Consider the following 56,649-nt stretch of genomic DNA (forward strand, 5'->3'; position numbering starts at 1 on the left):
AGGTCGAAGTGCTGACCCTGTTCGCCTTCTCCAGTGAGAACTGGCAACGTCCGGCCGATGAGGTCAGCGCTTTGATGGATCTGTTCTTCAAGGCGCTGCGTCGTGAGGCCAAGCGCCTCAACGACAACAACATCAGCCTGCGCATCATTGGTGACCGCTCGCGTTTTCATCCAGAGCTGCAGGCTGCCATGCGTGAAGCCGAGGCCATGACGGTTGGTGCCAATCGTTTTGTCCTGCAGATCGCCGCCAATTACGGCGGTCAGTGGGATATTGCGCAAGCTGCGCAACGACTGGCGCGAGAAGTTCAGGCCGGGCACTTGCGTCCGGAAGACATCACGCCTGATCTGCTGCAGACCTGTCTGGTCACAGGTGATCTGCCGTTGCCGGATCTGTGCATCCGCACCGGTGGCGAGCACCGCATCAGCAACTTCCTGCTCTGGCAACTGGCCTATGCCGAGTTGTATTTCTCCGACCTGTTCTGGCCGGACTTCAAACACGATGCCATGCGCAATGCGCTGGCCGATTTCGCTTCCCGCCAGCGCCGCTTCGGTAAAACGAGCGAGCAGGTCGAGGCTGGAGCCCGGGTTTAATGCTTAAACAACGAATCATCACCGCACTGATCCTGCTGCCGATTGCCTTGTGCGGATTTTTCCTGCTCGAAGGTTCCGGTTTTGCACTGTTCATCGGGCTGGTCGTGACCCTTGGTGCCTGGGAATGGGCGCGGCTGGCAGGTTTTGCCGCTCAAGCGTACCGCGTTGGCTATGCCGCTGTGGTCGCTCTGGTGCTGTTCCTCATGTACATCCTGCCCGGCCTCGCGCCTTGGGTATTGGGCGCTTCAGTGCTGTGGTGGGCAGTGGCGACGTATCTGGTGCTGACCTATCCGCGTTCGAGCGAGCAATGGTCCAGTGCTGCGACCAAGTTGGTTATTGGCCTGTTGATTCTCCTGCCGGCCTGGCAAGGTCTGGTGCAAATCAAGCAATACCCGCTGGGTAACTGGCTGATCATGGCGGTGATGGTGTTGGTCTGGGGGGCCGATATCGGCGCCTACTTCTCCGGTCGCGCTTTCGGCAAGCGCAAGCTCGCACCACAGGTCAGTCCCGGCAAAAGCTGGGAGGGCGTGTACGGTGGTCTGGCGCTGAGTCTGGTGATCACCACAATCGTTGGTCTGGTTCGCGACTGGACAGTGGCCGAGCTGCTCAAAGGGTTGATCGGTGCCGCGCTGATCGTGTTCATTTCGGTGGTGGGTGATCTCACTGAAAGCATGTTCAAGCGTCAGTCCGGGATCAAGGACAGCAGTAATCTGCTTCCGGGTCACGGCGGCGTGCTGGATCGCATCGACAGCCTGACGGCGGCGATTCCGGTGTTTGCGGTGCTGCTGTGGATGGCTGCGCCATGAGCCGCCCGCAACAGATTACCGTTCTGGGGGCGACCGGCTCGATTGGCCTGAGCACGCTCGACGTCATCGCTCGTCACCCTGATCGATATCAGGTCTTTGCTTTGACTGGCTTCAGCCGCTTGAGTGAATTGCTGGCGCTCTGCGTACGCCATGTCCCGCGATTTGCCGTGGTGCCTGAGATCGCAGCTGCCCGCACCCTGCAAGATGATTTGCGCGCGGCGGGTCTCTCGACCCGTGTTCTGGTGGGTGAGGAAGGTTTGTGTCAGGTCGCTTCCGATCCGGAAGTCGATGCGGTCATGGCGGCCATCGTCGGTGCGGCGGGTTTGCGCCCGACACTGGCGGCGGTGGAGACCGGCAAGAAGATTCTGCTGGCCAATAAAGAAGCGCTGGTCATGTCCGGCGCGCTGTTCATGCAGGCCGTGCGCAAGAGCGGTTCGGTGTTGCTGCCGATCGATAGCGAGCACAATGCCATTTTCCAGTGCATGCCGCTCGATTATGCCCGTGGCCTTGAGGTGGTTGGCGTACGTCGGATTCTGCTGACGGCTTCCGGCGGTCCGTTTCGACAGACGCCCATGGCTGAGTTGGCGCATGTTTCTCCCGATCAGGCGTGTGCTCATCCGAACTGGTCCATGGGGCGAAAAATCTCCGTTGACTCGGCCAGCATGATGAACAAGGGGCTTGAGTTGATCGAAGCCTGCTGGCTGTTCGATGCCAAACCTTCGCAGGTCGAGGTGGTGATTCACCCGCAAAGTGTGATCCATTCGCTGGTCGACTACGTTGATGGTTCTGTTCTGGCACAGCTTGGTAATCCGGATATGCGCACGCCTATCGCCAATGCCCTGGCCTGGCCGAAGCGGATTGACTCGGGTGTGGCGCCGCTGGACCTGTTTGCCATTGCGCGGCTGGACTTCCAGGCGCCCGATGAAGAACGTTTCCCGTGCCTGCGTCTGGCTCGTCAGGCGGCCGAAGCGGGTAACAGCGCGCCAGCCATGCTCAATGCGGCGAATGAAGTGGCGGTAGCGGCATTTCTCGACGAACGGGTTCGTTACCCGGAAATCGCGAGTATCATCGAGGAAGTACTGAATCTGGAGCCTGTAGTGGCAGTGGATGATCTCGATGCGGTGTTCACGGCAGACGCGAAGGCCCGATTGCTGGCCGGACAATGGTTGAGCCGTCACGGGCGGTAAATGCTGCGGATAGTTGGCTCAAGCAGCAGCGGATAGGAATGCGGAGAAAGTAGATGAGCGCGCTCTATATGATTGTCGGCACCCTGGTCGCTCTGGGTGTGCTGGTTACCTTCCACGAGTTCGGCCATTTTTGGGTCGCGCGTCGCTGTGGGGTCAAAGTGCTGCGCTTCTCCGTGGGCTTCGGCATGCCTTTGCTGCGTTGGCACGACAAGCAGGGCACCGAATTTGTCGTCGCCGCCATCCCGTTGGGTGGTTACGTCAAAATGCTCGATGAGCGCGAAGGTGAAGTACCGCTCGATCAGCTTGATCAATCTTTCAATCGTAAATCCGTTCGTCAACGCATTGCCATCGTAGCGGCGGGGCCGATTGCCAACTTCCTGCTGGCATTGGCGTTCTTCTGGGTATTGGCAATGCTCGGTAGCGAGCAGGTACGTCCGGTCATCGGCGCTGTCGAGTCCGGGAGCATCGCAGCCAAGGCAGGTTTGAGCCCCGGCCAGGAAATCGTGGCCATTGATGGTGAGGCGACTTCCGGCTGGGCGGCGGTGAACCTGCAGCTGGTGCGTCGCCTGGGCGAAAGCGGTTCGTTGCAGATAGTGGTGCGCGAACAAGGTTCCACGGCCGACTCTCCTCGTGAACTTGCGCTGGACAAGTGGCTCAAAGGGTCTGACGAGCCCGACCCTATCCATTCGTTGGGGATTCGTCCGTGGCGTCCGGCATTGCCGCCTGTCCTGGCCGAACTCGATCCAAAGGGGCCGGCTCAGGCTGCCGGCCTGAAGACCGGTGACCGGTTGCTCGCGCTCGATGGTCGTACGCTCGATGACTGGCAGCAGGTTGTCGATACCGTCCGTATGCATCCTGATACCAAAATCATGCTGCGGGTTGAACGCGACGCTGCTCAAATCGACGTCCCGGTGACGCTTGCCGCTCGCGGCGATCGCAAGTCGCCCAGCGGTTACTTGGGGGCAGGGGTGAAGGCGATCGACTGGCCGCCGGAGATGATCCGCGAGGTCAGCTACGGGCCATTGGCAGCAATTGGCGAGGGGGCTCGACGCACCTGGACCATGAGCGTGCTGACCCTCGATTCACTGAAGAAAATGTTGTTCGGTGAGCTCTCGGTAAAAAACTTGAGTGGACCGATAACCATTGCTAAAGTGGCGGGCGCTTCGGCCCAGTCGGGTGTTGCTGATTTCCTGAATTTCCTTGCTTATCTGAGTATTAGCTTGGGCGTTCTGAATTTGCTGCCCATTCCGGTACTGGATGGGGGGCATTTGTTGTTTTATCTGATCGAGTGGGTGCGTGGTCGTCCCTTGTCAGATCGGGTGCAAGGTTGGGGGATACAGATCGGTATCAGTTTGGTGATCGGGGTGATGTTGCTTGCTCTGGTTAATGATCTGGGTCGACTGTAACGCTTCGCTGAATTGCGAATCTGCCGCATTTTGCGGCAGTTTGTTTATTGCCAGTTGGAATAAGAAAGGACTTCATGAAACGTCTGCTGCTAACTGCGGTTCTCACCGTATTGATGATCGCCGAAGTTCACGCCGAGTCCTTCACTATCTCTGATATTCGCGTCAATGGCCTCCAGCGGGTCTCCGCGGGTAGCGTCTTTGGTGCCTTGCCGTTGAACGTCGGTGAACAGGCGGATGATCGTCGCCTGGTGGAATCCACTCGTGCGTTGTTCAAAACCGGTTTCTTTCAAGATATCCAGCTGGGCCGCGATGGCAACGTCCTGGTCATCACGGTAGTCGAGCGCCCGTCGGTCGCCAGTATCGAGATCGAAGGTAACAAGGCGATCTCTACCGAAGACCTGATGAAAGGCCTCAAGCAATCCGGTCTGGCTGAAGGCGAGATCTTCCAGCGTGCCACCCTCGAAGGTGTGCGTAACGAGTTGCAACGTCAGTACGTCGCCCAGGGTCGCTACTCGGCTACCGTCGACACCGAAGTCGTGCCGCAGCCGCGTAACCGCGTCGGCCTGAAGGTCAACATCAACGAAGGCACCGTTGCGGCTATCCAGCACATCAACGTGGTGGGCAACACGGTCTTCCCTGACGAAGACCTGATCGACCTGTTCGAACTCAAGACCACCAACTGGTTGTCGTTCTTCAAGAACGACGACAAGTACGCCCGTGAAAAGCTGTCCGGTGACCTGGAACGTCTGCGTTCCTATTATCTGGACCGTGGCTACATCAACATGGATATCGCTTCGACTCAGGTCTCCATTACGCCAGACAAGAAGCACGTCTACATCACCGTCAACGTCAACGAAGGCGAGAAGTACACCGTTCGTGACGTCAAGCTCAGCGGTGACCTGAAGGTCCCTGAAGACCAGGTCAAGTCCCTGTTGCTGGTGCAAAAAGGCCAGGTGTTCTCGCGCAAGCTGATGACTACCACCTCCGAACTGATCACCCGTCGCCTGGGTAACGAGGGTTACACCTTCGCCAACGTCAACGGTGTGCCTCAACCGCACGACGAGGATCACACCGTAGACATCCTGTTCGCGGTCGATCCGGGCAAGCGTGCCTACGTGAACCGCATCAACTTCCGTGGCAACACCAAGTCCGAAGACGAAGTGCTGCGTCGTGAAATGCGTCAGATGGAAGGCGGCTGGGCTTCTACTTACCTGATCGACCAATCCAAGACCCGTCTTGAACGTCTGGGCTTCTTCAAGGAAGTCAACGTTGAGACCCCGGCCGTGCCGGGTGTCGATGACCAGGTGGACGTCAACTACAGCGTTGAAGAACAAGCCTCCGGTTCGATTACCGCCAGCGTTGGTTTCGCCCAGAGCGCCGGTCTGATCCTCGGTGGTTCGATTACCCAGAACAACTTCCTGGGTACCGGTAACAAGGTCAGCGTCGGCTTGACCAAAAGCGAATACCAAACCCGCTATAACTTTGGCTTTGTCGACCCCTACTGGACCGCCGACGGCGTGAGCCTGGGTTACAACGCGTTCTACCGCACGACTGACTATGACGAGCTCGATACTGACATCGCCAGCTACGCCGTAGACAGCCTGGGTGCAGGCGTGAGCGTTGGCTACCCGATCAGCGAGACTTCGCGTCTGACCTTTGGTCTGACGGCTCAGCAGGACGAGATCAAGACAGGTGTGTACACCGTTGACGAGATTTTCGACTTCGTTAACAAGGAAGGCGACAAGTACCTGAACTTCAAGGCTTCGGCCGGTTGGTCCGAGTCCACCCTGAACAAAGGTGTGCTTGCTACCCGTGGTCATTCCCAGAGCCTGGTGCTGGAATCCACGATACCAGGCAGCGACCTGTCGTTCTTCAAACTCGACTACCGTGGCCAGTTGTTCCAGCCATTGAGCGAGAACTACACCATGCGCCTGCACACCGAGCTGGGTTATGGCGATGGCTACGGGTCGACGGATGGCTTGCCATTCTACGAAAACTACTTTGCTGGTGGTTTCAACTCGGTTCGTGGCTTCAAGGACAGCACCCTGGGGCCTCGCAGTACACCAAGTACCGGCAAGAACCCTGGCACAGCGGTTGACCCGGACCAGGATCCGCTGCCGTTCGGTGGTAACGTCCTGATCCAGGGTGGTGTGGAAGTTCTGTTCCCACTGCCGTTCGTCAAGGATCAACGCTCCCTGCGGACCTCGGTATTCTGGGATGTGGGTAACGTATTCGATTCATCTTGCTCGGATACCACAAACGCGGATGGCTCGAAGTCCAACACCAAGTGCAACGATATCAGTCTGAGCAACATGGCCAGTTCCGTCGGTGTGGGTGTGACCTGGGTCACCGCACTGGGTCCTCTGAGTTTCGCCCTGGCCATGCCAGTCAAGAAACCGGATGACGCTGAAACTCAAGTGTTCCAATTCTCTCTCGGCCAGACGTTCTAAGCGTCTGACCCAAGATAACGACAATGAATTTTGTAGGAGTGCATCGTGCGTAAGTTGACTCAATTGGTTCTCCTGGCCAGCGTACTGGTCGCTGGTCCGGCGTTCGCCGACATGAAAATTGCTGTTTTGAATTATCAGATGGCTCTGCTGGAATCCGACGCGGCCAAGAAATACGCCGTGGATGCCGAGAAGAAATTTGGCCCTCAGTTGACCAAGCTCAAGACGCTGGAAAGCAGCGCCAAGGGCATTCAGGACCGCCTGATGGCCGGTGGCGACAAAATGCAGCAGGGTGAGCGCGAGCGTCTGGAGCTTGAATTCAAGCAAAAGGCCCGTGACTTCCAGTTCCAGTCCAAGGAACTGAACGAAGCCAAAGCCGTTGCCGACCGTGAAATGCTGAAGCAGCTCAAGCCGAAACTGGACAGCGCTGTGGAAGAAGTCATCAAGAAAGGTGCTTTTGACCTGGTCTTCGAGCGTGGCGCAGTGATTGATGTCAAGCCTCAGTACGACATCACTCGCCAGGTTATCGAGCGCATGAATCAGCTGAAGTAACTATGACAGCGACTATAAAGCTCGGCCAATTGGCCGAGTTCCTCGGTGCCACGCTACGTGGCGACCCGGAGAAAGAAATTACTGGGCTAGCCACTTTGCAAGAGGCTGGCCCAGCTCAGTTGAGCTTTCTCGCAAACCCTCAATACCGTAAGTACCTGGCAGATAGCCAGGCCGCAGCACTGTTATTGAAGGCCGCTGATGCCGAAGGTTTTGCCGGTAATGCGCTGGTGGTGCCTGATCCGTATCTGGCCTACGCGCGGGTTTCCCACCTGTTCGATCGAAAACCGAAAGCGGCTGCGGGCATTCACCCGACAGCCGTTGTGGCCGAGGACGCGGTGGTTGACCCGGCTGCGAGTATTGGTGCCTTTGCAGTGATCGAAAGCGCTGCACGTATTGCTGCGGGTGTGACCATCGGTGCGCATTGCTTCATCGGTGCCCGTTGCGAAATTGGCGAAGGCGGCTGGCTGGCCCCGCGGGTCACGCTGTACCACGATGTGCGCATCGGCAAGCGTGTGGTCATTCAGTCAGGTGCCGTGCTCGGCGGCGAAGGTTTCGGTTTTGCCAATGAGAAAGGTGTCTGGCAGAAAATTGCCCAGATCGGTGGTGTGTTGGTTGGTGATGATGTGGAGATTGGCGTGAATACCGCTATCGACCGCGGCGCATTGGCCGATACCGTTCTCGGTAATGGTGTGAAGCTCGACAACCAGATCCAGATCGCCCACAACGTTCAGGTCGGTGATCACACCGCCATGGCCGCCTGCGTCGGGATCTCCGGCAGCACCAAAATCGGCAAGCATTGCATGCTCGCTGGCGGTGTAGGGCTGGTGGGGCATATTGAAATTTGCGACAACGTTTTCATCACAGGGATGACCATGGTGACCCACTCGATTACCGAAAAGGGTTCCTATTCTTCCGGAACGGCAATGCAGCCAGCAGCCGAATGGCGCAAAAGCGCGGCTCGCATCCGTCAGCTCGATGACATCGCGCGGCGCCTGCGACAGCTGGAAAAACGTGTAGGGGAAGTGACCCCTGACGGTAATGCTTCATCAGATGGCTGATACCATTTCCATATCAAGTGTGCACGGCCGTTAGACTGCCTGCTTGATTTGCTAGAGGGGCGTGTGTCAGTCGCGCGCTCCCAATCTTTACATAGGCTTCCCCCCGAAATGATGGACATCAACGAGATTCGCGAATACCTGCCTCACCGTTACCCGTTCCTGCTGGTGGACCGGGTAGTGGAGCTGGATGTTGAGGGCAAGCGCATTCGCGCCTACAAGAATGTCAGCATCAACGAACCGTTCTTCAATGGTCACTTCCCTGCGCATCCAATCATGCCGGGCGTATTGATCATCGAGGCAATGGCTCAGGCTGCCGGGATCCTTGGTTTCAAAATGCTCGACGTGAAACCGGCTGACGGCACGCTCTATTACTTCGTCGGGTCTGACAAGCTGCGCTTCCGCCAACCGGTTTTGCCGGGCGATCAACTGATCCTTGAGGCCAAGTTCATCAGCTGCAAGCGTCAGATCTGGAAGTTCGAATGCCAGGCTTCGGTCGATGGCAAGCCTGTCTGCTCGGCTGAAATCATCTGTGCGGAACGCAAGCTATGAGTTTGATTGACCCTCGTGCAATCATCGATCCGACAGCCGTTCTGGCTGACGGCGTCGAGGTCGGCCCGTGGTCGATCGTCGGCGCAGGTGTGGAAATCGGCGAGGGGACAGTCATCGGGCCACACGTGATTCTCAAGGGCCCGACCCGAATCGGTAAGCACAATCGCATCTACCAGTTTTCCTCGGTGGGCGAAGACACACCCGACTTGAAGTACAAGGGCGAGGAAACCCGCCTGGTGATCGGTGATCACAATGTCATCCGTGAAGGCGTGACGATTCACCGTGGCACCATCCAGGATCGCTCGGAAACGACCCTGGGCGACCACAACCTGATCATGGCCTATGCCCACATTGGCCATGACAGCGTTATCGGCAACCATTGCATCCTGGTGAACAACACCGCACTGGCGGGCCATGTGCATGTTGAAGACTGGGCGATCCTTTCCGGTTTTACCCTGGTTCACCAGTATTGCCACATTGGCGCCCACAGCTTTTCAGGTATGGGTACAGCGATCGGCAAGGATGTTCCTGCGTATGTCACGGTGTTCGGCAACCCTGCCGAAGCCCGGAGCATGAACTTCGAGGGCATGCGCCGTCGGGGCTTCAGCGAAGATGCGATCCACGCGCTGCGTCGTGCCTACAAGGTGGTGTACCGCCAGGGCCTGACCGTGGAGCAGGCGCTCGCCGAACTGGCGGAGCCATCTGCGCAGTTCCCGGAAGTAGCGGTGTTCCGTGACTCCATCCAGTCTTCGACCCGCGGCATCACCCGCTAACCATGGCCAATCTGCGTATTGCGCTGGTAGCAGGTGAGGCTTCCGGTGACATTCTGGGTGCGGGTCTCATGCGCGCGCTCAAGGCTCGCCACCCGGCGGTCGAGTTCATCGGTGTCGGTGGTCCGTTGATGCAGGCTGAAGGCCTGACCTCGTATTTCCCGATGGAGCGTCTGTCCGTCATGGGGCTGGTTGAAGTGCTGGGCCGGTTGCGCGAGTTGCTGGCTCGGCGCAAGAAGCTGGTCGCCGACCTGATCGACGCGAAACCCGATGTATTCATCGGTATCGACGCGCCGGACTTCAATCTCAATATCGAACTCAAGCTGCGCCAGGCCGGGATCAAGACGGTGCATTACGTCAGCCCGTCGGTTTGGGCCTGGCGGCAGAAACGCGTGCTGAGGATTCGCGAAGGTTGCGACCTGATGCTCACGCTGTTCCCGTTCGAAGCCAGATTCTACGAAGAGAAAGGCGTGCCGGTGCGTTTCGTCGGCCATACCCTGGCCGATGCTATTCCACTGCAGGCCGATCGCGCTGCCGCGCGGGCTGAACTCGGTTTACCTGACGGGCCGCTGGTGGCGTTGATGCCAGGCAGCCGTGGCGGTGAAGTTGGCCGGCTCGGTTCATTGTTTCTCGATACGGCGCAGCGCCTGCGGGCGTTGCGCCCGGGGGTACGGTTTGTCATGCCATGCGCCAGTGCGCAACGTCGCGCACAGCTCGAAGAACTGTTGATCGGTCGCGATCTGCCGCTGACCCTGCTCGACGGGCAGTCTCATCTGGCCCTGGCAGCGTGCGATGCGGTGTTGATTGCCTCCGGTACCGCGACGCTTGAAGCGCTGCTGTACAAGCGACCGATGGTGGTCGCCTATCGCCTGGCGCCGCTGACGTTCTGGATTCTCAAGCGCATGGTGAAAAGCCCCTACATTTCGTTGCCGAACCTGTTGGCCCAACGTCTGTTGGTGCCCGAGTTGTTGCAGGACGATGCCACGGTCGAAGCGCTGGCCCAGACCTTGTCGCCACTGATCGAGGATGGGGAAGAGCAGACCCGCGGTTTTGACGAGATTCACCGGACCCTGCGTCTGGATGCCTCCAACCAGGCTGCGGACGCAGTGCTGAACCTGATCGGCCAAGTAAAATGAGTAAAACGAATATGCAGATGGGGCTGGATTTCACCTTGGTCGCTGAAATCGAAGAGTTGGTTGCCGGTGTTGATGAGGTAGGTCGTGGTCCGCTCTGTGGTGCGGTGGTGACAGCGGCGGTGATCCTTGATCCGAATCGCCCGATCCACGGCCTGAATGACTCGAAGAAACTCACCGAAGCCCGTCGCGAAAAGCTCTACGACGAAATCTGCGAAAAAGCGCTGAGCTGGTGTATCGCTCGCGCCGAAGTCGAAGAAATCGACGAACTGAATATCCTGCACGCCACCATGTTGGCCATGCAGCGCGCGGTCGCCGGGCTGCACGTTCAGCCGAAGCTGGCGATGATCGACGGCAATCGTTGCCCGAAACTGCCGATGCGCTCCGAAGCCGTGGTCAAGGGCGATAGCAAGGTTCCAGCCATCGCCGCCGCATCGATTCTGGCCAAGGTCAGCCGTGATCGTGAAATGGCCGCGTTCGAATTGATTTACCCGGGTTACGGCATCGGCGGGCACAAAGGCTACCCGACGCCTGTTCATCTGGAAGCGCTGGCACGGCTTGGGCCGACCCCGATTCATCGGCGTTCGTTTGCCCCGGTGCGGCTGGCGTATGAGGCGCTAGAGAGCGCCGTAGAGAGTTAGTCGCAAGGCTGATTTTTTTTACCAAGGCCCGGTACAATCCGGGCCTTGTTGTCTTCATGTTTATAGACAGGATCACTATGCCGGCTTCATTCGTTCACCTACGCCTGCACACTGAATACTCCCTGGTCGACGGTCTGGTGCGGATCAAGCCGCTGGTCAAGACCCTGGTAGGCATGAACATGCCTGCCGTGGCGGTCACCGACCAGAACAACATGTGTTCACTGGTCAAATTCTATAAAAACGCCATGGGTGCCGGGATCAAGCCGATCTGCGGCGCCGACCTGTGGCTGTCGAACAAGGATCCGGACAACCCCCTGAGCCGGATCAGCCTGCTGGTGATGAACGCCGAAGGCTATCGCAACCTCACCGAACTGATTTCCCGCGGCTTTATCGATGGTCAGCGCAACGGCGCGATCATCATCGAGCGCGAATGGGTTGCTGAAGCCAACTCGGGCCTGATCATGCTGTCGGCGGCCAAAGAAGGCGAGATCGGCCAAGCCATGCTCAGCGGCAACCCCGCCGAGGCAGAAACCCTGGCTCGCGAATGGATGGACGTGTTTCCGGATCGTTTCTATCTGGAAATCCAGCGCACCAACCGCCCCAACGATGAAGAACAACTGCACGGCGCCGTGGCCCTGGCCGAGAAGCTCGGTGCGCCGCTGGTAGCGACCAACGATGTGCGCTTCATCAAGCAGGAAGACTTCGCAGCCCATGAAACCCGCGTCTGCATCGGTGAAGGCCGCGCCCTCGACGATCCGCGGCGTTCGAAGAATTACAGCGACCAGCAGTATCTCAAAAGCGCCGAGGAAATGGCCGAGCTGTTCAGCGACATTCCCGAAGCGCTGGAAAACACCGTTGAGATCGCCAAGCGCTGCAACATTGAAGTGAAGCTGGGCACGCACTTCCTGCCCAACTTCCCGATCCCGGATGGCATGACCATCGATGAATACTTCCGCAAGGTGTCCTTCGACGGCCTGGAAGAGCGCCTTGCCGTTTTGCTGCCCAAGGACACTACCGAAGACTACGAGGCCAAGCGCCAGGTCTATGTCGACCGGCTGAATTTCGAGCTGGATATCATCATCCAGATGGGGTTCCCCGGTTACTTCCTGATCGTGATGGACTTTATCCAGTGGGCCAAGAATAACGGCGTACCGGTGGGTCCTGGCCGTGGATCGGGTGCCGGGTCGCTGGTGGCCTATGTGCAGAAGATCACCGACCTCGACCCGCTGGAATATGACCTGCTGTTCGAACGATTCCTCAACCCGGAACGGGTATCGATGCCCGACTTCGACGTTGACTTCTGCATGGACGGTCGCGACCGGGTAATCGACTACGTAGCAGAGAAGTACGGCCGCAATGCCGTGAGCCAGATCATCACCTTCGGTTCCATGGCGGCAAAGGCCGTGGTCCGTGACGTGGCGCGGGTGCAGGGCAAGTCCTATGGCCTGGCGGACCGTCTGTCGAAGATGATTCCGTTCGAAGTCGGCATGACTCTGGAAAAGGCCTATGAGCAGGAAGAGATCCTGCGCGACTTCATCAAGGTCGATGAAGAAGCCGCGGAAATCTGGGAAATGGCTCGCAAGCTCGAAGGTGTTGTGCGTAACGTCGGCAAGCACGCCGGTGGTGTGGTAATCGCCCCGACCAAGCTGACCGACTTCTCGCCGATCTATTGCGACGAGGCCGGTGACGGCCTGGTAACCCAGTTCGACAAGGACGACGTCGAGGCGGCCGGCCTTGTGAAGTTCGACTTCCTCGGCCTGCGGACCCTGACGATCATCGACTGGGCGCTGAAAACCATCAACCGCGACCGTGCCAAGGTCAACGAGCCGCCGCTGGATATCGCGTTCATCCCGCTGGACGACAAGCCGACCTACACCTTGCTGCAAAAAGCCGAAACCACGGCGGTGTTCCAGCTTGAATCCCGGGGCATGAAAGAGCTGATCAAAAAGCTCAAGCCCGACTGCCTGGAAGACTTGATCGCACTGGTGGCACTGTTCCGTCCGGGCCCGCTGCAATCGGGCATGGTGGACGACTTCATCAACCGTAAGCACGGTCGCGCCGAGCTGGCGTACCCGCACTCGGATTACCAGTACGAAGGCCTCAAGCCAGTACTGGCACCGACTTACGGCATCATCCTGTACCAGGAACAGGTGATGCAGATTGCCCAGGTCATGGCCGGTTACACCCTCGGTGGTGCGGACATGCTGCGTCGAGCCATGGGTAAGAAAAAGCCCGAAGAAATGGCCAAGCAGCGCGGCGGTTTCATTGAAGGTTGCGCCACCAACAATATTGACGCGGACCTTGCCGGTAACATTTTCGACCTGGTGGAAAAATTCGCCGGTTACGGCTTCAATAAATCCCACTCCGCCGCCTATGGCCTGGTGTCGTACCAGACCGCATGGCTGAAGGCGCACTACCCGGCGCCGTTCATGGCTGCGGTACTCTCGGCGGATATGCACAACACCGACAAGGTCGTGACCTTGATCGAAGAAGTGCGGACGATGAAGCTGCGTCTCGACGCGCCGGACGTGAACACGTCCGAATTCAAGTTCACGGTGAACGACGAAGGCCGGATCATTTACGGCCTGGGCGCCATCAAGGGCGTGGGTGAAGGCCCGGTCGAGGCGATTACCGAAGCGCGTCTGGCCGGTCCGTTCAAGGATCTGTTCGATTTCTGCGCACGGGTCGACCTCAAGCGCATCAACAAACGCACCCTCGACGGTTTGATCCGCAGCGGTGCCCTGGATCGCCTCGGGCCGTATTTCCACGATGAGCAGAAAGCCTACCAGGCCAACATCGACCGCAATCGCGCGGTGCTGCTGACGGCCATGGAAGAAGCGATCAAGGCGGCCGAACAGACCGCGCGCACTCAGGACAGTGGTCACTCCGACCTGTTTGGCGGTCTGTTTGTCGAAGAAGACGCCGACGTCTACGCCAATCACCGCAAGGCCAAGGAACTGACCCTCAAGGAGCGTCTGAAGGGGGAGAAAGACACCCTCGGCCTGTACCTGACCGGTCACCCGATCGACGAGTACGAAGGTGAAATTCGTCGCTTCGCCCGCCAGCGCATCATCGACCTGAAACCGGCGCGTGATACCCAGACCGTTGCCGGTATGATCATCGCCTTGCGGGTGATGAAGAACAAAAAGGGCGACAAGATGGGGTTCATCACCCTGGACGACCGCTCCGGACGGATCGAGGCCTCGCTGTTTTCCGAGGCGTTCCATTCCGCACAGTCACTATTGCAGACCGACGCGATGGTGGTGGTCGAAGGAGAGGTCAGCAACGACGACTTCTCCGGTGGCCTGAAATTGCGGGTCAAGCGGGTGATGAGCATGGAGGATGCGCGCACCAATCTGGCCGAAAGCCTGCGCCTGAAGTTGCATACCAAGGACCTCAAGGGCGATCAGCTACGCTGGCTGGGTGAACTGTTGAAGCGTCACCGCGGCGCGTGCCCGATCACCTTGGACTACACCAGCCCCGATGCGAAGGCCTTGTTGCAGTTCGGCGAAGGCTGGCGAATCGATCCGGCGGATGCGTTGATTCAAGCCCTGCGTGACCAGTTCGGGCGAGACAACGTCTTCCTCCAATACCGTTGACGGTCAGTGCTATCAGATTGCCCTGAGCTTGACCTGAATTTTTAATCTCGACCTCAACGCGCCTGTCCCTTAAGGTAGGGCGCGAATAGACAACCGGCCGGCCCAAGAACCCTTGGGACTCGACCCAAGACGGACGCCTATGAACCCGAATTTTCTAGATTTCGAACAGCCGATCGCCGACCTGCAAGCCAAGATCGAAGAGTTGCGCTTGGTCGGTAATGACAATTCGCTGAATATCGGCGATGAGATCTCCCGCCTGCAGGACAAGAGCAAAACGCTGACCGAAGACATCTTCGGCAAGCTGACCAGCTGGCAGATCGCACGTCTGGCGCGTCACCCGAAACGTCCGTATACCCTGGACTACATCGAACACATCTTCACCGAGTTCGACGAGCTGCACGGTGATCGTCACTTCTCGGACGACGCTGCTATTGTTGGCGGTATTGCCCGTCTGGATAACAAGCCGGTGATGGTTATCGGTCACCAGAAAGGCCGTGAAGTGCGCGAGAAGGTTCGCCGCAACTTCGGCATGCCGCGTCCGGAAGGCTACCGCAAGGCTTGCCGCCTGATGGAAATGGCCGAACGTTTCAAAATGCCGATCCTGACCTTCATCGATACCCCGGGCGCCTACCCTGGCATCGACGCTGAAGAGCGCAACCAGAGCGAAGCGATTGCCTGGAACCTGCGTGTCATGGCCCGCCTGAAAACCCCAATCATCGCCACCGTGATCGGTGAGGGTGGTTCCGGTGGTGCACTGGCGATCGGTGTCTGCGATCAGTTGAACATGCTGCAATACTCCACCTACGCGGTGATTTCGCCGGAAGGTTGCGCTTCGATTCTGTGGAAAACCTCCGAGAAGGCACCGGATGCCGCAGAAGCGATGGGCATCACCGCCGAGCGCCTCAAAGGCCTGGGCATCGTGGACAAGGTGATTGGCGAGCCACTGGGCGGCGCGCACCGCGACCCGGCCGCCGCAGCCGCATCGATCCGCGCCGAACTGAGCTCGCAACTGGCGATGCTGAAGAAGTTCGATAACGACGCGCTGCTCAAGCGCCGCTACGATCGACTGATGAGCTACGGTCTCTAAGCCGTACACGCAATGCCCATGTGGGAGCGAGCTAGCTCGCGATGAGGGGATGACAGTCGACGAATCTGTTGAATGTCAGGCCGCTATCGCGAGCAAGCTCGCTCCCATATTTGATTTGTGCAAGGTGATGGATATGAGTCGGTCCAATGTTGATCTGCCCGCCAGACTCTTGTTGAATCTTGCCTCGTGGCGCAATGCTGCGACTTGGCGCATCGCCTTCTCCGGCGGCCTCGACTCCACTGTCCTGCTGCACCTTCTGGCAACACTCTCCAAAACCGAATCCCTGCCGACGCTCAACGCCATCCATGTTCATCACGGCCTTCAAGCCGTAGCCGATACATGGCCGGAACATTGTCGTGCAGTGTGCGCTGCGCTGGGCGTGCCGCTGAAAGTAGTTCGCGTGCAGGTGCAGTCGGGTGCCAGCCTTGAACGTGTAGCCCGGGATGCGCGGTATCACGCCTTCACTGAAGCCCTTCAGGCCAACGAAGTGCTGCTGACGGCCCAGCACCGCGATGATCAGGCGGAAACGCTGCTGTTTCGCTTGTTGCGCGGAGCGGGCGTGCGCGGACTGTCCGGGATGCCTAGTCAGCGTCCTTTGGGCAAGGGGCATTTGCTGCGGCCAATGCTTGATGTCAGGCGGGCTGAGTTGGAGGCTTATGCCAATGCGCATGGTTTGAACTGGATCGAGGATCCCTCGAACCAGGATCGGCAGTACTCGCGCAATTACCTTAGGCATCAAGTATTGCCCGTGCTGATCCAGCGCTGGCCGCAAGCGGTGGCGACCATGGCCCGCAGCGCGACGCATTTGAGTGAGGCGCAGGGACTGCTCGAAGAACTGGCGGACATGGATTTGCGTGAGGCCAGCTCTGCCAGTGAGTTTGCCTGGCTGGGCTTGCGGTCGCTTGAGCTGGCGCCGCTTGCGCAATTGTCTGATGCCCGGCAGCGCAATGCCTTGAGTCATTGGCTCGAACCGCTGACCCGTTTGCCGGACACTGACCATTGGTCGGGTTGGGAGGATTTACGCGGTGCCACCGGCGATGCCTGCCCGGTGTGGCGGCTGGCCGATGGCGAACTGCATCGGGCGGGCGGGCGGATTTGGTGGCTGTCCGGCCACTGGCTGAGGCCTCTGCCCGGCGCCGGGGTGTGGCTGGATCTGGCTTCACCGCTGGCTATCCCGGGCAACGGCGTGCTTTCGCTGACCGGGCAAATCCCCGATGGCCCGCTGCATATCCGCTATCGTGAAGGGGGAGAGGTCATGGCATTGCCAGGCCGCGGCCATAGGGACCTGAAACGTTTGCTCAATGAAAGCGCTGTACCGTCCTTCGTGCGCGGCAGATTGCCGCTGCTCTACAAAGACGGGCAACTGCTGGCGGTAGCAAACCTCAAGGGGCTCGATGGTGGTGCACTCGGCGACTGGCATTTGCACTGGCAGCCACTGAACGAAGATCAAGGTTTGAGCTGAAAGGGGCTTTCCGGTAGACTACGCTCCCTTCTTGATACAACTTCTGTGGATTCGCCTGAATTGCAGGAGTTGCCGATTACCAAGCAGTCTTTGCTGGGCGATTCCAAAAAATGTGTAGCGAGCAACGAACCGGTGTTTCATTTTCCGGTCTGTCCCAACGCGGCGGTTTTTTCGAAAGGTGCACTGTGATTAATGCAGGTGATCGGGGGCTTCGGCCTTCCTTCGCTTTCCCCGGCGGCTCGGACCGCTTTAACGCAGACTTCTAGGGTTTTTCATGACGCGCTACATATTCGTCACGGGCGGTGTTGTTTCTTCATTGGGGAAAGGCATTGCATCGGCATCATTGGCGGCCATCCTGGAGGCGCGGGGACTTAAGGTCACCATGCTGAAGCTGGACCCGTACATCAACGTCGACCCGGGCACGATGAGCCCGTTCCAGCACGGTGAAGTGTTCGTCACTCACGACGGCGCCGAGACCGACCTGGACCTGGGTCACTACGAGCGGTTCATCCGCACGACCATGACCCAGAACAACAACTTCACCACGGGCCGTGTCTACGAACACGTCCTGCGCAAGGAGCGCCGTGGTGACTACCTGGGTGCAACCATCCAGGTGATCCCGCACATCACCGACGAAATCAAGCGCCGCATCATCAAGGGTGCCGGCGACGCTGACGTGGCAATGGTCGAAATCGGTGGCACCGTGGGTGACATCGAGTCGCAACCGTTCCTCGAGGCGATCCGCCAACTGCGTTTCGAAGTCGGCGCCAAGCGCGCGATGCTGATGCACCTGACGCTGGTGCCGTACATCGCCACTGCCGGCGAAACCAAGACCAAGCCTACCCAACACTCGGTGAAGGAACTGCGTTCCATCGGCCTGCAACCAGACGTGCTGGTCTGCCGCTCCGACCATCCTATCGATGTGTCGTCGCGTCGCAAGATCGCGCAGTTCACCAATGTTGAAGAACGTGCGGTAATCGCGCTGGAAGACGCCGATACCATCTACAAGATCCCGGGCATCCTGCACTCCCAGGGCCTGGACGATTTCGTCGTCGAGCGTTTCGGCCTGCAATGCGGCGGTGCCGATCTGTCCGAGTGGGAAGCCGTGGTCGACGCCAAGCTCAACCCTGAGCACGAAGTCACCATTGCCATGGTCGGCAAGTACATGGAGCTGCTGGACGCCTACAAGTCGCTGATCGAAGCGATGAGTCACGCGGGCATCAGCAACCGTACCAAGGTCAACCTGCGCTACATCGATTCCGAAGACATCGAGAACCAGGGCACCGCGCTGCTCGAAGGCGTCGATGCCATCCTGGTACCGGGCGGCTTCGGTCTGCGTGGCGTTGAAGGCAAGATCACTGCCGTTCAATACGCTCGCGAAAACAAGGTTCCGTACCTGGGTATCTGCCTGGGCATGCAAGTGGCCGTTATCGAGTTCGCCCGTAACGTGATGGGCTGGAAAGACGCCAACTCCACCGAGTTCGATCGTGCAAGCGGTCACCCGGTCGTGGGCCTGATCACCGAGTGGGAAGATGCCACCGGCGCCGTCGAAACCCGTACCGAAACCTCCGATCTGGGCGGCACCATGCGCCTGGGCGCGCAGGATTGCCTGCTGGAGCCGGGTTCCCTGGTCCACGGTTGCTACGGCAAGGACGTGATTGTCGAGCGTCATCGTCATCGCTACGAAGTGAACAACAACCTGCTGCCGCAAATCATGGAAGCCGGTTTGAAAATTTCCGGTCGTTCCGGTGATGGCGCACTGGTTGAAGTGGTTGAAGCTCCGGATCACCCATGGTTCGTCGCTTGCCAGTTCCACCCTGAGTTCACCTCGACGCCACGCGACGGTCACCCGCTGTTCAGCGGTTTCGTCAAGGCCGCGTTGGCTCAACACCAGAAGAAGGCGTAACCCCGATGGCACAGAAGATCATCCGCGTCGGCGACATCGAGATTGCCAACGACAAGCCAATGGTGCTGTTCGGCGGCATGAACGTGCTGGAAAGCCGTGACATGGCCATGCAGGTTTGCGAAGAGTATGTGAAGGTCACCGAAAAGCTCGGTATCCCTTACGTGTTCAAGGCCAGTTTCGACAAGGCCAACCGGTCTTCTGTGACCTCCTATCGTGGTCCTGGCCTGGAAGAAGGCATGCGCATCTTCCAGGACATCAAGCAAGCCTTCGGCGTGCCGATCATCACCGACGTCCACGAGCCTGACCAGGCCGCGGTCGTCGCTGAAGTCTGCGACATCATCCAGTTGCCGGCATTCCTGTCGCGCCAGACCGACCTCGTGGTCGCGATGGCCAAAACGGGCGCCGTGATCAACATCAAGAAAGCCCAGTTCCTCGCCCCCCAGGAAATGAAGCACATCCTGAACAAGTGCGTGGAAGCGGGTAACGATCAGTTGATCCTCTGCGAGCGTGGTTCGAGCTTCGGCTACAACAACCTCGTCGTCGACATGCTCGGCTTCGGCATCATGAAGCAGTTCGAATACCCGGTGTTCTTCGATGTGACCCACGCGCTGCAAATGCCTGGTGGTCGCTCCGATTCCGCCGGCGGTCGTCGCGCCCAGGTCACCGACCTGGCAAAAGCCGGTATGAGCCAGTCGCTGGCCGGCCTGTTCCTGGAAGCCCACCCGGATCCGGACAACGCCAAGTGCGACGGTCCTTGCGCCTTGCGCCTGGACAAACTGGAGCCATTCCTGGCCCAGCTCAAAGCTTTGGACGAACTGGTGAAGAGTTTTCCGACGGTAGAAACCGCGTAATCCTCAATTCTCCGGTAAAGTACCGCACGATTTAAAGCTCAGGCCCTCGGGCCTGAGCCTTGTCGTCTGCAAGACTGCCCGCTGCACCTCACTTGCCGACGATCAAAGATTTCCTACAGCTGCGTCGTTTTCGTCAACTTTGGAGTGTTTACAACAATGGCTAAAATCGTCGACATCAAAGGTCGTGAAGTTCTCGACTCCCGTGGCAATCCCACCGTGGAAGCGGACGTGCTTCTCGACAACGGCATCATCGGCAGTGCCTGCGCGCCGTCCGGTGCTTCCACTGGCTCGCGTGAAGCGCTCGAGCTGCGCGATGGCGACAAGAGCCGTTACCTGGGCAAGGGCGTTCTGAAGGCCGTTGCCAACATCAACGGTCCGATCCGTGACCTGTTGAAAGGCATGGACCCAAGCGACCAGAAAGCGCTCGATCTGGCAATGATCAAGCTCGACGGTACTGAAAACAAAGGTTCCCTGGGCGCTAACGCGATCCTCGCCGTTTCCCTGGCCGCGGCCAAGGCAGCAGCACAGGACCAGGACCTGCCGCTGTACGCTCACATCGCCAACCTGAACGGCACCCCGGGTGTCTACTCGATGCCGGTTCCGATGATGAACATCATCAACGGCGGCGAGCACGCCGATAACAACGTCGACATCCAGGAATTCATGGTTCAGCCGGTTGGCGCCAAGTCTTTCTCGGAAGGTCTGCGCATGGGCACAGAGATTTTCCACCACCTCAAAGCCGTGCTGAAGGCCCGTGGCCTGAGCACTGCCGTCGGTGACGAAGGTGGTTTCGCGCCGAACCTGGCCTCCAACGAAGACGCTTTGAAAGTGATCTCCGAAGCCGTGGCCAACGCCGGTTACAAGCTGGGTACCGATGTGACCCTGGCCCTGGACTGCGCAGCCAGCGAGTTCTACGAAGACGGCAAGTACAACCTGTCCGGCGAAGGCCAGGTGTTCACCGCCGAAGGTTTCGCTGACTACCTCAAAGGCCTGACCGAGCGTTACCCGATCATCTCCATCGAAGATGGCCTGGACGAGTCCGACTGGGCTGGCTGGAAGATCCTCACCGACAAGATCGGCGAGAAGACTCAGCTGGTAGGCGACGACCTGTTCGTGACCAACACCAAGATCCTGAAAGAAGGCATCGACAAGAAGATCGCCAACTCGATCCTGATCAAGTTCAACCAGATCGGCACCCTGACCGAAACCCTGGAAGCCATCCAGATGGCCAAGGCCGCCGGTTACACCGCAGTGATCTCGCATCGCTCCGGCGAAACCGAAGACTCGACCATTGCCGACCTGGCCGTGGGTACCTCGGCTGGCCAGATCAAGACCGGCTCCCTGTGCCGTTCCGACCGCGTTTCCAAGTACAACCAACTGCTGCGTATCGAAGAGCAGTTGAACGGCAAGGCCAAGTACAACGGTCGCGGCGAGTTCCGCGGTTAAGCGGAAATCGATAAAAAGACACCGGATTGTGTCGGAAAAATCGCTACAGCGACGTTTTTGCCACTAATCTGATGCCTTATATGCACAAGCCTGGTTCTTCCAGGCTTCGTGCTATCAGAAGCTTCACGTTTGGCATGGCTGTCTTTTTTCACTGGATACCTGATATTCGATGCGCAGTCCCAATTGGTTGTTCCTCATCCTGCTTTTGTTGCTGGCTGGCCTGCAGTACCGCCTGTGGGTGGGAAATGGCAGTCTGGCGCAAGTGGCCGAGTTGACTCAGCAGATTGCGGATCAGCAGGCTGAGAACCAGGCATTGCTGGAACGCAACCGGGTGATGGATGCCGAGGTCAGTGAGTTGAAAAAGGGCATGGAGACCGTCGAAGAGCGGGCTCGCCATGAGTTGGGTATGGTCAAGGACGGTGAAACCCTTTACCAGTTGGCCCAATGATTAATTCGTTACCGGCCTTCTGGGCCGTGATTCCTGCCGCGGGCGTCGGTGCCCGTATGGCCGCGGACCGTCCCAAGCAGTATCTGCAACTGGGCGGGCGCACTATTCTCGAACACAGCCTTGGCTGTTTCCTTGATCATCCATGCCTGAAAGGTTTGGTGGTCAGTGTTGCTGTGGACGATCCTTATTGGCCGAACCTGGCGTGTGCCAGTGATCCGCGTATTGCCCGGGTCGAGGGCGGCGCCGAACGTTCCGGGTCGGTGCTCAACGCCTTGCTGCACTTGCATGCACAGGGCGCTGATGATGAGGATTGGGTACTGGTTCACGATGCCGCACGGCCGAACCTCAGCCGTGACGATCTGGACAAATTGCTGGCTGAACTGGCTGACGATCCTGTCGGCGGGCTGCTGGCGGTTCCGGCGCGGGATACGCTCAAGCGGGTCGACAAGCACGGTCGTGTGGTCGAAACCGTGGATCGCAGTGTGATCTGGCAGGCCTACACGCCGCAGATGTTCCGCCTTGGGGCGCTGCATCGCGCTCTGGCTGACAGCCTGGTGGCAGATGCTGTTATTACCGACGAAGCTTCGGCGATGGAGTGGGCCGGTTCGGCACCGCGACTGGTCGAAGGGCGGTCCGATAACCTCAAGGTCACGCGTCCAGAAGACCTTGAATGGTTGAGACAGCGTTGGGCCAATCGTCACTGATTGACATCAGTTTCGGTATTCCGGCCTTTGCGCCAACCCTTCCTTCAAATAATCCACCAACTTGCGCACCTTCGGCGACAGATGCCGCTGCTGCGGATACAGCGCCCAAACCGCTGTGTTCGGTGGTTGATGCGCCTCCAGCAGCGAAATCAGCGCACCGCTCTTTAGATGCTCCAGTACGTAATAGTCCGGCAACTGACACAGCCCTACGCCTTGTAGCGCCGCGTCCAACACCGCTTGCCCACTGTTGCAGCGCCAGTTTCCCTGCACCCGTTGCGAATATTCCCGCCCGTTCTGTTCCAGCTGCCACAGATCCGAACTGCCGATGAGGCAGTTGTGGCGGCTCAGTTCCGACAAACTGTGTGGGCGACCGTACCGTTCAAGGTAGGACGGAGAGGCACAGAGAAACATGCGTCGCGGCGCGAGGCGGGTGGCGACCAGCCGTGAGTCCTGCAAGCGCCCGAGGCGAATCGCCAGGTCGAGGCCTTCATGCACCAGATCAAGCTGGCGGTTGCTCAGTTCGATATCGACGCGCAATTGCGGATACAGGCCCATGAAGCGAGTCACCAGCGGCACGATGAACCGTTCGCCATAGGCCACGGCACAGGTCATGCGCAGCATGCCCTTGGGTTCGCTGGTCAAATCGCCCACCGCGCGCAACGCCTCTTCGCGGCCATCCTGCAAGCGCTGACAATGTTGCAGGAAGGTTTGCCCGGCCTCGGTCAGCGTGACCCGGCGGGTGCTGCGGTAGAGCAGGCGGGTTTGCAGGCGCTCTTCGAGGCGTACGATTTGTCGACTGATATGGGAGGAAGAAACCCCCAGGCGTTGCGCGGCAGCGGTGAACTGGTTGCATTCGGCAACGGCGACAAACTCGTCGATCCCTTCCCAGCGATTTTCGGACATCAATGATTATCCCTGTGTGGCAATAATATTTTGCATTTGCATCGATTATTCATCGTTGAGCCATGTATTACACTCCTTGTCTTGTTTTAATTCACTGGAGAATCACCATGATCAAGTCGCGCGCCGCCGTTGCCTTCGAGGCCAAAAAGCCCCTCGAAATCGTTGAAGTCGATGTCGCCATGCCCAAGGCCGGCGAAGTCTTGCTGCGCGTGGTGGCCTCCGGTGTTTGCCATACCGATGCCTACACACTGTCCGGCGCTGATCCGGAAGGCATCTTCCCGTCGATCCTCGGCCATGAAGGTGGTGCGATCGTGGAAGCAATCGGTGAGGGCGTGACCTCTGTTGCAGTTGGTGATCATGTGATCCCGCTGTACACCCCGGAGTGCCGTCAGTGCAAATTCTGCCTGTCGGGAAAAACCAACCTCTGCCAGGCGATTCGCGCGACCCAAGGCAAAGGCTTGATGCCCGACGGTACTTCGCGTTTTTCCTACAAGGGCGAAACGATTTTCCACTATATGGGCACTTCCACGTTCTCCGAGTACACCGTGCTTCCGGAGATTTCCGTTGCGAAAATCGCCAAGGAAGCACCACTGGAAAAAGTCTGCCTGCTGGGCTGCGGTGTCACTACCGGTATCGGTGCAGTGCTCAACACCGCCAAGGTGAAGCCGGGTGATACCGTGGCCATTTTCGGCCTTGGCGGCATCGGTCTGTCGGCTGTTATCGGCGCCGTAAAAGCCAAGGCTGCCCGCATCATCGCCATCGACATCAACCCGGCCAAATTCGAGATCGCCAAGCAGCTGGGTGCAACCGATTGCGTGAACCCGAAAGATTTCGATCGTCCGATCCAGGAAGTCATCGTCGACATGACCGATGGTGGCGTCGACTTTTCCTTCGAGTGCATTGGTAACGTGCAGTTGATGCGTGCTGCGCTTGAGTGCTGCCACAAGGGTTGGGGCGAGTCGGTGATCATCGGTGTGGCCGGTGCCGGCCAGGAAATTTCAACCCGTCCGTTCCAGCTGGTCACCGGCCGTGTCTGGCGCGGTTCGGCGTTCGGCGGCGTGCGCGGCCGTACCGAGTTGCCGAGCTATGTGGAAATGGCCGAGACCGGTGAGATTCCGCTGGATACCTTCATCACCCACACCATGGGCCTGGAAGATATCAACAAGGCGTTTGACCTGATGCACGAAGGGAAAAGCATTCGCTCCGTCATCCATTTCTGAGGTCCGCCATGAGCCTGGAAAACATCTCCTGCCAGAAAAGCTTCGGCGGCTGGCACAAACGCTATCGCCATCGCTCGGAAGTGCTCGGCTGCGACATGGTATTTGCCGTGTATCTGCCGCCGCAGGCGGAGCAGGGCGGCAAGCTGCCGGTGTTGTACTGGTTGTCTGGCCTGACCTGCACCGACGAGAACTTCATGCAGAAGGCCGGTGCCATGCGCATGGCCGCCGAGCTTGGGCTGATCATCGTCGCACCGGATACCAGCCCACGCGGTCCCGAAGTGCCGGGCGATCCGGATGGCGCCTGGGACTTTGGCCTAGGCGCCGGATTTTACCTGAATGCCACTCAGGAGCCGTGGTCGCGGCACTATCGGATGCATGACTATGTCGTGCAGGAATTGCCGACATTGGTCGAAGCCCATTTCCCGGCGTCGGACAAGCGTGGCATCAGTGGTCACTCCATGGGCGGCCATGGTGCGCTGGTCTGCGCCTTGCGCAATCCGAGGCGCTATCTGTCGGTGTCGGCGTTCTCGCCAATCAACAACCCGATGGATTGCCCGTGGGGGCAGAAAGCCTTTTCCCGCTATCTGGGAGAGGACCGTTCGAAATGGCGCGAATGGGATGCCTGCGCGTTGATTGCCGAGGCCGATGAAAAGCTGCCGCTGTTGGTCGACCAGGGTGATCGCGACGACTTCCTCGCCAACCAGCTCAAGCCGGAAGCCTTGCAGCAGGCAGCCAAACTGGCCGGTCACCCGCTGACGTTGCGTCTGCAACCGGGCTATGACCACAGCTATTTCTTCATTGCCAGTTTCATCGATGAGCACTTGCGGCATCACGCGCATGCTCTGGTTGGCTAATGCAGGTAGAATCACGCCCTGACAAAAATCGGGGCGTTTTTTTATGCGTATTGGCCACGGCTATGATGTGCACCGTTTCGCTGAAGGCGATTTCATCACTCTGGGCGGTGTGCGCATTGCACACAGCTTCGGGCTGCTCGCCCACTCCGACGGTGACGTCCTCTTGCACGCCTTGAGCGATGCCTTGCTCGGCGCTGCGGCGCTGGGCGACATCGGCAAGCATTTCCCGGATACCGACCCACAATTCAAGGGCGCCGACAGCCGTGCGCTGTTGCGTCACGTCGTCGCACTGGTCCATGCCAAAGGTTGGAAAGTCGGCAACGTTGATAACACCATCGTCGCCCAGGCGCCGAAAATGGCCCCGCATATCGAATCGATGCGTGCGCTGATTGCCGCGGATCTTCAAGTAGAGTTGGATCAAGTGAACGTTAAAGCTACCACCACCGAAAAGCTCGGCTTTGTCGGTCGCGAAGAAGGCATTGCCGTGCACTCCGTTGCCTTGTTGCTGCGCGCATGAACGAACTGCAATTGCTCGGCCCGCGGGCTTACGGTGAGACTCTCGGCGCGGCGGTCCTGAAAGCGATCGCCGAAGATTTCCAGGTCGACGAAGTCCTCGACATTCCCCTCAGCGGCGAAGGCGAACACCTTTGGATCTGGGTGGAAAAGCGTGGTCTGAATACTGAAGAAGCGGCACGACGGATTGCCAAGGCTGCCGGCGTGCCATTGCGCACCGTCAGTTATGCCGGGCTCAAGGACCGTCAGGCGTTGACTCGCCAGTGGTTCAGCGTGCAGTTGCCGGGCAAGGCTGACCCTGATCTGTCGGCTGCGGAAAACGAGACGCTGAAGATCCTCAAGACCGCCCGCCACAAGCGCAAACTGCAACGCGGTGCCCACTCGGCCAACGGTTTTACGTTGCGCCTTACGCAATTCGCTGGCGACAAGGCTGCGCTTGAAGAGCGTCTGCAACTGATCGCCAAACAAGGCATCCCCAATTATTTCGGCGCCCAGCGTTTCGGCCATGACGGCGGCAACGTCGTCGATGCTCGCGCCTGGGCCGCGCGCAAGGCCTTGCCGGAGCAGCGCAATGTGCGCTCGCGTCTGCTCTCGACCGCCCGCAGTTTTCTGTTCAACCAGGTGCTGGCCGCACGAGTTGCCGATGGCACCTGGCAGCGTGCCCAGGTGGGCGATCTGCTCGCGTTCACCGATAGCCGCAGCTTCTTTCCGGCGGGTGAGGCCGAGTGCAGCGACCCGCGTCTGGCGATTCTTGATCTGCACCCGACAGGTCCGCAGTGGGGCGAAGGTGACTCGCCGGCCACGGGCGCTGTCCATGAACTGGAGCAGGCAATCGCCGCGCGCGAAGCGGACCTTCGCGATTGGTTGATTAACGCCGGTATGAACCACGAACGTCGCATCCTGCGGCTGCCCATTGGCGGGTTGACGTGGCATTATCCCGAGCCTGACATTCTGCAACTGGAATTCGTCCTGCCGGCCGGATGCTTCGCCACCGTATTGGTGCGCGAGCTTGTTGATCTGGTGCCGGTGGGGCAGACGGACAGCCCATGCGTATTCTGATTTCTAACGACGATGGGGTAGCAGCACCCGGTCTCGCCGCGCTTTATGCTGCGCTGGCGGATTACACCGAGTGCGTGGTTATCGCCCCGGACCAGGACAAGAGCGGCGCCAGCAGTTCGCTGACGCTTGACCGTCCGTTGCATCCGCAAACCCTGGCCAACGGCTTTATCAGCCTCAACGGCACGCCAACCGATTGTGTGCACCTGGGCCTTAACGGCCTGCTTGAGCGCGAAGCGGACATGGTGGTTTCCGGAATAAACCTGGGTGCGAACCTGGGGGACGATGTCCTGTATTCCGGCACGGTGGCGGCGGCCCTCGAGGGGCGTTTCCTGAGTCACCCTTCGTTTGCCTTTTCGCTGGTCTCACGCCAGATAGAGAACCTTCCCACAGCTGCCCATTTCGCGCGCAAACTGGTTGAAGCCCATGCTGACCTGGATCTGCCACCGCGTACGGTACTGAACGTGAATATTCCCAATTTGCCGTTGGACCGTATCCGCGGTATCCAGCTCACCCGCCTGGGCCATCGCGCCCGGGCCGCGGCACCGATAAAAGTGGTGGATCCGCGGGGCAAGTCCGGTTACTGGATCGCGGCAGCCGGGGATGCCGAAGATGGCGGCCCGGGTACCGATTTCCATGCAGTGATGCAGGGTTATGTTTCGATCACGCCGCTGCAACTGGATCGCACCTTCAATGATGCCTTCAGAAGTCTGGACGGCTGGCTGGAGGGGCTGCGCTGATGGGTCGCGAACAAGACGATATGCTGCGTCGCGGCATCGGCATGACCTCCCAGCGAACCCGGGAGCGGCTGATCCAGCGCCTGTACGAAGAAGGCATCTCCAACGCCAGGGTACTGGAGGTCATTCGCCGGACCCCGCGCCACCTGTTCGTCGACGAAGCGCTGGCGCACCGTGCCTATGAAGACACCGCGCTGCCGATTGGCAACAACCAGACCATCTCCCAGCCTTATATGGTGGCGCGCATGAGCGAGCTGCTGCTGGAGGCCGGACCACTCGACAAGGTGCTGGAGATCGGCACCGGGTCGGGCTATCAGACGGCGGTGCTGTCGCAACTGGTCGAGCGTGTGTTCTCGGTCGAGCGCATCAAGGTTCTGCAGGATCGGGCAAAGGAACGACTGGTCGAACTGAACCTGCGCAACGTGGTGTTCCGCTGGGGCGATGGCTGGGAGGGCTGGCCGGCACTGGCGCCATACAACGGGATTATCGTCACCGCAGTGGCAACCGACGTGCCTCAGGCATTGCTTGACCAGTTGGCACCGGGAGGCCGAATGGTGATCCCGGTCGGGGCTGGCGAAGTCCAGCAATTGATGCTGATCATCCGCGAGGAACAAGGTTTTTCCAGGCATGTCCTGGGGGCTGTGCGCTTCGTGCCATTGCTCAATGGGCCACTGGCCTGAGCATTTGTTTCGGCACGCTGAATTCTCTTCGATTGCCTTTGTCTTACAGCGGCATCGTTGCGTTAAACGGGATTCATCATCAGGCAGCAAACGTGTGCGCGGTACCGATTCGCCACATTAAAGGTAAAGCGTGCACGGCCCGTTATACTTGCGACAGTTCATGCCGGACTCCGGCATTTCACATTTTCAGCCACCACAGAGGGAGCGGCGGGTGAGTCTCACAGTCATTGCGCAGCGTATGAGTAAAACGAGCTTTCAGCGCCTGGTGACTGGCCTTGTCTTGAGCACCTTGCTGGTCGGTTGTTCCAGCAACAAGTCCAGCGATGTTCGTGTCGTGGACCGTAACAATGCCGCGGCTCAGCGTCCAGCCGTGACCACCGGACAATACATTGTTCGGCCCAAGGACACCCTGTTCTCCATCGCCTTCCGTTATGGCTGGGACTACAAGGCCCTGGCGGCACGCAACAACATTCCTGCGCCTTACACCATCCGTCCGGGTCAGACGATTCGCTTTGATGGCCGTACCGATTCAACGTCGACGGCGGTGGTCAGTTCGTCCAGTTCAACACCTTCGTCGTCGAGTAAAACCACGGTCATCCGTCGTTCGGCAAACGGTACGACCACCAGCACAACGACGGTTGTACCGTCCGTCGCGAGCAAGCCAGCCCCTGCTCCTTTGCCACCTCCCGGGCCAGCCCCGACCGGCTGGGGATGGCCATCTAATGGCATTCTGATTGGAAAATTCTCTTCAAACGGTAGTTTGAATAAAGGAATTGATATCGCCGGAGATTTGGGACAGCCTGTTTTAGCTGCGTCTGATGGGACGGTGGTATACGCCGGGAGTGGCTTAAGGGGCTACGGCGAATTAGTGATCATCAAGCACAGTGAAACCTACGTCAGTGCCTACGGACATAACCGCAGGCTGTTGGTTCGGGAGGGGCAGCAGGTCAAGGTCGGACAGACAATTGCCGAAATGGGGTCAACGGGTACAGACCGGGTGAAACTGCATTTTGAGATTCGCCGCCAAGGTAAACCTGTAGATCCGCTGCAATTCCTGCCACGCCGTTGATCGCTACCAGCCTGTTCCGTCGCGTAGAGGGGACAGGCTCCAGCGTTGCCAGGGAGAAAGGCGCCGCTTGAGCTTGAGGTCGAACTCACCAAAGGACTATAACAATGGCTCTCAGTAAAGAAGTGCCGGAGTTTGACATCGACGATGAGGTTCTCCTGATGGAGAGCAGTATCGATACGGATTCGATGTCGAATGATGAAGGGGCGGCTCCACCTTCCGTTCGTGCCAAATCCAAACACTCCGCATCCTTGAAACAACACAAGTACATTGACTACACGCGGGCACTTGATGCCACGCAGTTGTATCTCAATGAAATTGGTTTCTCTCCCCTGCTGTCACCCGAAGAAGAAGTTCATTTTGCGCGCCTGTCGCAAAGTGGCGATCCGGCCGGGCGCAAACGCATGATTGAAAGCAACCTGCGACTGGTGGTGAAAATCGCCCGACGCTACGTCAATCGTGGGCTGTCGCTGCTGGACCTGATCGAAGAGGGCAACCTCGGCTTGATCCGGGCGGTGGAGAAGTTCGATCCGGAACGCGGTTTCCGCTTCTCGACCTACGCGACCTGGTGGATTCGCCAGACCATCGAACGCGCAATCATGAATCAGACCCGGACCATCCGGCTGCCGATCCATGTGGTCAAGGAGCTGAACGTGTACCTGCGGGCCGCGCGCGAGCTGACGCAAAAACTCGACCATGAACCCTCACCCGAAGAAATCGCCAACCTGCTGGAAAAACCGGTGGGAGAGGTCAAGCGTATGCTCGGCCTTAACGAAAGGGTTTCTTCGGTCGACGTCTCGCTGGGTCCGGATTCTGATAAAACACTGCTGGACACCCTGACTGACGATCGTCCAACCGATCCATGCGAATTGTTGCAGGACGACGACCTGTCCCAGAGCATCGATCAATGGCTCTCGGAACTGACCGACAAGCAACGCGAAGTGGTTGTACGCCGCTTCGGCCTGCGCGGCCATGAAAGCAGCACCCTTGAAGACGTCGGCCTGGAAATCGGCCTGACCCGGGAGCGGGTCAGGCAGATTCAGGTGGAAGGCTTGAAGCGGCTACGCGAGATCCTTGAAAAAAATGGTCTGTCGAGCGAGTCGCTGTTCCAATAAGGCACTCACTGCGATGGCATGAAAAACCCCGACTTGCTCGGGGTTTTTTATTGCCTGGCCAGGAGGCCGAGCCCCCTCGGGATTTTGGTTTCGTGCTGTAAGCCTAGGCTTACTCTTGCGTAAGTGTTCGTTATTTTTACACCCCGGCAGTCGTCCATTCGGAGCGCTGACCGCCTATATGTGTTTGATTTATATTAATATTTTTTAGTATTAATGATGTGTGACACCAGAATCTCGCGCCAAGGGCCGATTGATCCCGGAGGGGAACACTTTAGTATTGAGGTTGTGTCGACGGACAGACACGTCCTTCATGGATGAGGGATATGGATATCGCAGGACGCGATTCATCAGGACGATGAAAAGGAATACAGGGAATAGGGAAAAAATGTGGGCGGGTCAAACCGCCCCTTTTTTTGCCCGCTGAAAAGCAAAAAGGCCCTTGTGGGGCCTTTTTCGCGAACGCGGGGGTAATCAGCGTTCGAGGTCTGCGATCTTGCCTGGCTTGCCGTCCCATTCTGCGGAATCGGGCATTGGATCTTTGCGTTCGGTGATGTTTGGCCAGATATCGGCCAATTCAGCGTTCAGCTCAATGAAGTTTTCCATGCCGGCCGGAACTTCATCTTCAGAGAAGATAGCCACGGCAGGGCATTCAGGTTCGCACAGCGCGCAATCGATGCACTCATCCGGGTGGATCACCAGGAAATTCGGGCCTTCGTAAAAGCAGTCCACCGGACAGACTTCTACGCAGTCGGTGTACTTGCACTTGATGCAGTTGTCGGTGACGACGAAGGTCATTTCTAATTTTCTCCTCAGGCGCGGCTTGCTGCGCCCCTTCTCGTAGGGGTCGCCAGGTTCGGGAGCGATAGTCTGCTGGCCAGGCTATTAGCCAGCAGCATCCCAAACCGCGCGAGATTCTAACAGCTTGCAAGCCGCTGCGTTAGATCCGTGTCTTTAGTGTATAGAGCATTTCGAGAGCACGACGTGGCGTCATGTCATCCAGATCGAGCTTGGCCAGGTCATCCAGCACCGGGTGCGGCAGGCTGGCGAACAGGTCACTTTGTTGCGGCGCGACCGGTTTGCCTTTGGCCGGTGCCGGTGTTTCGTGGGGTAGGGCGGTGTCTTCCAGGCGGCTCAGATGCTCGCGAGCACGGGTGATGACCTCGCTCGGTACGCCAGCCAGCTGCGCTACGGCCAGGCCATAACTCTGGCTGGCCGGCCCGGGCAGCACGTGGTGCAGGAATACGATGCGTTCATTGTGCTCGGTGGCATTGAGGTGCACGTTGGCCACCAACGGCTGGGCTTCCGGCAGGACGGTCAGTTCAAAGTAGTGGGTGGCGAACAGCGTGTAGGCACGCAGATGCGCCAGGCGCTCGGCCGCCGCCCATGCCAGGGACAGACCGTCGAAGGTGCTGGTGCCGCGTCCGACTTCGTCCATCAACACCAGGCTGCGCTCGGTGGCGTTGTGCAGGATGTTCGCGGTTTCGCTCATTTCCACCATGAAGGTCGAACGCCCGCCGGCCAGGTCATCGCTGGAGCCGATCCGGGTGAAGATGCGGTCGACCAGCGACAGTTCGCAACTGGCCGCTGGTACGAAGCTGCCGATGTGCGCCAGGAGCACAATCAATGCGGTCTGACGCATGTAGGTGGATTTACCGCCCATGTTCGGCCCCGTGATCACCAGCATGCGGGTGTTGTCGTCCAGGCTCAGGTCGTTGGCCACGAACGGCGTGGTCAGCACTTGTTCGACCACCGGGTGACGACCCTGGCTGATGCGCATGCACGGCTCGCTGACGAAGCGCGGGCAGTTCAGGTCGAGGTTCAGTGCACGTTCGGCCAGGTTGCTCAAGACGTCCAGCTCGGCCAAGGCGCCGGCGGTGTCCTGCAAAGGTGGCAGCTGGCTGATCAGATCTTCGAGCAACGCTTCGTACAGCATCTTTTCGCGGGCCAGGGCACGACTCTTGGCTGACAGCGCCTTGTCTTCGAATGCCTTGAGTTCCGGCGTAATAAAGCGCTCGGCGCCTTTGAGCGTCTGGCGGCGAATATAGTCGGCTGGTGCCGATTCCGCCTGCTTGCTTGGCAGCTCGATGAAGTAACCGTGGATGCGGTTATAACCAACCTTCAGGTGCGACAGGCCGGTGCGGGCCTTTTCCCGTGCCTCGAGGTCGATCAGGAACTGTCCGGCGTTTTCACTCAGCGACTGCAATTCGTCGAGTTCGCTGTCGTAGCCGGTTTTTAGCACGCCTCCATCGCGAATGACCGCGGGCGGGTTGTCGATGATGGCTTTTTCCAGCAGTGCCGCCAGTTCCGGGTAGGTGCTGGTGATGGTGGCGAGTTGCTGGAGGTGTGGGGCTTCGAGCTCCGTCATTGCCACTTGTAGTTCGGGCAGTGCGCCGAGGGCGTCACGCAAGCGGGCGAGGTCGCGGGGGCGGGCATTACGCAGGCCGATCCGCGCAAGAATCCGCTCGATGTCGCCGATTTCCTTGAGCTGCGGTTGCAGTCTTTCGAAGCGATAACTGTCGAGCAGGCAAGTGATCGAGCTCTGGCGTGCCAACAGCACCGTCAAGTCGCGCAATGGGCGATTCAGCCAGCGGGTCAGCAGGCGGCTGCCCATGGCTGTCTGGCAACGGTCCACCACCGATTGCAGGGTGTTGTCGCGGCCCCCGGCCAGGTTGGTGTCGAGCTCCAGGTTGCGACGGCTGGCGCCATCGAGCACCACGGTGTCGTCCAGGCGTTCATGACGCAGACTGCGCAAGTGGGGCAGGGCGGTGCGCTGGGTTTCCTTGGCGTAGGCCAGCAGGCAACCGGCGGCACCGATCGCCAGGGTCAGGTTTTCGCAGCCAAAGCCCTTGAGGTCCTGGGTCGAGAATTGCTGGCACAGGCTTTTGAGCGCCGAATCGCGCTCGAAATCCCACGGTGCACGGCGACGTACGCCGCGGCGTTTTTCCGCCGGCAAATCCTTGGGCCAGTCATCCGGGATCAGTAACTCCACAGGGTTGACCCGCTCCAGTTCCGCCAGCAGGTTTTCCCAGCCCTTGATTTCCAGCACGCTGAAGTTGCCGCTGGTGATGTCCAGTACCGCCAGGCCGAACAGGCGCTCATCGCCCAGGACAGCAGCGATCAGGTTGTCCCTGCGCTCGTCGAGCAGCGCCTCGTCACTCACCGTCCCCGGCGTGATGATGCGTACCACCTGCCGCTCCACCGGCCCTTTGCTGGTGGCCGGGTCACCGACCTGCTCGCAGATCACCACCGATTCGCCAAGCTTCACCAGTTTTGCCAGATAACCTTCGGCGGCATGGTAAGGAATCCCGCACATCGGAATCGCCTGGCCGGCCGACTGCCCGCGGGCCGTCAGGGTGATGTCCAACAACTTGGCGGCCTTCTTCGCGTCTTCATAGAAGATCTCGTAGAAGTCGCCCATGCGGTAGAACATCAGCTGGTCCGGGTGCTGGTTTTTCAGGCGCCAGTACTGCTGCATCATCGGGGTGTGGGAGGACAGGTCGGAGACGGCTTTATTCATCGGATTGTCAGGAAGCTCGTTGAAAGAGGTAGGGCAAAAGCAGGGCAACGGCCGGGCTTTTCCGCGATGGGCGCAAGGTTACCATGGGCAGTCTGCCCGACGCAGGCGCCACGGCCGGGTGACATCCTTTACGATGCAGAAATCATGTTATGCATCGATTATGCAAATCGGCATTGTCTTCTTCGAAAAGTGCAAGCACTATGCGCATTATGCAAAAGCGCAACGTATCTACTGTATTAAGGGCATTGCTCGATCAGCACGGGATCTCCCCCTCGGAGCTTCACCGGCGCACCGGCGTGCCTCAATCCACGCTCTCGCGCATTCTCAGCGGGAAGATCGTCGATCCATCGGATAAACATATTTCGAAGATTGCCGAGTATTTCGCCTTGAGCACCGACCAGTTGCGTGGCCGCGCGGACGTCTCGTCTGCCGCCAATGCCGGGCGCGCTCCTTTGCATTCGGAACTCAAGGATATAAGTCTGTGGGACGACGATACCCCTGTCGATGACGACGAGGTGTCGGTCCCCTTTCTTCGCGAGGTTGAATTGGCTGCGGGATCAGGAAGGTTCGTTATCGAGGAGAGCGAGCGCTCTAGCCTGCGCTTCGGCAAGCGGAGCCTGCGCCATAACGGCGTGCAGTTCGACCAGGCCAAATGCGTGACAGTGCGGGGCAACAGCATGTTGCCGGTGCTGCGCGACGGCGCCACGGTCGGTGTCAATGCCGGCAAGTGCGGCATTGGCGATATCGTTGACGGCGACCTTTATGCAATCAATCACAACGGTCAATTGCGGGTGAAGCAACTCTATCGCCTGCCGACCGGGATTCGCTTGCGCAGCTTCAACCGTGACGAGCATCCGGACGAAGATTACACCTTTCAGGAGATCCAGGAGGAGCCGATTGTTATCCTCGGACATGTCTTCTGGTGGGGTATGTACGCCCGCTAACACTCATCCGTTTAGATAAAACCCGCTTCCCGAGCGGTTTTTTTTTCGTGTGCTGAAAAGCATTGGACATACTTTATCGATGCGTTTGTGCATTGACTGATTATGCATAAATGCATACTGTTGCTGCCTGACTATTAAAGAATGTGCTGTGATCTCTCGCTCAAGGAGGCATGAAATGACCGCTGAGCAATATGCGTTGCTGGACATGCCTCTGTGGCTGCTCATCGGCCTGCCAATACTTGGTGGCGTTACCGGTGAAATGTGGCGTGCGGAAAAAGAGGGCGTTCGTGGCTGGCCCCTTGTCCGGCGCCTGAGTCTTCGGTCTGGATCCAGCATGATCTGCGGTGCTTCGGTCATCATGCTGCTTCACGCTGCCAATGTTTCCATCTGGGCCGCTTGTGCGGGTGGTTGTTTAGCGGCGATGGCCGGGACAGACGTCGTTCTGGGGCTGTATGAGCATTGGCTGGCCAAGCGCATGGGTATCGGCCATTCCCCCTCCGGTGACGTGGAAGATTGATTCTCCGACAGGCCTTTTCCAGAGCCTCCGGTTCTTTACATTTTGATCGTTCCTGTCGCTTGCAAGTGCGGTCTGCTCGTGTACGGTTAACCCATCCCGCCCTATCAGGAGATGACCGTGAACGAAATCACCCAGCTCGCCGCCGAACTCGGCAGACGCCTGCAGGTTCTCAATGCCCACGTCACCACGGCGGAGTCCTGCACCGGCGGCGGCATCGCCGAGGCAATCACCCGTATCCCCGGGAGTTCGGCCTGGTTTGAGGCCGGTTATGTCACCTATTCCAACCGGCAGAAAACCCTGCAACTGGATGTGCCGGTGGAGTTGTTCACCACCGTGGGTGCGGTCAGCCGCGAGGTGGTCGAGGCGATGGTCCGGGGGGCGCAGAAGAAAAACAGCGCGTATTTCTCCGTGGCGGTCAGTGGCATCGCCGGCCCGGATGGTGGAACGGCGAACAAGCCGGTTGGCACGGTATGGCTGGCCTGGGGCGTTGGAGACCAGGTGTTCTGTGAGCAGCAGCACTTCCCGGGTAATCGCGATGACGTCCGCCGACAAACGGTGAAGGCCGCGCTAGAGGGGCTGCTGCGCTATGCCGCGGCAGAAATCTCAAATCAGGGGTAGGCGATCCGGAAACGCTGTGGAATAATACTGGCTACTTATACAGGTGTTGGCCGTCAGGCCTTATTGATTACGTGAGGACTTTAATGGACGACAACAAGAAGAAAGCCTTGGCTGCGGCCCTGGGTCAGATCGAACGTCAATTCGGCAAGGGTGCCGTAATGCGTATGGGCGATCAGGACCGTCAGGCGATCCCGGCCATTTCCACTGGCTCTCTGGGGCTGGACATCGCTCTCGGCATTGGCGGTCTGCCAAAAGGCCGTATTGTTGAAATCTACGGTCCTGAATCTTCCGGTAAAACCACGCTGACCTTGTCCGTGATCGCCCAGGCTCAAAAAGCCGGTGCGACCTGCGCATTCGTCGACGCCGAACACGCCCTCGACCCTGAGTACGCCGGCAAGCTGGGCGTCAACGTCGACGATCTGCTGGTTTCCCAGCCGGATACCGGCGAGCAGGCCCTGGAAATCACCGACATGCTGGTGCGTTCCAATGCGGTTGACGTGATCATCGTCGACTCCGTGGCCGCCCTGGTGCCAAAGGCTGAAATCGAAGGCGAAATGGGTGACATGCACGTGGGCCTGCAGGCCCGTCTGATGTCCCAGGCACTGCGTAAAATCACCGGTAACATCAAGAACGCCAACTGCCTGGTGATCTTCATCAACCAGATCCGTATGAAAATCGGCGTGATGTTCGGTAGCCCGGAAACCACCACCGGTGGTAACGCACTGAAGTTCTACGCATCGGTTCGTCTGGACATCCGTCGTACGGGTGCGGTTAAAGAAGGTGATGAGGTCGTTGGTAGCGAAACCCGTGTCAAGGTTGTGAAGAACAAGGTGGCTTCGCCGTTCCGTCAGGCCGAGTTCCAGATTCTTTACGGCAAGGGCATCTACCTCAACGGTGAGATGATCGACCTGGGTGTTCTGCACGGTTTTGTTGAGAAATCCGGCGCCTGGTATGCCTATGAAGGCACCAAGATCGGTCAGGGCAAGGCCAACTCGGCGAAGTTCCTGGCAGACAATCCGGAAGTCGCGGCAAAGCTGGAGAAGCAACTGCGTGACAAGCTGCTGTCGCCTGCATCGGTTGCGGATGCCAAAGCTTCTGCGGTCAAAGAGACCGAAGACGACCTGGCTGACGCTGATATCTGATCGAAGCGATGACTGCCGTACTCGATACACTCGTCGCGGTGCGGCGAACCGCAATGGACCTGCTCGCAAGACGCGAGCACGGTCGTGTCGAGCTGACGCGTAAACTGCGTCAGCGCGGCGCTCTCCCTGAAATGATCGAAACAGCACTCGACCGGTTGACTGAGGAAGGGTTGTTGTCCGAAACCCGTTACCTCGAAAGTTTCGTTTCCTACCGCGCCCGTTCCGGTTATGGCCCTTTACGCATTCGTGAAGAGTTGGGCCAGCGTGGCCTGCAACGCACCGATATTGAACTCGCCCTGCGTGAGAGCGGTATCGATTGGCAGGAGCAATTGATCGATACCTGGCGACGCAAGTTCTCCGGGCAATTGCCGGCAGACGCCAGGGAGCGAGCCAAGCAAGGCAGGTTCCTGGCGTATCGGGGATACCCCATGGAAATGATCAACCGCCTGTTCAGCGGTCGAGGGATGGACGATTGAACTGAAACGGCCCGCTATTTAGATGACGGGCCGTTTTTTATGCCTCACGAAACCTTTGACGGCTCCCGCGTGCGTTGTTGTACCAGGAGTTTTGATTGTGCCCAGTTTTCCGACAGGTTGATGTAGTCAACCAGCTCGCGCAGGCGACCATGATTGCGGGCGTTGAAGTTGAAGACCAGCCGCGTCAGATGGCTGAATTCGGCTTCGTCGTGTTCTGCGCCGTTGTAGGCATGCTGATAGAAATGATCGTTCAGACACAGGTCGGCGAAAGCCGTCTGTATGTGTTCGAGTGCGCTGTCGCTGAGTGCGTGATTCATACGAATCAGGAACTGGTGCTTGAGCCAGCGACTGGAGTGGAAGTTGCTGTAGAACTGGTTGATGTGCTCTACCGCTTCTTCGACGTGGTAGACCAGTTTCACCAGCTTCATGTCAGTGGGCAGGATGTAGTGGTTTTCCTCCAGTTGCTTGTGAATGAAGTCCAGCGCGCCTTGCCAGAATTTGCCGCCCGGCGTGTCGAGCAGCACCACTGGCACCAACGGGCTCTTGCCGGTCTGGATCAGCGTCAGTACTTCCAGCGCCTCATCCAGTGTACCGAAGCCACCCGGGCACAGTACCAGGGCGTCGGCTTCCTTGACGAAGAACAGCTTGCGGGTGAAGAAGAAGTGGAAGGGCAGCAGGTTGGTCGTGCCCTCGACAGTGGGGTTGGGATGCTGTTCGAAGGGCAGCGTGATGTTGAACCCCAGGCTGTGTGTCAGGCCGGCACCTTCATGGGCGGCGGCCATGATGCCGCCACCAGCACCAGTGATCACCATCATGTTCGAACGCGCCAGAGCGGTGCCGAGTTCCCGGGCCATGCTGTAGAGCGGGTGTTCCATGGGGGTACGGGCCGAGCCGAAGACAGTGACCTTGCGCCGCCCCTTGAATTGTTCGAGCACGCGGAAAGCCTGTTCCAGTTCGCGCAGGGCTTGCAGGGTTATTTTGGCATTCCAGCGGTTGTGGTCTTCCTGGGCCATGCGTAGCACGGTCAGGATCATGTCGCGGTAGATCGGGGTGTTCGGGCTGTTGGGGGAAATCAGCTTGAGCTGTTCTTCGACCTTGCTGATGAGGTCGTGGCCGCTTTCTTCAAAATGACGGCTCAGGAGGTCATTCGGTTGGTAAGGCATTCAACTTCTCCTTCTGCACAGAACCCTCGGCCCGACACCGTGCGTCGGTGCCACGACACTTCATGTGTCGTTGTCTGCCCCGGCCCATGCCTGGGCGATCTACTTGACCCGAAAGGCATCGGATCATCCAAACAGGCTCTGTTTTCCCTTGGATGAAAGAAACGTTCGCATAACACGACGAGTGACGGCCAGCCCCTTTCCAAGCCTGAAAAAGTGAAAGTGGATACCTTGAAATCTAGACCTTCACAGTGATTTGCGCTGCCTTGATCATTGCGCCTCAAAGTCTTTCCTGGCAACCGCTTATTGACGATTTGCAAGGTGCGTTCACCGCTCGTCTGAACGCACGTCGCGTGTGCTGCACTCTGATTTACTAAGTTGCAGGTGCGACACGACAACTTTGCGTCAACGGCAAGGCGCGCAATACAAGCGGTTCAAGGATTTTTTGCTCAAACATGAGTGAAGTGCAAGGAGGCGGGAAACCATGGCCAGAGTCGTTCTGGAAATCGATACGCAACTGTATCGATTGCTGAAGTCATCGGCCGAGACCCATCATTTGAGTCTCGAAGAGGAGTGCTGCCGACGCTTGCGCGGTGGCGAGCGTCGTTCGCATTACTTGCAGGCGCTGCTGGCGGAACTGCGCGCCGAAGATGAACAGCGGCGCGCCAACTCCAGGTGATTACTTTTTCTTCTTGGCCGGTTGCAGGCAATCCGATTCCTGGAAGCTTGCGGAACCGACCGGGCGGTTGGTCTTCACCTCAGTGAAGTCGTAACGCATGATCGCGCCCTTGGCCATCAGCTTGCGAAACCCTTCGTTCCGGCAGACTGAGGCTCCCAACTGGAAGTAAACCGCTTTTGGATCTGCGCGCATCTTGTCGGCGTGGCTGCTCTGCACGCTCAGATGGTTGATCAGCTGTTTGCCGTCAACGGTGTAGCCTTGATCGAGAATGTCTTCGTTGATCGCTCGAGGAGTGCCGACGCTGCTTTGGGTGGCGACGTTTTGCAGCATTTTGTTCAGTTCCGTGTCTTTCAGGGATGCAGCCTGGGCATTGAAGGACGACGCCAGCAAAATGGCCGCGGTAGGAACGATAAGGCGCAGCATGAAACTCTCCTGGTTCAGTGATGCGGGGTTTGACCCGTCACGTGACTGTGCGTTCAGTGGCGGCGAATTATAGGGGAGGCTAGCTGGACGGTACAGGCTTGCGCCGGGCGGTCTGGTAAACTGCTGGCACTTTTTACCCTGTCGAGTGTTTTTCGTGTCGATTTCCCTTCTCTGTGGGCGTTGCCCGCGATGAGTCATAACCCCGCGCGCTTTGCCTTGAATGCCGTAGCCCGCTTGCGCGATCAACGCGAAGAGGAGGGCATCAAGCCGATTCAGGCCCGCGGCTGGCGTGCGCCGCGCTGCCGTGACTGCCGAGTGATCGAGAGTCACTGTCTGTGTGCATGGCGTCCGCAGGTCGCTACCCGCTCCGGCGTCTGCCTGATCATGACCAACAAGGAGGTGTTCAAACCGAGCAACACCGGTTGGCTGATTGCCGACGTGGTGCCTGACAACCATGCCTTCATCTGGTCCCGTACCGAGATTGATCCGAAGTTGCTGGCGCTGTTGTCCGATCCGCAATGGCAGCCTTACCTGGTGTTTCCGGGTGAGTACGTCGAACCTGAGCGCGTGACAAACAGCGTGGACGTCGATAGCACGAAGCGCCCGCTTTTCATTCTGTTGGATGCGACCTGGACTGAAGCGCGAAAGATCTTTCGCAAGAGCCCCTATTTCGACCGACTGCCGATCCTCAGCCTGTTGCCAGAGAAACTCTCCCGATACCGCTTGCGCCGCTCGACCCGCAGCGAGCATCTGTGTACGGCGGAAGTGGCGGCGCTATGCCTCGACCTTGCAGGTGATGTCGCCGCGGCATCGGCGCTGGATGCCTACTTTGATGTGTTCAGCCAGCATTATCTCGATGCCAAACATCAGTTGGATATGAACGTTTCGACCCCTGCGCACGCCGAATTGTTGCCCTATGTTCAGGTGGTCACCCCATTGATGGACTGATTGTCGCGCATACTGCAATAAAGTGTACCGGCCATGCTGCTTGACCACCCCGGTTTCGCTGGGCATGCTTGGCGCCGATTAGGGTGCGACCGGAGTTTTCGGCGCCGTTTTTTGCGCTGAGCGTGCCTTGTCAGTGCAGCTCCGTGGCTGTGCCTTGAGGTGCTTTGGCGAGGTCCGAATGCATCGGGCGTCCCATGAAAAACAGGATCATTTGAAAAATGGCCACATACGAAATCCTGATTGCCGATGACCACCCACTTTTTCGTAGTGCCTTGCATCAAGCACTGACCCTGGGCCTTGGCCCGGATGTCCGTCTGGTGGAAGTGGCGAGCATCGCCGAACTGGAAGCCCGCCTGACGGAAAAGTCCGACTGGGATCTGGTGCTGCTGGACCTGAACATGCCGGGGGCCTACGGTTTTTCCGGGCTGGTCCTGCTGCGGGGGCAGTACCCGCAGATTCCGGTGGTCATGGTCTCGGCCCAGGAAGAACCGACCATCATGGTCAAGTCTCGTGAGTTCGGCGCCAGTGGCTTCATTCCCAAATCCAGCGACTTGAGTGTGATCCAGAAAGCTGTGCGGACAGTCCTCGACGGCGACGTCTTCTGGCCGCCACAGGCGTTCGAAGCGGTCAGCGTCTCGGATGAAGCCAAGGCGGCCAGCGAAGGGCTTGCCAGCCTCACCCCGCAGCAATTCCGGGTGCTGACCATGGTCTGCGAAGGCTTGCTGAACAAGCAAATTGCCTACGAATTGAGTGTTTCCGAGGCGACTATCAAGGCGCACGTGACCGCGATTTTCCGTAAACTGAATGTGCGGACCCGGACCCAGGCCGCGCTGCTCTTGCAACAACTTGAGTCAATTTCCAGCCATTAAAGGCTGGCAAATTCACGCTTTTTTGACTTTGGTTGAACTAGCTTTCCCACTTCTTTTTTGCCAGTTGCCCACTCTATGTCACCTTTCAAAGGCCAGACCGGCCTGAAACGTATTCTCAATGCTTCCGGTTATTCGCTGGACGGCCTGCGCGCAGCCTTCACCGGTGAAGCTGCCTTTCGGCAATTGGTATTGCTCAACGTTATCCTGATCCCTTTGTCGTTCTTCCTGAATGTCAGCCGGGTCGAACAGGCATTGTTGATCGCGGTATGCTTGTTGGCGTTGATCGTCGAATTGCTCAACTCGGCGGTGGAAGCGGCCATCGACCGCATTTCCCTTGAACGGCACCCGCTGTCCAAGAATGCCAAGGACATGGGTAGTGCCGCCCAGGCCGTGGCATTGAGCATGATTGCCCTGGTGTGGGCGGTGATTCTGCTCTAAGCGATCGTCGGCAGCACAATCTCGTCGCTGCGCTGAACCCCGGCGGTGAAGGCGCGGCACAGATCGAGGAACTCGCGCATCGCCGAAGTCTGATATTTCTGTTTATGCCAGATGAAATAAAACTGTCGCGCCAGATCCAGATCCGTCGTCTCGACAGGCACCAGACTGCCGCGGCGAAATGCGTCGCGCAAAGCCAGCCTGGAAATGCAGCCAATCCCCAAACCAGACTCCACCGCCCGTTTGATCGCTTCGGTGTGCTCAAGCTCGAGACGGATGTTTAACGAAGCGCGGTGATGGCGCATGGCTTGATCGAAGGTCAACCGCGTGCCCGAGCCCTGTTCGCGCAAGATCCAGGCTTCGTGGCTCAACTCCTCCATGGTGGCAGTGCCACGCTTGGCCAACGGATGCTGAGGGGCGCAAAACACCACCAGTTCGTCCTCGACCCAGCTTTGCACTTCGATGTCCGGATGACTGCAGTCGCCTTCGATTAGACCCAGATCAATTTCATAGTGGGCCACTTGCTGCACGATATTGGCAGTGTTCTGCACATGCAGCTTCACCTGGCTTTCCGGGTGGCGCTGCATGAAGCTGCCGATCAACAATGTGGCCAGGTAATTGCCGATGGTCAGGGTCGCACCCACGGCCAGCGAGCCGAAACCGGACTTGCCGTTGAGCAGGTCCTCGATTTCCTTGGCCTGATCCAGTAGCGCCACTGCTTGTGGCAACAGTTGCTTGCCTAGGGCGTTCAGGCTCAACCGTTTGCCGGCACGGTCGAACAACTGGCAGCTGCACTGGCGCTCCAGTTCGGTGATCGAGGTGCTCGCCGCCGATTGCGAGAGGTTGAGCAGGCCCGCGGCACGGGACACACTTTCCTGTTGGGCGACGGCGACGAATACTTGAAGTTGACGGAGAGTAAATCGCATATCGATATAACCGATAACCCTTATCTTAATAATCCATTTAACAGATATTGTCGCTGCCTTTAGAATGCGATGCAATTGCGCAGAGCCAGCTTTCTTTGCAGGGCAGGCGCCGAACACGCGCAGACCAATCTCCAGGAGTCCCACGTACATGAGCAACATGAACCACGAGCGTGTCCTCAGTGTTCACCACTGGAACGACACTCTGTTCAGCTTCAAGTGCACCCGTGATCCGGGCCTGCGCTTCGAGAACGGTCAGTTCGTGATGATCGGCCTGCAACAGCCCAACGGCCGCCCGCTTATGCGCGCTTACTCGATTGCCAGCCCGAACTGGGAAGAGCATCTCGAGTTCTTCAGCATCAAGGTGCCTGATGGTCCGCTGACTTCGCAGTTGCAGCATCTGAAGGAAGGCGACGAGATCATCATCAGCAAGAAGCCTACCGGCACGCTGGTACTGGATGACCTCAAGCCTGGCAAACATTTGTACCTGCTCAGCACCGGCACCGGTCTGGCGCCGTTCATGAGTGTCATCCAGGACCCGGAAACCTACGAGCGTTTCGAAAAAGTGATCCTGTGCCACGGCGTTCGTTACGTCAACGAAGTCGCTTACCGCGAGTTCATCACCGAGCACCTGCCGCAGAACGAGTTCTTCGGTGACGCGCTGCGTGACAAGTTGATCTACTACCCGACCGTGACCCGTGAGCCGTTCGAGAACGAAGGTCGCCTGACCGACCTGATGCGCAGCGGCAAGCTGTTCAGCGACATCGGTCTGCCACCGATCAACCCGCAGGACGACCGCGCCATGTTGTGCGGCAGCCCGAGCATGCTCGACGAGACCAGCGAAGTGCTGAACAGCTTCGGCCTGAAGGTTTCGCCGCGGATGCGAGAGCCGGGTGATTACCTGATCGAGCGAGCGTTCGTCGAGAAGTGACCGCAGCTCACGTTGTAGGAGCGAGCCCGCTCGCGATGGTCGTTAACGATAACGCGGGAAGCCTGGCACCCCGCGGCGTCCTCAGGTTTTTCGCGAGCATGCTCGCTCCTACAGATACAGAAGATTTGCAGCGCATCTAAAAAGCCCGCATGGCCTGAGAAGGTCATGCGGGCTTTTTCGTTTCCGGGTTTATTTAACCGGGATAACTTCCAGGACCCGGATCACGTTTGTTTCCGGGTAGTGCCAACGCACATCCAGATCCCAGAATTGAGCGCCATATTCCCGCTCGGGCGCAGGCGTTTGATAGGCCGGGCGTGGATCCTGCGCCAAACATTGCTCGATCAACTCAACCAAAGGCTCTTGCAGACGCTGAGCATGCTCGTGAGCCTGTTGCAACGCTGCTTCCGTCCACTGCACGGGAATCAGCTGCGGCGCGGCGCTAGCGATGCTGTTGGCGGCTGTAGTGATGATGTCTGCATAGGGTACGTAGGGTTTGATATCGAGAATCGGCGTGCCATCCAGCAGATCGATGCCCGAGATCCACAAACGGTTGGCTTCGACCTTGTCCAGTTTCACCACTGACTGCCCGATGCCATTGGGGCGATGGGTTGCGCGGGTGGCAAACACGCCCATGGATTTGTTGCCGCCGAGGCGAGGAGGGCGCACCTTCAAGCGTGGCTTTTCCTCCAGCGCTTGATGGAACAGGAACAGCAACCACACGTGGCTGACCTGCTCCAGGCCCTGAACCGCGTCCCCTTGATCGAACGGTGCCACCAGTTCCAGCACCCCACGGGCGGCCGGGGCCAGCTGCGGCTGGCGCGGAATGGCGAACTTCTCCTTGAAGCAGGAGTGCACGAAGCCGATGGGGGAAACGCTGTAGGTCATGGTTTGAGGTCGAGGCGGGGGAAGAGGCGGGCATGATAACCCGGTCAACCGTTGCTTAGGCGATGGCCGCACCACTGATCTACAGGCTGAACCCACCATCCAGCGGAATGATATTCCCGGTCATATAAGCCCCGGCAGTACTTGCCAGGCTTATCGCCAGCGCCGCCATCTCTTCCTCGCGGCCCCAACGCTTCATCGGGATCAACGCCGTATCCTGCGCCAGCGCGTGTTCATCATTGCCGATGTGCTGGGTCATCTTGCTCGGAAACCGCCCAGGGGCGATCACGTTGACGTTGATGTGCTGGCTCACCAGTTCGCGCGCCAGAATCCTCGACAGTTGGTGCAACGCCGCCTTGCTCGGCCCGTACGCATACGCCTGCTCGCCGAAGGAGGAAATCCCTGCCACCGATCCTATGTTGATGATCCGCGCCGGATTCGCTTCGGAACCGGCCTTGCGCAGCAGGGGCAGGAACTGCTGGATGCAGTTGAACACCGACGTCACGTTGAGCTGCATGACTTTTTCCCAGCCCTTGATCGGGTAGCTCTCCAACGGTGCGCCCCAGGTGGTGCCGGCATTGTTCACCAGGATGTCCAGATGAGTGATCTGCTCGCCCAGGCGTGTGGCCAGTTGCAGGACGCCCTCTTCGGTGGCGAGGTTGGCCGCCATGGCGTGGCAGCGTCCAAGCGCTCCGAGATCGTCAGCGGTTTGTTGGCAGGCTTCGACGTCGCGGGCGCAGACGTATACGGTGGCGCCCGCCTCGACGTAGGCCTTGGCGATCATCTTGCCGATACCACGGGTGCCGCCGGTCACCAGGGCGGTGCGGCCTTGCAGGGAAAAGTAGGGATGCATGGCGAATCCTGAGAGCTGAGGTCTTTACACCCTAGCCGTCAGCCGCCAGAAGCAGAGCCACTATTTTTGCGCGGAATAGGGAGGCATTCGGTCCTGTAGGAGCTGGCTTGCCAGCGAAGGATGAGAGACCGCCGCGTTCATCCAGTCAGCACGCGTTATCGTTTGCGACCATCGCTGGCAAGCCAGCTCCTACAGAAAACAGATGTGTATCGAGCTTACTGCGGACGCACTCGCAGGGTCAGGCCCTTGAGGAAATTGCGCAGCAGCTGGTCGCCGCATGGGCGATAGTTGGTGTGACCGAACTTTCGAAACAGTGCGCTCAGCTCAGGTTTGGACACCGGGAACTCGGCAGCCTTGAGGATCGCGTGCATGTCGTCTTCTTTCAGCTCGAACGCCACCCGCAGCTTTTTCAGGATGATGTTATTGGTCACCGGCACTTCGATCGGCTGCGGCGGGCGGCTTTCGTCCTTGCCGCGCTTGAAGATCACCAGGCCGTCGAGGAAGTGCGCCATGACTTCGTCCGGGCAGCGTACGAAACCTTCCTCGTCTTCCTCTTTCTTGTCGAGGTAGGTCAACAGATCCGGCAGGGTCACGTCCAGGCCGCCGAGCTTGATGATCTCGATGACTTTCTTGTCGCTGATGTCGAGCATGTAGCGCACGCTGCGCAGTACGTCGTTATGAATCATGTGTGCAGTCCTGATATTCAGCTGTGGGCGTCGCGGCCAGGCGCGGCGCCGAAATGGATGGCGGCGAGAAAAGCCTTAGAACTTCTCTTTGCCGGACAGATAGCGCCATTGCCCCACCGGCACTTTGCCGATGGACACGCCACCGATGCGAATACGGCGGATACCGACGACCTTGAGGCCGACCGCCTGGCAGAGCAGGGCGATGATGCCCGGCTGCGGGTTCTTCATGGCAAAGCGCAGACGGTTCTCGTTCTGCCAGCTGGCCTTGACCGCCGGCAACTCCTTGCCCTTGTAGGTCAGACCGTGGTTCAGGCGGTTCAGGCCGTGGGCCACCATCTCGCCTTCAACCTCGACCACATACTCTTGCTCGATCTTGCTGGAGTCAGCGGTGAGTTTGCGCAGGATTTTCCAGTCCTGGGTGAACACCAGCAGCCCGCTGGCGTTGGCCTGCAGGTCGGTGCTGGCGGTCAGGCGCAGAAAGTGCCCGCGCAATGGGCGCTTGCCGTAGCGGTGCTCTTCGCTCAGGGTCTCGGCGCCGAGGGTGGCCAAGGCGGTGTCTGCGTCCATGCCGGCGGGCACATTGAGCAGCAGGGTCACCGGTTCCGGCGCAGTGGCCTTGGCCTCTGGATCAAGCTCGACTTTCTGGGTGTCGACCTTGAATTGCGGCTCGTCGATGACCACACCGTCGACGGTGACCCAGCCGCCCTCGATGAACAGCTCAGCCTCCCGACGGGAACAGCCGACGAGTTCGATGAGGCGTTTGGAGAGACGAATCGGGTCAGTCATGTCAGGGCCGTAACAAAAAGGGGGTGGGCATTGTACCTGCCTGGCGCCGGTTAATCCCGGTTCCATTTACGCGCAGTGCTTTTTGTAGGAGCTGGCTTGCCAGCGATGGATTCAAGAGCACCGCGTTCTTCTGAAATAGCGCGTTATCGTTCACCACCATCGCTGCGATGCGGCGACCCGACAAGCCAGCTCCTACAGATGTCCGTGTTGTATCAGCCATGTTGGGAGTGTTTCTGGGCCCGGCGCAAACGCATGTGCAACAACGGATACGGCTGGCCCATGCCATCGACCTCCGAACGACCGATGACCTCGAAACCTTGCTTGAAGTAAAAGCCGAGGGCTTGCGGGTTCTGTTCGTTGACGTCCAGTTCGTCGGCGTTCAGGTGTTCCAGGGCATAGTGCAACAATTTCTTGCCCAGACCCTGGCCGCGATGGTTGGGGTCGATGAAGAGCATTTCGATCTTGCCGGCCGCGACGCCGGCGAACCCGGTGATGCGCTGGTTCGAATCCTTGGTGCAGATCAGCATCACCGCATCGAGGTAGCGGGTCAGCACCAGGTTCTTCAGCAGTTCGATGTAGCTGTCTGGCAGAAAGTCGTGGGTGGCGCGTACCGAGGCCTCCCAGACCCGGGTCAATTCTTCGTAGTCGCCGAGTTTCGGCGTGTGGATGACCGAATGCTGACGCATGCCCGTCTGCCTCTTATGCAGTGGTTGATAGGAATCCTTCCATGTGCAAACGATAGCCGTAAAAAAGCCCCGCATCTCGTCAAGAGAGCGGGGCTTTGCGCATTTTTTGCGATTAGATCTGTTCAGCCCACAGGTCGTATTCGTCGGCGTCGGTCACTTTGCACCAGACCTTGTCGCCCGGCTTGAGGTTGCTGCCGTTGTCGATGAATACGTTGCCGTCGATTTCCGGGGCATCGAAGAAGCAGCGGCCGACCGCGCCTTGCTCGTCGACTTCATCGACCAGCACTTCGATCTCACGGCCGATGCGCATTTGCAGACGCGCCGAGCTGATGGCCTGCTGGTGCGCCATGAAGCGCTCCCAGCGGTCCTGCTTGATGTCGTCCGGGACGACTTCCAGGTCCAGGTCATTGGCCGGTGCGCCTTCAACCGGCGAGTACTGGAAGCAGCCGACGCGGTCGAGCTGGGCTTCAGTCAGCCAGTTCAGCAGGTACTGGAAGTCTTCTTCGGTCTCGCCCGGGAAGCCGACGATAAAGGTCGAGCGGATGATCAGGTCCGGGCAGATTTCGCGCCAGTTCTTGATCCGCGCCAGGGTCTTGTCTTCGAAGGCCGGGCGTTTCATCGACTTGAGCACTTTCGGGCTGGCGTGCTGGAACGGGATGTCCAGGTACGGCAGGATCTTGCCGGCGGCCATCAGCGGGATCAGCTCGTCAACGTGCGGGTACGGGTAAACGTAGTGCAGGCGAACCCAGACGCCGAGGGTGCTCAGGGCTTCGCAGAGTTCGGTCATGCGGGTTTTCACCGGCGCGCCGTTCCAGAAACCGGTGCGGTATTTCACGTCGACGCCGTAGGCGCTGGTGTCCTGGGAGATTACCAACAGCTCTTTGACGCCGGACTTGACCAGACGCTGGGCCTCGTCGAGCACATCACCCACCGGGCGGCTGACCAGTTTGCCGCGCATCGACGGGATGATGCAGAAGCTGCAGCTGTGGTTGCAGCCTTCGGAAATCTTCAGGTAGGCGTAGTGGCGCGGGGTCAGCTTGATGCCTTGTGGCGGCACGAGGTCGATCAGCGGGTTGTGGTCCTGGCGCGGCGGCACGACTTCGTGCACGGCATTGACCACTTGCTCGTACTGCTGCGGGCCGGTCACCGCCAGCACGCTCGGGTGTACGTTGCGAATGTTGCCTTCTTCGACGCCCATGCAGCCGGTCACGATGACCTTGCCGTTTTCCTTGATGGCTTCGCCAATCACTTCCAGGGACTCGGCCTTGGCCGAATCGATGAAGCCGCAAGTGTTGACTACCACGACATCGGCGTCCTGGTAGGTGGACACCACGTCATAGCCTTCCATGCGCAGCTGGGTAAGGATGCGCTCGGAGTCGACCAGTGCTTTGGGGCAACCCAGGGATACGAAGCCAACCTTTGGATTGGCCGGCGCAGGAGTGGTGGACATGTCTAACCTCGGTGTTTTGTGACGCCGTTTGCCGGGCAGGGCAAAACCGACGGACGGGCGCTTGAACTGCGCCTCTGATCAAAAAGTGCGCAATTCTAGCGGTGAGTCGTTCACTTGACCAGCTTTATGCGGGGAAATACGACGAGTGCTGCGCTATGCTTCGCGCCGTTAGGCTTTACAGATTTTTTACTGTCAACAAAACGTCTGTAACGTGAAGTAAAACAGCGCATGCTGCACGACAAAGCATAGTGCTTCTTTCAAAGAAGCCCGAGTCTGGGTAGGAGTGGTGGATGGGTCAGGCAAGTAGTCAGACTGCGGGCGCCGAGCATACGGCGGTTAAGCCAATCGGTATGCTGGTCGCGGCAGTCGGGGTGGTTTATGGCGATATCGGCACCAGTCCGTTGTACACCCTTAAAGAAGTGTTTTCCGGAGGCTATGGCGTGCCGGTCAACCATGACGGGGTGCTGGGGATTCTGGCGCTCATTTTCTGGTCGTTGATCTGGGTCGTGTCGATCAAGTACATGATGTTTGTAATGCGCGCCGACAACCAGGGCGAAGGCGGGATCATGGCCTTGACCGCACTGGCCCGGCGGGCGGCGGCGGGGCACGCGAAACTGCGCACGTTGCTGGTGGTCTGCGGACTGATTGGTACTGCGTTGTTCTATGGCGACAGCATGATCACCCCGGCGATCTCTGTGCTGTCGGCAATTGAAGGCCTGGGGCTGGCATTCGAGGGCGTCGATCATTGGGTGGTGCCACTGTCGCTGGTGGTGCTGGTCGCGCTGTTTCTGATTCAGAGTCATGGTACCGCGCGGATCGGCATTCTGTTCGGGCCGATCATGGTTACCTGGTTCCTCGTGCTGGGTGCATTGGGCGTGTATGGCATCAGCCAGCACCCGGAAGTCCTGGAAGCGATGAACCCGATATGGGGCGTACGTTTCTTCATGGACCATCCGGGCATGGGCGTGACGATTCTCGGCGCCGTGGTGCTGGCATTGACCGGTGCCGAAGCGCTGTACGCGGACATGGGCCACTTCGGCCGCAAGCCGATTGCACGTGCGTGGTTCATCCTTGTACTGCCGGCGTTGGTGCTGAACTACTTCGGCCAGGGCGCCTTGCTGCTGGGTGACCCGGAAGCTGCCCGTAACCCCTTCTACCTGCTCGCACCGAGCTGGGCATTGATTCCGTTGGTCGGCCTGTCGACCCTGGCTACGGTGATTGCCTCGCAAGCGGTGATTTCCGGTGCGTTCTCCCTGACCCGTCAGGCGATCCAGCTCGGTTACATTCCGCGCATGCACATCCGGCACACCTCCAGCGCCGAACAGGGCCAGATCTACATCGCCGCGGTGAACTGGGCGCTGATGGTCGGTGTGGTGCTGTTGGTGTTGGGTTTCGAATCCTCCGGAGCCCTCGCTTCGGCCTATGGCGTGGCGGTGACCGGGACCATGCTGATGACCAGCATTCTGGTGTCCGCGGTGATCCTGCTGCTGTGGAAATGGCCACCGGTGCTTGTGGTCCCGATCCTGCTGGGTTTCCTGTTGGTAGATGGTGTGTACTTCGCCGCCAACGTGCCGAAAATCATTCAGGGCGGTGCATTCCCGGTGATCGCGGGTTTCGCGCTGTTTGTGCTGATGACTACCTGGAAGCGTGGCAAGCAGTTGCTGGTCGAGCGTATCGATGAGGGTGGATTGCCGCTGCCGATCTTCATCAGCAGCATTGCCGTACAACCACCCCATCGTGTTCAGGGCACCGCCGTGTTCCTGACGGCACGGCCGGACGCCGTGCCCCACGCGCTGTTGCACAACCTGCTGCATAACCAGGTACTGCACGAGCAAGTGGTGCTGCTGACGGTGGTGTACGAAGACATCCCGCGGGTGCCGCCGAATCGGCGCTTCGAGGTCGACTCCTATGGCGAGGGGTTCTTCCGGGTCATCCTGCATTTCGGCTTCATCGATGAGCCGGATGTGCCGCAGGCGCTGAAGCTGTGTCATCTCGATGAGCTGGACTTCAGCCCTATGCGCACCACGTACTTCCTCAGTCGCGAAACGGTCATCGCCTCCAAGCTCGAAGGCATGTCGCGCTGGCGTGAGGCGCTGTTTGCGTTCATGTTGCAGAACGCCAACGGCAACCTGCGTTTCTTCAATCTGCCGCTGAACCGGGTGATTGAGTTGGGGACGCAGGTCGAAATGTAAACCTGATCCTGTAGGAGCGAGCTTGCTCGCGAAAAACCTGAGTTCACCTCGGGCATTCAGGTAGCCAGCGTTATCGTTGACGTCCATCGCGAGCAGGCTCGCTCCTACAGGGATTTGTGGTGTTGAATGAAAAAGCCCCCGTTACCTTGCGGCAGCGGGGGCTTTTTTGTGGGGCGCAGATCACTCTTGAGCTTCTGCTTCTTTGGCTTGACGCTTCTCGATCACATCGACCAAACGCTTGGCCAGTGCCGGGTAGTTCTCGTCGAAGTGGTGGCCGCCAGGCAGCTTGATGGCTTCGCCCACCGCCGTCTTGTCGGTGCAGCCGCTCTCGTCGGTTTCTTCTTCGCCGTAGATGCACACCACTTTGGCAGCTGGCAGCTGGGCCATTTCCGGGCCGGTGGCGGCTTCCTTGCCGGCGTTGCCGAGCCAGCCTTCGACTTCGATCTCGAAGCTGCCGGTACGGGCGAAGGCCAGCAGGATGATCGCGTCGACGCGCTGCTGTTCCGATTCGGCCAGGCGGTTGTAGATCGCCGGCAGGACATCGGCGCCGAACGAGTAACCCGTCAGGATGAAGCGCTTGGTGCCCCATTTCTGCCGGTAGTGTTGCATCAGTTCCGCCAGGTCCAGCGCGCTTTGCTCCGGGCTCTTGTGCTGCCAGTAGTAGCGCAGGGTGTCGATGCCGACCACCGGGTAGCCTATCTTGGCCATCTCGCCCGCCACGTCGCGGTCGAGGTCGCGCCAGCCGCCGTCGCCGGACAGGAACAGGGTCACGGTGTCACTGGCCTGGCCCGCTGGCACTTCGACCACCGGGATCTGCAGGCCGCCAGCGGCTTTGTCGCCACCGACGAGGATCTTGCGCAGTTCGTTGTTCAGCACTTGCGGCAGGTTGATGTCGTAGTCGCTGATGCTGGTTTCGGCGTTCGGTTGATCACGCACGAAGCCGGCACTGGTGTCGTCCGGGTTGTCGTTCCACGCGACCAGCCAGTGACCGTGGGCCGCGCTTTTGGGCAGCAGGTGAGTGCAGCCGCCCTTTTCCAGGGCCAGGTCGACCGAGACGGCCTGGGCCTTGTCGTCCTTTTGCTCGGACAACCAGCGCCAGGCCAGCACGGCACCCGGGCCGATACCGCTGACCAGGGTCGCCGGGCCTTTAAGTTCGCGCAGGCCCGATTGCAGGGCGCGGCTTTGCAGCAGGCAATCCTTGGGCAGGATCACCTGGACAATTTGCGCCGAACCACTGCGGCTCAGGGTCATCAATTGCTTGTCGCTGAGTTTCTGGTCTTCGTTGACCGCCACCAGCACCTGGGCGCGTGGTGTTGTGCCTGGGATGACACGGGTCATCGCCGCACCATCGGCCGGGTTGAGCAATTCGAGGGTCGGTTCCGGTGCCGGGCGTTTCAGGTACCAGAAACCGCCACCGAGAATCAGGGCCACTATCACCAGTGTGCCCAATACATACCGCAAGGAGCGTTGAATCATCAGCGTTTCACCAATCCGGTCAAGCCACCCGCGATCAGGGCAGCAGTGTCGGCCAGCGCAACCAGCGGATCGAGTCCGGCGGGCACGGCCATATAACGGGGTTCCCAATCAGGCTGGAACTTGTCTTTGAAGCGGCGCAAGCCTTGGAAGTTGTACAGCTGCTCACCACGGCGGAATACCATCGAGCCAAGGCGCTGGGTCAAGGGTGCGCCGCGACGGGGTTGCAACCCCGACAACGGCACCATGCCCAGGCTGAAACGCGCGTATCCATGATTTTTATAATGTTGAATCAGGCCGACCATCATGAACTCCATGGTCAGCTTCGGCGCATCCGGGTGCGCGCGCATCAGGTCGAGGCTGGCCAGGTCATGGCCGTAGGTCTCGAGCAAGTTGGCGAACGCCACCGGGCGTCCTTCGAAACGAATCACCGCGATGCGAAAATACTTGAGGTAGTCATCGCTGAAGCGACCCAGTGAAAAACCTTTCTCCCGGACATTCTTGCCGGTCAGCCAGGCATCGGAAATTACCTTGAGCTCATCCATCGGCGCCTGGCCGGGTTCATGGATTTCCAGGGACAGGCCGTCGCGGGTGCCACGGTTCCAGGTGTAGCGCAGGTCCTTCATCTCTTTGCCCTTGGCTTCGAGATCAAAACGCTTGAGGTCGACCCGGGCTTCTTCGCCGAGCTTGATCGCGGTCAGGCCGATGTCCATGTAGTACGGCAGGTTCTCTGCACGCACTTGATAGAACACGGGGCGGGCGTGGTGGATGTCGCAAAGGTCGCGGAACTGCCAGATCATTTCCGCCCGTTGCTGGCCCGGGCCGATCGGGTCATACAACGCCACCAGGCTGCGACCACGGCGGGCGTACATCAGGAAAGCCTCGTCGTTGGGATGGAACAGCAGCGCCTTGTCGCCGGTCAGGGCCAGGCCGCCATCCGGTTGGGCCGATGCCATGAGGATCTTGCTGGCGCGATCCAGTTCGTCGGGTGTGGGCAGGTGAATGACCGGGCGCGCGGTGCGCAGCAGCCAGGTCAGGGACACCACCACCAGCAGCACGGCAGCCCCGAGCAGCGAGCGCAGGCCGCGAGGGGCATCGGCGTCCAGAGTGAACTGCCACCAGAGCTGGTGGCTGTACGGAACGTCCTGATAGGCGAACAGCAGCAACCAGATCGACGCACCGAGCACGCACAGGCTGGCCACCAGGTACAGCGGCGAGAACGGTACTTCGGTCAGGCGGCTGGGGCGATAGAACGAGCGGCGGAATACCCCGAGCAGGCTCGCCGTCAGCACCATCAGGCTGGCTTCTTCCCAGTCGAAGCCTTTGAGCAGTGAGAGCAGGGCGCCGACCAGTAACAGAATGGTGGTCAGCATCCACGCGGCCGACAACCGGCGACGCAGCCCCTGGGCCAGCAACAGGCAAAGTACGCCGACCAGGCTGGCGCCAAAGTGCGAAGCATCGACCAGTCGATGGGGGATCAGAAAACCGATGTGTTCCAGGCGCGTATCGATTTCCGGGGTGACGCCGGAGAACAGCAGGACAACACCGGACAGGAACACCAGCACCGCCAGTATCGGAGCCGCCAGACCCGAGGCCGCGCGCAACGTCTGGCGTGTCTGGAACAGGCGCTGGCCTTCGTTGATCAGCAGCAACAGGCAGGCCACCAGCAAGGGCAGGACTACGTAGATCAAGCGATAGAGAAGCAGGGCGGCCGCCAGTGGCGCAGCACCCAGGGTGTCGGAAAATGCCGCCAGCAAAATGGCCTCGAACACCCCGACACCGCCCGGCACATGGCTGAGCACGCCGGCAGCCAGCGCCAGCAGGTAAACCAGAAGGAACGCACCGAAGGGCGGTGTTTCCGGCAGCAGTAGATAGAGCACAGTCGCGGCAGCGGCTACGTCCAGGGCGGTGATGATCAATTGCAGGACGGTCAGGCGACGCTCGGGCAGACGCAAGGTGCGGCGCCCCACCTTGACCAGCAGGCTGTCCGGGTAAGGCTGTTCTGGCAGCCGTCGACGGTAGATACCGATGGCTAGCACCGAAAACAGCACGAGCACGGCAGTCGCCACCATGCCCAGCAACGTCTCGGAGAGTCCCAGGGCGGAGGACGCCGCGGGCAGGTCGCTGAGTGTCGCCATGGCAGCCAGCGGCGGCAGGGCGCAACCCAGCGAGAGGCTGGCGAACAAAGTCATGCGGGCGACTTCTGCCGCTCCCAGGCCATGACGGGCATAGAGGCGATAGCGAACCGAGCCTCCCGACAGCATTGAAAGACCGATGGCGTTGCCGATGGCAAAGGCCGTGAAACCGCCCAGAGCCAGCGTGCGCGGTGCCAGGCTTACCCCGGCATAGCGGCTGGCTGACCATTCGTAGCCGAGCAGAATGATGAAGCCCACCACAGTTGCAGCCAGTGCGCCCATCAAGGCAGGTTTCGGAACGTCGAGGATCGAGTCGTGCAGGGCGTTAAGGTCGAGTTCGCTCAACAGGTGGCGACAGGCAATCAGCGCGATCGCGAACAGCAGCAGGGTGACCGCCAGGCCAATGGGTTGACGGTATTTGCTCAATCGATCAAGCAGGCGCAGGCGCTCGGCATTGATCGGTTGTGTCGCTGTGACAGTGTCTTGTGGATCAGACGAGTTGGCGCGCATCAATCACCTCTTGGATCGTGCGCGACAGGATGGAGGTATCCAGCCAAGTTACCAATCCCTGTAGAAAAAAATAATCACAAATTGTAACGCCTATCACCCGGCAGCAGGGATGGCGCCGTATCAGTCGTGGAGGCTTCAGCCTGTGATAGAGCATAGTCTGAACCCGGTGCATGGGTGACCCCCAAGCGGCTTGCTACACAGTGACAGGTCATTGTTGCGAAAGGACTTTTTCAACAGATACAAAAAAGGCCACTCTTTCGAGTAGCCTTTTTTGATGTTTGGTTGCGGGAGCCGGATTTGAACCGACGACCTTCGGGTTATGAGCCCGACGAGCTACCAGACTGCTCCATCCCGCGTCTGTGTGGCGGCATTCTATAGAGATGCGCCGGTGTGTCAACCGTTAATCCTGAAGCAGGTCAAATAAATGTTGAATCGCGGCAAACGGTCGCAGGGATGGCCTAAGTTTTGGAATCAGAACGATTTCCGGTTTCGGTTTCGTTGAGCGTCCAGGCCTTGTTTCGGCGTTCGCTGCTACAAAACGAGCGCACACAAAAAAGGCCACTCTTTCGAGTAGCCTTTTTTGATGTTTGGTTGCGGGAGCCGGATTTGAACCGACGACCTTCGGGTT

At 59.1% G+C, this 56,649-nt stretch carries 53 protein-coding genes and 1 tRNA gene (1 of these 54 running past the window's edge); 38 read left to right on the top strand and 16 right to left on the bottom strand.

The features are described from left to right. From uppS to ispD, 19 genes are all read left to right on the top strand, one after another. Positions 1 to 590, top strand: the 3' portion of a protein-coding gene (gene uppS / locus AC3WTM_RS16095; RefSeq protein WP_057716173.1) for a polyprenyl diphosphate synthase. Its footprint begins 166 nt before the window's first position; 590 of the gene's 756 nt are visible here — the last part of the coding sequence; its start codon lies beyond the left edge, outside the window; it ends in the stop codon at positions 588 to 590. Next, positions 590 to 1,396 carry a phosphatidate cytidylyltransferase gene (locus AC3WTM_RS16100; RefSeq protein WP_057716172.1) on the top strand — a complete coding sequence of 269 codons (807 nt, stop codon included), beginning with the start codon at positions 590 to 592 and terminating at the stop codon, positions 1,394 to 1,396. The genes uppS and AC3WTM_RS16100 overlap by 1 nt, the downstream gene beginning before the upstream one ends. Continuing rightward, complete coding sequence (gene ispC / locus AC3WTM_RS16105; protein ID WP_102669829.1) at positions 1,393 to 2,583, top strand: 1-deoxy-D-xylulose-5-phosphate reductoisomerase; 1,191 nt, start codon at positions 1,393 to 1,395, stop codon at positions 2,581 to 2,583. Before AC3WTM_RS16100 ends, ispC begins: the two co-directional genes overlap by 4 nt. A 53-nt stretch (positions 2,584 to 2,636) precedes the next feature. Then, positions 2,637 to 3,989, top strand: a complete 1,353-nt coding sequence (rseP, locus tag AC3WTM_RS16110; protein ID WP_102669830.1) for a sigma E protease regulator RseP — start codon at positions 2,637 to 2,639, stop codon at positions 3,987 to 3,989. A 74-nt stretch (positions 3,990 to 4,063) separates the two neighbouring features. Then, positions 4,064 to 6,439 (top strand): outer membrane protein assembly factor BamA, encoded by a 2,376-nt coding sequence (gene bamA, locus AC3WTM_RS16115; RefSeq protein ID WP_102669831.1) that lies wholly within the window; start codon positions 4,064 to 4,066, stop codon positions 6,437 to 6,439. 45 nt (positions 6,440 to 6,484) lie between these two features. Further along, a complete protein-coding gene (locus tag AC3WTM_RS16120) occupies positions 6,485 to 6,988 on the top strand; it encodes an OmpH/Skp family outer membrane protein (protein WP_007990260.1) in 504 nt (167 codons plus the stop codon). 2 nt (positions 6,989 to 6,990) lie between these two features. Next, positions 6,991 to 8,046 (top strand): UDP-3-O-(3-hydroxymyristoyl)glucosamine N-acyltransferase, encoded by a 1,056-nt coding sequence (lpxD, locus tag AC3WTM_RS16125; RefSeq protein ID WP_102669832.1) that lies wholly within the window; start codon positions 6,991 to 6,993, stop codon positions 8,044 to 8,046. A gap of 108 nt (positions 8,047 to 8,154) precedes the next feature. After that, positions 8,155 to 8,595, top strand: a complete 441-nt coding sequence (gene fabZ / locus AC3WTM_RS16130) for a 3-hydroxyacyl-ACP dehydratase FabZ (protein ID WP_007978374.1) — start codon at positions 8,155 to 8,157, stop codon at positions 8,593 to 8,595. Next, a complete protein-coding gene (lpxA, locus tag AC3WTM_RS16135) occupies positions 8,592 to 9,368 on the top strand; it encodes an acyl-ACP--UDP-N-acetylglucosamine O-acyltransferase (RefSeq protein ID WP_057716167.1) in 777 nt (258 codons plus the stop codon). Before fabZ ends, lpxA begins: the two co-directional genes overlap by 4 nt. Positions 9,369 to 9,370: 2 nt before the next feature. Then, the gene (gene lpxB / locus AC3WTM_RS16140) at positions 9,371 to 10,501 is read left to right on the top strand and encodes a lipid-A-disaccharide synthase (RefSeq protein WP_102669833.1); all 1,131 of its coding nucleotides are present in this window, start codon (positions 9,371 to 9,373) and stop codon (positions 10,499 to 10,501) included. 11 nt (positions 10,502 to 10,512) lie between these two features. Then, entirely contained in the window at positions 10,513 to 11,139 is a 627-nt protein-coding gene (gene rnhB, locus AC3WTM_RS16145) for a ribonuclease HII (protein ID WP_102669834.1), read from the top strand. A gap of 77 nt (positions 11,140 to 11,216) precedes the next feature. Beyond that, positions 11,217 to 14,738 (top strand): DNA polymerase III subunit alpha, encoded by a 3,522-nt coding sequence (gene dnaE, locus AC3WTM_RS16150; RefSeq protein ID WP_057716164.1) that lies wholly within the window; start codon positions 11,217 to 11,219, stop codon positions 14,736 to 14,738. Between the two features lie 139 nt (positions 14,739 to 14,877). Next, on the top strand, positions 14,878 to 15,825 hold the full coding sequence (locus AC3WTM_RS16155; RefSeq protein WP_102669835.1) for an acetyl-CoA carboxylase carboxyltransferase subunit alpha: 948 nt from the start codon (positions 14,878 to 14,880) through the stop codon (positions 15,823 to 15,825). 133 nt (positions 15,826 to 15,958) lie between these two features. Further along, positions 15,959 to 17,287 carry a tRNA lysidine(34) synthetase TilS gene (gene tilS, locus AC3WTM_RS16160; RefSeq protein WP_102669836.1) on the top strand — a complete coding sequence of 443 codons (1,329 nt, stop codon included), beginning with the start codon at positions 15,959 to 15,961 and terminating at the stop codon, positions 17,285 to 17,287. Positions 17,288 to 17,561: 274 nt separating this feature from the next. Beyond that, on the top strand, positions 17,562 to 19,193 hold the full coding sequence (pyrG, locus tag AC3WTM_RS16165; RefSeq protein ID WP_057716161.1) for a CTP synthase: 1,632 nt from the start codon (positions 17,562 to 17,564) through the stop codon (positions 19,191 to 19,193). 5 nt (positions 19,194 to 19,198) lie between these two features. After that, positions 19,199 to 20,044 carry a 3-deoxy-8-phosphooctulonate synthase gene (gene kdsA, locus AC3WTM_RS16170; RefSeq protein WP_015093773.1) on the top strand — a complete coding sequence of 282 codons (846 nt, stop codon included), beginning with the start codon at positions 19,199 to 19,201 and terminating at the stop codon, positions 20,042 to 20,044. Between the two features lie 156 nt (positions 20,045 to 20,200). After that, positions 20,201 to 21,490, top strand: coding sequence for a phosphopyruvate hydratase (gene eno / locus AC3WTM_RS16175; protein WP_008019783.1), 1,290 nt, complete (start codon positions 20,201 to 20,203; stop codon positions 21,488 to 21,490). 169 nt (positions 21,491 to 21,659) lie between these two features. Further along, positions 21,660 to 21,938: a cell division protein FtsB gene (ftsB, locus tag AC3WTM_RS16180; protein WP_007970710.1), complete on the top strand. Its 279-nt coding sequence runs from the start codon at positions 21,660 to 21,662 to the stop codon at positions 21,936 to 21,938. After that, a complete protein-coding gene (gene ispD, locus AC3WTM_RS16185; RefSeq protein WP_102669837.1) occupies positions 21,935 to 22,642 on the top strand; it encodes a 2-C-methyl-D-erythritol 4-phosphate cytidylyltransferase in 708 nt (235 codons plus the stop codon). Before ftsB ends, ispD begins: the two co-directional genes overlap by 4 nt. A gap of 6 nt (positions 22,643 to 22,648) precedes the next feature. Here the strand turns inward: ispD and AC3WTM_RS16190 are convergent, their stop codons facing one another. Beyond that, positions 22,649 to 23,545: a LysR substrate-binding domain-containing protein gene (locus tag AC3WTM_RS16190; RefSeq protein WP_102669838.1), complete on the bottom strand. Its 897-nt coding sequence runs from the start codon at positions 23,543 to 23,545 to the stop codon at positions 22,649 to 22,651. A 107-nt stretch (positions 23,546 to 23,652) separates the two neighbouring features. On the opposite strand from AC3WTM_RS16190, the gene AC3WTM_RS16195 reads away from it, so the two are divergent. The 8 genes from AC3WTM_RS16195 to rpoS all read left to right on the top strand — a co-directional run bounded on the left by AC3WTM_RS16195 (position 23,653) and on the right by rpoS (position 30,786). Further along, positions 23,653 to 24,765 (top strand): S-(hydroxymethyl)glutathione dehydrogenase/class III alcohol dehydrogenase, encoded by a 1,113-nt coding sequence (locus AC3WTM_RS16195; protein WP_015093777.1) that lies wholly within the window; start codon positions 23,653 to 23,655, stop codon positions 24,763 to 24,765. Positions 24,766 to 24,773: 8 nt separating this feature from the next. Further along, positions 24,774 to 25,619 carry an S-formylglutathione hydrolase gene (fghA, locus tag AC3WTM_RS16200; RefSeq protein WP_102669839.1) on the top strand — a complete coding sequence of 282 codons (846 nt, stop codon included), beginning with the start codon at positions 24,774 to 24,776 and terminating at the stop codon, positions 25,617 to 25,619. Between the two features lie 43 nt (positions 25,620 to 25,662). Next, complete coding sequence (gene ispF / locus AC3WTM_RS16205; protein ID WP_007970721.1) at positions 25,663 to 26,136, top strand: 2-C-methyl-D-erythritol 2,4-cyclodiphosphate synthase; 474 nt, start codon at positions 25,663 to 25,665, stop codon at positions 26,134 to 26,136. Continuing rightward, positions 26,133 to 27,191, top strand: coding sequence for a tRNA pseudouridine(13) synthase TruD (truD, locus tag AC3WTM_RS16210; RefSeq protein WP_102669840.1), 1,059 nt, complete (start codon positions 26,133 to 26,135; stop codon positions 27,189 to 27,191). Before ispF ends, truD begins: the two co-directional genes overlap by 4 nt. Then, the gene (gene surE / locus AC3WTM_RS16215) at positions 27,179 to 27,928 is read left to right on the top strand and encodes a 5'/3'-nucleotidase SurE (RefSeq protein ID WP_102669841.1); all 750 of its coding nucleotides are present in this window, start codon (positions 27,179 to 27,181) and stop codon (positions 27,926 to 27,928) included. Before truD ends, surE begins: the two co-directional genes overlap by 13 nt. 41 nt (positions 27,929 to 27,969) lie before the next feature. Beyond that, the gene (locus tag AC3WTM_RS16220; RefSeq protein WP_172435346.1) at positions 27,970 to 28,605 is read left to right on the top strand and encodes a protein-L-isoaspartate(D-aspartate) O-methyltransferase; all 636 of its coding nucleotides are present in this window, start codon (positions 27,970 to 27,972) and stop codon (positions 28,603 to 28,605) included. Between the two features lie 211 nt (positions 28,606 to 28,816). Next, positions 28,817 to 29,674 (top strand): peptidoglycan DD-metalloendopeptidase family protein, encoded by an 858-nt coding sequence (locus AC3WTM_RS16225; RefSeq protein ID WP_102669842.1) that lies wholly within the window; start codon positions 28,817 to 28,819, stop codon positions 29,672 to 29,674. A gap of 104 nt (positions 29,675 to 29,778) precedes the next feature. Further along, a complete protein-coding gene (gene rpoS / locus AC3WTM_RS16230; protein WP_007990225.1) occupies positions 29,779 to 30,786 on the top strand; it encodes an RNA polymerase sigma factor RpoS in 1,008 nt (335 codons plus the stop codon). Between the two features lie 471 nt (positions 30,787 to 31,257). Here the strand turns inward: rpoS and fdxA are convergent, their stop codons facing one another. Both fdxA and mutS read right to left on the bottom strand, forming a co-directional pair. Then, positions 31,258 to 31,581: a ferredoxin FdxA gene (gene fdxA / locus AC3WTM_RS16235; protein ID WP_007970729.1), complete on the bottom strand. Its 324-nt coding sequence runs from the start codon at positions 31,579 to 31,581 to the stop codon at positions 31,258 to 31,260. A 142-nt stretch (positions 31,582 to 31,723) separates the two neighbouring features. Continuing rightward, complete coding sequence (gene mutS, locus AC3WTM_RS16240) at positions 31,724 to 34,303, bottom strand: DNA mismatch repair protein MutS (protein WP_102669843.1); 2,580 nt, start codon at positions 34,301 to 34,303, stop codon at positions 31,724 to 31,726. 209 nt (positions 34,304 to 34,512) lie between these two features. On the opposite strand from mutS, the gene AC3WTM_RS16245 reads away from it, so the two are divergent. From AC3WTM_RS16245 to recX, 5 genes are all read left to right on the top strand, one after another. After that, positions 34,513 to 35,247 carry a LexA family transcriptional regulator gene (locus AC3WTM_RS16245; protein ID WP_102669886.1) on the top strand — a complete coding sequence of 245 codons (735 nt, stop codon included), beginning with the start codon at positions 34,513 to 34,515 and terminating at the stop codon, positions 35,245 to 35,247. A 175-nt stretch (positions 35,248 to 35,422) separates the two neighbouring features. Continuing rightward, a complete protein-coding gene (locus AC3WTM_RS16250) occupies positions 35,423 to 35,764 on the top strand; it encodes a phage holin family protein (protein ID WP_102669844.1) in 342 nt (113 codons plus the stop codon). Between the two features lie 117 nt (positions 35,765 to 35,881). After that, a complete protein-coding gene (locus tag AC3WTM_RS16255) occupies positions 35,882 to 36,382 on the top strand; it encodes a CinA family protein (protein WP_095943939.1) in 501 nt (166 codons plus the stop codon). An 83-nt stretch (positions 36,383 to 36,465) separates the two neighbouring features. Further along, positions 36,466 to 37,524 carry a recombinase RecA gene (gene recA, locus AC3WTM_RS16260; RefSeq protein WP_007996915.1) on the top strand — a complete coding sequence of 353 codons (1,059 nt, stop codon included), beginning with the start codon at positions 36,466 to 36,468 and terminating at the stop codon, positions 37,522 to 37,524. Between the two features lie 8 nt (positions 37,525 to 37,532). Further along, entirely contained in the window at positions 37,533 to 38,000 is a 468-nt protein-coding gene (recX, locus tag AC3WTM_RS16265; protein WP_102669845.1) for a recombination regulator RecX, read from the top strand. A 44-nt stretch (positions 38,001 to 38,044) separates the two neighbouring features. Here recX and AC3WTM_RS16270 read toward each other — a convergent pair whose 3' ends face one another. Beyond that, the gene (locus tag AC3WTM_RS16270) at positions 38,045 to 39,163 is read right to left on the bottom strand and encodes an LOG family protein (protein WP_102669846.1); all 1,119 of its coding nucleotides are present in this window, start codon (positions 39,161 to 39,163) and stop codon (positions 38,045 to 38,047) included. A gap of 481 nt (positions 39,164 to 39,644) precedes the next feature. On the opposite strand from AC3WTM_RS16270, the gene AC3WTM_RS16275 reads away from it, so the two are divergent. Then, positions 39,645 to 39,839, top strand: coding sequence for a hypothetical protein (locus AC3WTM_RS16275; protein ID WP_057716151.1), 195 nt, complete (start codon positions 39,645 to 39,647; stop codon positions 39,837 to 39,839). Here AC3WTM_RS16275 and AC3WTM_RS16280 read toward each other — a convergent pair whose 3' ends face one another. Next, the gene (locus AC3WTM_RS16280) at positions 39,840 to 40,262 is read right to left on the bottom strand and encodes a PA3611 family quorum-sensing-regulated virulence factor (RefSeq protein ID WP_057716150.1); all 423 of its coding nucleotides are present in this window, start codon (positions 40,260 to 40,262) and stop codon (positions 39,840 to 39,842) included. It abuts the gene before it with no gap. A gap of 189 nt (positions 40,263 to 40,451) precedes the next feature. Here AC3WTM_RS16280 and AC3WTM_RS16285 point away from each other — a divergent pair, with 189 nt between their 5' ends. The 3 genes from AC3WTM_RS16285 (at position 40,452) to AC3WTM_RS16295 (ending at position 42,517) form a co-directional block, all read left to right on the top strand. After that, positions 40,452 to 41,210, top strand: a complete 759-nt coding sequence (locus AC3WTM_RS16285) for a tRNA-uridine aminocarboxypropyltransferase (protein ID WP_102669847.1) — start codon at positions 40,452 to 40,454, stop codon at positions 41,208 to 41,210. A gap of 218 nt (positions 41,211 to 41,428) precedes the next feature. After that, positions 41,429 to 42,079 (top strand): response regulator transcription factor ErdR, encoded by a 651-nt coding sequence (erdR, locus tag AC3WTM_RS16290; protein WP_102669848.1) that lies wholly within the window; start codon positions 41,429 to 41,431, stop codon positions 42,077 to 42,079. A gap of 75 nt (positions 42,080 to 42,154) precedes the next feature. After that, positions 42,155 to 42,517 (top strand): diacylglycerol kinase, encoded by a 363-nt coding sequence (locus AC3WTM_RS16295; RefSeq protein WP_057716147.1) that lies wholly within the window; start codon positions 42,155 to 42,157, stop codon positions 42,515 to 42,517. Here the strand turns inward: AC3WTM_RS16295 and AC3WTM_RS16300 are convergent. Further along, on the bottom strand, positions 42,514 to 43,440 hold the full coding sequence (locus AC3WTM_RS16300) for a LysR family transcriptional regulator (RefSeq protein ID WP_102669849.1): 927 nt from the start codon (positions 43,438 to 43,440) through the stop codon (positions 42,514 to 42,516). The two genes, AC3WTM_RS16295 and AC3WTM_RS16300, sit on opposite strands and share 4 nt — an antisense overlap. Positions 43,441 to 43,588: 148 nt before the next feature. On the opposite strand from AC3WTM_RS16300, the gene fpr reads away from it, so the two are divergent. Beyond that, a complete protein-coding gene (fpr, locus tag AC3WTM_RS16305; protein ID WP_008054100.1) occupies positions 43,589 to 44,368 on the top strand; it encodes a ferredoxin-NADP reductase in 780 nt (259 codons plus the stop codon). 189 nt (positions 44,369 to 44,557) lie between these two features. Here the strand turns inward: fpr and tsaA are convergent, their stop codons facing one another. From tsaA to rimO, 6 genes are all read right to left on the bottom strand, one after another. Continuing rightward, a complete protein-coding gene (gene tsaA / locus AC3WTM_RS16310; protein ID WP_102669850.1) occupies positions 44,558 to 45,253 on the bottom strand; it encodes a tRNA (N6-threonylcarbamoyladenosine(37)-N6)-methyltransferase TrmO in 696 nt (231 codons plus the stop codon). Positions 45,254 to 45,332: 79 nt separating this feature from the next. Further along, positions 45,333 to 46,103: an SDR family oxidoreductase gene (locus tag AC3WTM_RS16315; protein ID WP_102669851.1), complete on the bottom strand. Its 771-nt coding sequence runs from the start codon at positions 46,101 to 46,103 to the stop codon at positions 45,333 to 45,335. A gap of 215 nt (positions 46,104 to 46,318) precedes the next feature. Then, a complete protein-coding gene (locus AC3WTM_RS16320; protein WP_046041186.1) occupies positions 46,319 to 46,789 on the bottom strand; it encodes a YehS family protein in 471 nt (156 codons plus the stop codon). A gap of 75 nt (positions 46,790 to 46,864) precedes the next feature. Next, positions 46,865 to 47,575, bottom strand: coding sequence for an rRNA pseudouridine synthase (locus AC3WTM_RS16325; protein ID WP_057716144.1), 711 nt, complete (start codon positions 47,573 to 47,575; stop codon positions 46,865 to 46,867). Between the two features lie 212 nt (positions 47,576 to 47,787). Further along, positions 47,788 to 48,261 carry a GNAT family N-acetyltransferase gene (locus tag AC3WTM_RS16330; protein WP_102669852.1) on the bottom strand — a complete coding sequence of 158 codons (474 nt, stop codon included), beginning with the start codon at positions 48,259 to 48,261 and terminating at the stop codon, positions 47,788 to 47,790. A 112-nt stretch (positions 48,262 to 48,373) separates the two neighbouring features. Then, positions 48,374 to 49,711 carry a 30S ribosomal protein S12 methylthiotransferase RimO gene (rimO, locus tag AC3WTM_RS16335; RefSeq protein ID WP_057716142.1) on the bottom strand — a complete coding sequence of 446 codons (1,338 nt, stop codon included), beginning with the start codon at positions 49,709 to 49,711 and terminating at the stop codon, positions 48,374 to 48,376. Between the two features lie 290 nt (positions 49,712 to 50,001). Between rimO and AC3WTM_RS16340 the strand changes: the two genes are divergently transcribed. Beyond that, the gene (locus AC3WTM_RS16340) at positions 50,002 to 51,903 is read left to right on the top strand and encodes a potassium transporter Kup (protein ID WP_102669853.1); all 1,902 of its coding nucleotides are present in this window, start codon (positions 50,002 to 50,004) and stop codon (positions 51,901 to 51,903) included. 180 nt (positions 51,904 to 52,083) lie between these two features. Here AC3WTM_RS16340 and AC3WTM_RS16345 read toward each other — a convergent pair whose 3' ends face one another. The 4 genes from AC3WTM_RS16345 to AC3WTM_RS16360 all read right to left on the bottom strand — a co-directional run. Further along, the gene (locus tag AC3WTM_RS16345; protein ID WP_102669854.1) at positions 52,084 to 53,379 is read right to left on the bottom strand and encodes a virulence factor family protein; all 1,296 of its coding nucleotides are present in this window, start codon (positions 53,377 to 53,379) and stop codon (positions 52,084 to 52,086) included. Continuing rightward, on the bottom strand, positions 53,379 to 56,021 hold the full coding sequence (gene mprF / locus AC3WTM_RS16350; RefSeq protein ID WP_102669855.1) for a bifunctional lysylphosphatidylglycerol flippase/synthetase MprF: 2,643 nt from the start codon (positions 56,019 to 56,021) through the stop codon (positions 53,379 to 53,381). The genes AC3WTM_RS16345 and mprF overlap by 1 nt, the downstream gene beginning before the upstream one ends. Before the next feature lie 279 nt (positions 56,022 to 56,300). After that, positions 56,301 to 56,377, bottom strand: a tRNA-Met gene (locus AC3WTM_RS16355). Between the two features lie 44 nt (positions 56,378 to 56,421). Continuing rightward, positions 56,422 to 56,649: hypothetical protein (locus AC3WTM_RS16360; protein ID WP_492587619.1), on the bottom strand; the 228-nt coding region annotated here is incomplete at its 5' end.

This window comes from Pseudomonas sp. EU05-FHT14B02 (assembly GCF_058791055.1).

Coding starts and splice junctions, on each gene's coding strand:
- AC3WTM_RS16270 (WP_102669846.1), bottom strand. CDS start 39,163: ATGCCTTACCAACCGAATGACCTCCTGAGCCGTCATTTTGAAGAAAGC.
- ispD (WP_102669837.1), top strand. CDS start 21,935: ATGATTAATTCGTTACCGGCCTTCTGGGCCGTGATTCCTGCCGCGGGC.
- AC3WTM_RS16315 (WP_102669851.1), bottom strand. CDS start 46,103: ATGCATCCCTACTTTTCCCTGCAAGGCCGCACCGCCCTGGTGACCGGC.
- AC3WTM_RS16280 (WP_057716150.1), bottom strand. CDS start 40,262: ATGCTGCGCCTTATCGTTCCTACCGCGGCCATTTTGCTGGCGTCGTCC.
- AC3WTM_RS16320 (WP_046041186.1), bottom strand. CDS start 46,789: ATGATTCATAACGACGTACTGCGCAGCGTGCGCTACATGCTCGACATC.
- ispF (WP_007970721.1), top strand. CDS start 25,663: ATGCGTATTGGCCACGGCTATGATGTGCACCGTTTCGCTGAAGGCGAT.
- rseP (WP_102669830.1), top strand. CDS start 2,637: ATGAGCGCGCTCTATATGATTGTCGGCACCCTGGTCGCTCTGGGTGTG.
- AC3WTM_RS16220 (WP_172435346.1), top strand. CDS start 27,970: ATGACCTCCCAGCGAACCCGGGAGCGGCTGATCCAGCGCCTGTACGAA.
- AC3WTM_RS16275 (WP_057716151.1), top strand. CDS start 39,645: ATGGCCAGAGTCGTTCTGGAAATCGATACGCAACTGTATCGATTGCTG.
- AC3WTM_RS16300 (WP_102669849.1), bottom strand. CDS start 43,440: ATGCGATTTACTCTCCGTCAACTTCAAGTATTCGTCGCCGTCGCCCAA.
- recA (WP_007996915.1), top strand. CDS start 36,466: ATGGACGACAACAAGAAGAAAGCCTTGGCTGCGGCCCTGGGTCAGATC.
- truD (WP_102669840.1), top strand. CDS start 26,133: ATGAACGAACTGCAATTGCTCGGCCCGCGGGCTTACGGTGAGACTCTC.
- rpoS (WP_007990225.1), top strand. CDS start 29,779: ATGGCTCTCAGTAAAGAAGTGCCGGAGTTTGACATCGACGATGAGGTT.
- tsaA (WP_102669850.1), bottom strand. CDS start 45,253: ATGACCTACAGCGTTTCCCCCATCGGCTTCGTGCACTCCTGCTTCAAG.
- tilS (WP_102669836.1), top strand. CDS start 15,959: ATGAGTCGGTCCAATGTTGATCTGCCCGCCAGACTCTTGTTGAATCTT.
- AC3WTM_RS16295 (WP_057716147.1), top strand. CDS start 42,155: ATGTCACCTTTCAAAGGCCAGACCGGCCTGAAACGTATTCTCAATGCT.
- kdsA (WP_015093773.1), top strand. CDS start 19,199: ATGGCACAGAAGATCATCCGCGTCGGCGACATCGAGATTGCCAACGAC.
- pyrG (WP_057716161.1), top strand. CDS start 17,562: ATGACGCGCTACATATTCGTCACGGGCGGTGTTGTTTCTTCATTGGGG.
- AC3WTM_RS16330 (WP_102669852.1), bottom strand. CDS start 48,261: ATGCGTCAGCATTCGGTCATCCACACGCCGAAACTCGGCGACTACGAA.
- AC3WTM_RS16345 (WP_102669854.1), bottom strand. CDS start 53,379: ATGATTCAACGCTCCTTGCGGTATGTATTGGGCACACTGGTGATAGTG.
- AC3WTM_RS16285 (WP_102669847.1), top strand. CDS start 40,452: ATGAGTCATAACCCCGCGCGCTTTGCCTTGAATGCCGTAGCCCGCTTG.
- rnhB (WP_102669834.1), top strand. CDS start 10,513: ATGCAGATGGGGCTGGATTTCACCTTGGTCGCTGAAATCGAAGAGTTG.
- erdR (WP_102669848.1), top strand. CDS start 41,429: ATGGCCACATACGAAATCCTGATTGCCGATGACCACCCACTTTTTCGT.
- recX (WP_102669845.1), top strand. CDS start 37,533: ATGACTGCCGTACTCGATACACTCGTCGCGGTGCGGCGAACCGCAATG.
- eno (WP_008019783.1), top strand. CDS start 20,201: ATGGCTAAAATCGTCGACATCAAAGGTCGTGAAGTTCTCGACTCCCGT.
- fghA (WP_102669839.1), top strand. CDS start 24,774: ATGAGCCTGGAAAACATCTCCTGCCAGAAAAGCTTCGGCGGCTGGCAC.
- ftsB (WP_007970710.1), top strand. CDS start 21,660: ATGCGCAGTCCCAATTGGTTGTTCCTCATCCTGCTTTTGTTGCTGGCT.
- dnaE (WP_057716164.1), top strand. CDS start 11,217: ATGCCGGCTTCATTCGTTCACCTACGCCTGCACACTGAATACTCCCTG.
- bamA (WP_102669831.1), top strand. CDS start 4,064: ATGAAACGTCTGCTGCTAACTGCGGTTCTCACCGTATTGATGATCGCC.
- AC3WTM_RS16340 (WP_102669853.1), top strand. CDS start 50,002: ATGGGTCAGGCAAGTAGTCAGACTGCGGGCGCCGAGCATACGGCGGTT.
- AC3WTM_RS16250 (WP_102669844.1), top strand. CDS start 35,423: ATGACCGCTGAGCAATATGCGTTGCTGGACATGCCTCTGTGGCTGCTC.
- lpxA (WP_057716167.1), top strand. CDS start 8,592: ATGAGTTTGATTGACCCTCGTGCAATCATCGATCCGACAGCCGTTCTG.
- AC3WTM_RS16190 (WP_102669838.1), bottom strand. CDS start 23,545: ATGTCCGAAAATCGCTGGGAAGGGATCGACGAGTTTGTCGCCGTTGCC.
- fpr (WP_008054100.1), top strand. CDS start 43,589: ATGAGCAACATGAACCACGAGCGTGTCCTCAGTGTTCACCACTGGAAC.
- AC3WTM_RS16155 (WP_102669835.1), top strand. CDS start 14,878: ATGAACCCGAATTTTCTAGATTTCGAACAGCCGATCGCCGACCTGCAA.
- surE (WP_102669841.1), top strand. CDS start 27,179: ATGCGTATTCTGATTTCTAACGACGATGGGGTAGCAGCACCCGGTCTC.
- lpxD (WP_102669832.1), top strand. CDS start 6,991: ATGACAGCGACTATAAAGCTCGGCCAATTGGCCGAGTTCCTCGGTGCC.
- AC3WTM_RS16245 (WP_102669886.1), top strand. CDS start 34,513: ATGCAAAAGCGCAACGTATCTACTGTATTAAGGGCATTGCTCGATCAG.
- AC3WTM_RS16325 (WP_057716144.1), bottom strand. CDS start 47,575: ATGACTGACCCGATTCGTCTCTCCAAACGCCTCATCGAACTCGTCGGC.
- ispC (WP_102669829.1), top strand. CDS start 1,393: ATGAGCCGCCCGCAACAGATTACCGTTCTGGGGGCGACCGGCTCGATT.
- fdxA (WP_007970729.1), bottom strand. CDS start 31,581: ATGACCTTCGTCGTCACCGACAACTGCATCAAGTGCAAGTACACCGAC.
- AC3WTM_RS16195 (WP_015093777.1), top strand. CDS start 23,653: ATGATCAAGTCGCGCGCCGCCGTTGCCTTCGAGGCCAAAAAGCCCCTC.
- AC3WTM_RS16100 (WP_057716172.1), top strand. CDS start 590: ATGCTTAAACAACGAATCATCACCGCACTGATCCTGCTGCCGATTGCC.
- rimO (WP_057716142.1), bottom strand. CDS start 49,711: ATGTCCACCACTCCTGCGCCGGCCAATCCAAAGGTTGGCTTCGTATCC.
- lpxB (WP_102669833.1), top strand. CDS start 9,371: ATGGCCAATCTGCGTATTGCGCTGGTAGCAGGTGAGGCTTCCGGTGAC.
- fabZ (WP_007978374.1), top strand. CDS start 8,155: ATGATGGACATCAACGAGATTCGCGAATACCTGCCTCACCGTTACCCG.
- mprF (WP_102669855.1), bottom strand. CDS start 56,021: ATGCGCGCCAACTCGTCTGATCCACAAGACACTGTCACAGCGACACAA.
- mutS (WP_102669843.1), bottom strand. CDS start 34,303: ATGAATAAAGCCGTCTCCGACCTGTCCTCCCACACCCCGATGATGCAG.